This window comes from Haloprofundus salilacus, from assembly GCF_020150815.1.
Taxonomy (GTDB): domain Archaea; phylum Halobacteriota; class Halobacteria; order Halobacteriales; family Haloferacaceae; genus Haloprofundus; species Haloprofundus salilacus.
Map to the genome: position 1 here is coordinate 57,672 of NZ_CP083724.1, position 56,103 is coordinate 113,774.

Sequence of the window (56,103 nt, forward strand, 5' to 3'; positions counted from 1 at the left end):
AGTTGCTCGGCGGAGATAGCTTGTTGTGCCATACAGAAGTGGACGACAGCGCGGGTGTTGGACTCACCCATCGAATAGGGTTCGGTGTCAAGAGTACCGTTTCAGGCAGTGAGACGAATTCCGGAGCGCGTACGGGATAGAGTTACTATCAATGACAGCCTCTATCTAGGGAGTGAGTCACATGGGGCCTAACCAAGACGACCGATTGGATGACGATGGCCGTCCGCCACCTGGCTCGCCGGTCCTGGAAGCGATCCTGGAAAACGAACGGAACCGCCGCTATCTCGGCGAGCGTCTGGACGCCGCGGGCGGTCGCGTCGATACGGGCCTGCTTTGCGACATCGTCCGGCACGGCCCGGTCCTCGAAGTACTGTTGGAGGAACCGCTTGATCGCCGGGAAATCGAAGCGTTCCTTGACGTCTCGCGGGCGACGAGTCACCGCTACACGCAGTGGCTCGACGAGCAGGGATTCGTTGAGAAGGTCGATGGCCGATTTCAGTTAACCTGGCGCGGCGCAGCCATCGCCGAGGAGGTCCTCCGGTTCGAGGCGAACGTGCGGACCGCACACAGAATGACGCCGCTTCTGGATGCGGTCTGTGAGGATCACCGGGACTTCGTCCTCGAACCGTTCGTGGACGCAACGATCACCGTCGCGGAACCGGACGATCCCTACAAGCCGATCGAGCGATTCATCGCGCTTGTCAGCGAATCAGACACCTTCCGGGGATTCAATACAACGCACATGGCTCCGCTGATTCTCGGTGGGTTTCACCAGCAAGTGTTCGAGGAAACCGACACCGAGATCGTCTACCTCCCGAACATCGTGGAGAAACTCTTCGAGACGTACCCCGAACGTGCACAAGAAGCGATCGATAGTGGACACCTGACCCTCCGGACGCGTGATGAACTGCCGTACGGTCTCGCTCTCTTCGACGAACGCGTCGGGATCGGAGGCTACGACGAAACCACAGGTCTCATGCAGGTGTTCGTCGATACGGATGCACCGATCGCATGGGAATGGGCTGAGCGCGTCTATGCGTCAGTGAGAGCCGATTCCAATCCACTCGACGAGAAGCCAGACTGAGTCGGTGATACGGACTCGATGTGACGGAAACACTTGACGAACATCTCCGTCATATCACAAGGGCTGCTCTGAAATTCCTACAATCAGAGACGTGATTTGATGCACCCAGCGAAGTAGATAACGTGACTACCATTCTCTCGTTGATACCTGCATTTAGTACGCATTTTGTCCACCGACTGCTCGACTCAAGGCGGGTCGTGCTTCCCGTTCAGACCGTGGGGATTTTTCACGAGATGACTCTATGTGATTGAGTCTCATAGAGGGCGGGGGTGAACCACCATGGCAGAAGCAACACCACCAGACACGAGTAGAGACATGGGAACAGTCACGTCCGCAGACGGGACTAAGATTGCCTTCAAACAGACGGGGAGCGGGCCACCGCTCGTGCTCGTCCATGGAGGTGTCTGTGACCACAGGTTCTGGGAGTTATCCGATGTTCGTGCCACCTTCGCGGACTACTGCACGGTCTATGCGATAGATTGTCGTGGTGTCGGTGAGAGCGGTGACGCCGACGAGTACAACTTGGAACGGGAGTTTGAGGATGTGGCTGCGGTCGTCGAGACGATCAACGAACCTGTAACCCTCCTTGGGCACTCATCGGGAGCACTCTTATCGCTTGAGGCGGCCCTGCGAACCGATAACCTACACAAACTCATCCTGTACGAGCCTCCCATTACGTTCGATGATCAGGAACTCTACTCCGATGAGGTGCTCGCAGAAATGAAACGGCTGCTGGACAACGGTGAAAACGAGCAGGTGCTTGTCCTGTTCCTCCAAGAAATCGCCCAATCCACGCCGGAGGAAATCGACGCGCAACGCTCAGCCCCGGACTGGCAGGACCTCGTGGACGCGGCGCACGTCTGGCCCCGTAGCTTAGCAGCGGTCGGCGAGTACGAGTTCGATGCAGCCCGGTTCGCTGATATGACGACGCCAACGTTGCTGTTGTCCGGTAGCGAGAGCCCTCCACTCTTGAAAGATGCGACGGATCCGGTCAACGACGTGCTCCCAAACAGCCGGATCGTTACCTTCGATGGGCACGCACACGAGGCGATGCTCACCGGGCCGGACCGCTTCCTCGAAGAGGTACTTGCATTCATCCGTGAAGAAAACTAACGACTGGTGATTGGTTACACTATCATTTTCCGGCGTCCGTTCAATGCGCAGTCGTACGCAACGGCTGATACAGATATTCAACTCCGGATAGAGCACTCTCAAGCGCGAGCCAGAAGGCGAGCAGTAGGGTGGGGTAGTTCACTCGCCACAGGATATGACCCGTAAGGGATGGGAATTTTGCCTGTCGAGTCTGGTCGTATATGTATGAGTGATTCAGTTCTCGTTATCGGAGCCACCGGGACACAGGGAGGGGCGGTTGCCAATCATCTTCTGGAAAATCAAGTCACCGTCTACGCGCTGTCGCGCAATCCCGAGAGTGATGCAGCGCGCTCGCTCGAAGAGAACGGTGCAGAGGTCATCGAGGGGAATCTCACCGAGACCGATGCACTCGAGGCAGCCATGGAAGCGGTGGATGGAGTCTTCTGTGTCACCAATTTCTGGGAACACGGCTACGAGATCGAAGTTCAACACGGCAAGAACGCTGTCGATGCCGCTGTCAACGCCGAGGTTGACCACTTCGTGTTCAGTTCCGTCGGTGGAGCCGAACGCGACACTGGAATCTCTCACTTCGACTCCAAGTGGGAAATCGAACAGTACCTCGAGGAATCTGGCCTGAACGCGACCGTCGTCCGCCCCGTGTTCTTCATGCAAAATCTGGAAGCCAATCGCGAGGATATCATGCAAGGGACGCTTGCGCTCGCGATGGAACGACATGTCCCGTTGCAGATGCTCGACGTCGACGACCTCGGAGCGTTTGTTGTCAAGGTGTTCGCTGACCCTGAGCGTTACATCGGTGAGACGTTTGAACTGGCGAGCGACGAACTCACACTTACTGCAACAGCGATCCGAATGGCCGACGTTACTGGTGTCGACGTGACTGCCCAACACGTCGCGCCTGCCGACCTAGAAGAGATGATGGAGCAAGGAGGAGAAGAGTATCGTGTGATGTTTGAGTGGTTCAACGAGCATGGCTATGAGTCGCCAATCGACAAGCTCCAGGCCGACCACGGGCTCTCCTTCTCCCGGCTAACGGCGTATCTCGAACGGGCCGGCTGGAATCAATAACTGAGGTCCCACTGTCGTCAGCAGCACCTCTACGAACTACCAAGGTTCAGTCAAAAACGCCATGCGAAATACAGAGAATGCATTCAGCAACGTGGTATCTACAAGCGGTGTAGCTCTCGAAGAATTCGTCATCGATTGTCCTGTGACAACCGGATGAGCCAAGGAGCGATTCATCTACCTCTGTCGCCGCCTACAAGATGAACTCCTTGATAATCCGACCTTCAGCTCGATGGAGGACACCACTAACCGCCGATTGATTGACCCCCAATGTTTCTGCAAGTTCAACGAGCGTACAGCCGCGAGGGCTGTCGTAATAGCCCCGTTCAATCGCTTCAGTGATGACCTCCCGTTGGCGCTCGGTCAGAACTCCGTTCGAGTCATATGATTGGGTTAACGACAGTATCTCGTACGGAATGTGAGCCGCCGCTAACTCGGTAGTTAACTCCGACAACTGCGCCTGTGAGGTAGTTTGTTCACCGGATGCCCACCCGTCTCGGATGATGATAGGAAATCGCGGAAGGATCCCCATCGAACGCCTCGCCTCATACGTTGACGGCATCGGGAACACCAACTGGATCAGTACCATCCCGTCGTCGGAATGGAGCACTTCGTACGAGCGCACCTCCGGTGCGTCGTCGAACCGGCGAACGATAGCGTCCCCATCCGATGTCGTTACTTCGATCAGTTCGAGCACGCCATCGTCTACGGGCTGGCTCGTCAGGATCTTGAACTCGGCGTCCGAGAAGTCGGTCGAGACACCAGCCAGCCAGTTGTCGTCGTCTGCCCCGATCTCGACCTTCAGGTGTACACGGACCATACCACCGGAGTTGGCCGGCGAGTAGCTTAACAGACTTCCTAGCGGCTTAAAAAGGTGAATATATTCACGGGGAAATCCGTAGTCTCAACAAGCGTAGCAGACCCATGCCTCTCGTCGGAGACAGGGATGGAACGTTATGAATGAACACCCGTTCGAATCGCGTAAGAATAGTAGACTATGAGCACAATTGTAACGGCCATCCCCCTCGTGCAAGGGCTGCTCGGACTCATCATGCTGGCTGCGGGCATTGCGAAGCTAATCGGCATTGACCTGGTGGTAGAGGATTTCGACCGGTACGGCTATCCAGCGTGGTTCCGATTCGTTACTGGTGGCATCGAGGCTTTTGGAGGTCTCGGCTTGCTCGTCGGTCTCGTGTTCGCGCCAATTCTCGCTGTTCTCGGCGGACTGTTAATCGTCGCCACGATGGCCGGGGCCATCCTGACACATCTCTTCCGGGTCGACGATCCGCTCTGGAGATTTGTCGGGCCAGCGATCTATCTCACCGCCGGACTCCTCGTGACGAGATTCCACCTGCTGTCGTTCTAGCCATCGAAGTACGAGCAGCAGTACTTGCCCCGGTTTCGGTAGGGATGGGAGTCGTAGGCACGATTCAAGTGGGATGGTCGCCCTCAATAACTATGCGGGCGTAGATATCGGTGGGTTCGTTATGGCTTCGGATACAAGATACGCGTCCTGTAGTCAGCACAGTCGCTGAAAGCTATTCAAATACTGGCAGAAGCGACGTGCTGACTACAGAGAGTGTATCGATCATCTTGCTTTGGCAGTTTGACTCCAGTGATGGCCACCCCCGAAAGGGGCTCAGACGGGAAACCAGACTCCAAAATCGTTGAATAGAATTCTCAGTAGGTTTGGGCAGAGAGCGAGACCCCCTCTTTAACTTCGGAAGAGGGATCAGACAGGCACCTCTTGTTGTTTGTTCGAGGACTGATCTTGGAACTGGTAGAGTCACAATAGACTTATCCAATGTAGCCCATCACAATGGCATGAGCGATTTAGGGGACATTACAGAAGATGACTATTTATCAGACCCCTATTTCGTCGAAGGAATCGTCGAGACCAATCCGGTCGGAATTGCGGTCGTCGATGCCGACGGGACCGTGTCGTTCGCCAATGAGCGTGCAGAGGAGATCTACGGGCGTTCCCGCCAGGAGATCTCAGACTTCTCTCACGACGACCCACGCTGGGATCTCGTCGACAGGGAGGGCGATCCGCTCGCGGACGGAGAGGCTCCCTTCGACTACGTCGTCGCCGAGGAGAAGGAAATTCACAACCAAGTCCTCGGCCTCCGACGCCCCAGCGGGGAACGCGTCTGGCTGTCGGTGAACGGCGCTCCGCAGTGGAGCGAGGACGGCGAGCTGGCCGGAGCCGTCTTCGCTTTCGAGGACATCACCGAGCAACGGCAGCGCGAGCAGGAGCTTCAGAAGAAAGAGCGGCGCTATCAGGCTGTCTTCGAGGATCCAAACATTCTCGTGGGGTTGCTCGAACCCAACGGAACGGTCATTGACATCAACCAGACGGCGATGGAGTATGTCGACCTGGATCTCGAAGACGTGACCGGCGAGCCGTTCTGGGAGACGCCCTGGTGGGGTAACGATGACGGGATACAGTCAGAGGTGAGGGAGTGGATTGAGCGAGCGGCAAGCGGTGATTACGTCGACTTTGAAGCCGATCTTACCCAGCCAACTGGAGAGAATTACACAGTGAGTGGATATTTCCGGCCCGTCATCGACGATGGCGAGGTTGTCTCGATCATCGTCTCGGACCGCGATATCACAGAGCAGAAGGAGCGCGAGCGTGCTCTCCGCGACGCCAAGGCGCAGCTCGAAGCGGCAACTGAGGCAGCTGCCGTTGGCACCTGGGAGTGGCACGTTCAGGAGGACATGATGGTCATGGGGCCCTCGTTCGCTACGAGGTTCGGAATCGATCCAGACGACGCACGAGAGGGGATATCGCTTGATCGATATGTCTCCGCCATCCACGAAGACGACCGCGAGCGAGTCGAGGCGATGGTCGACGAGGCTCTGGCATCGTGTGGGGAGTACGAGGAGGAGTATCGCGTCTGGAACGACGAGGGAGAACTCCGGTGGGTTGTCGCCCGCGGCCGCGTCGAGTGCGATGAGGACGGAAATCCACTCACATTTCCCGGCGCTGTGACTGACATCACCGAACGCAAGGAGTATCAACACAAACTCGAGGAGTCGAACGAGCGCCTCGAACAGTTCGCATACGCGGCCTCTCACGACCTCCAGGAGCCGCTACGAATGGTCTCGAGCTACCTCCAGCTTCTCGAACATCGGTACGGCGACGAGCTTGACGAGGACGGTCAGGAGTTCATCGAATTCGCCGTCGACGGGGCCGGCCGGATGCGCGAGATGATCGAGGGACTGTTACAGTACTCCCGAGTCGATAGCCGCGGAAACCCTTTCGAACCTGTCGACCTCGACGCCGTGTTCGCGAACGTGCGTCAGGATCTCCAGGTAAAAATCGAGGAAACCGGAGCGGAGATCACCGCCGAGGATCTGCCCCGCGTGTACGGCGACCTCAGCCAGCTCAACCAGCTGTTCCAGAACCTGCTTGACAACGCCATCGAGTACAGCGGCGACGCGCCGCCCCGGATTCACGTCGCCGTCGAACGGGACGGGACCGATTGGGTGATCTCGGTCGAAGACGAAGGCATCGGCATCCCTCGAGAGGATGCAGACCGGGTGTTCCGGGTATTTCAGAGCCTCCAGGGCCACGAGGATGCCGGGACGGGGATCGGGCTGGCGCTGTGCAAACGCATCGTCGAGCGCCACGGCGGCGAAATTTGGATCGACTCCGTACCCGGCGAAGGGGCAACGTTCTCGTTCATACTGCCCGCAGCAGGCGAGGCCGATGAGTGAGCGGGACGGCGATTCGCCCGACGTCCTGCTTGTCGAGGACAACCCCGGCGACGTCCGGCTCATCGAGGAAGCGTTCAAGGAGGGGAACATCGCCACCACCCTCCACGTCGTGGCTGATGGCATCGAGGCGGTGGACTTTCTCTACCAGCGTGGCGACCATGAGGATTCTCCACAGCCGGACGTCATCCTTCTCGACCTCAATCTCCCGCGGAAGAATGGCCAAGAGGTACTCGAAGAGCTACGAAATGACGACGACCTTCAGATCATTCCGGTTATCATCCTGACTAGTTCGAGGGCCGAAGAGGATGTCGTCAAATCTTACAATCTGTATGCGAACGCCTACCTCACGAAGCCGGTGGACCCCGAAAAGTTCATCGAGACCATCCAGCGGTTCAAGATGTTCTGGCTTGAGAGCGTCCGGCTCCCAGTGAGAGAAGATCGGTGATAGCCGGTGACGAACTTGACGTTCTCATTGAGGATGTCCCGGAGACATCCGCTGTCAAGGCAGTTTAACTCTGACATTTGGAACGCGGGAAGCGCTGAATCAGCGCTGTGTAGTCAGCACAGTCACAACGAACTACCCAGTCCCTGTCAGAAAGAGCGTACGAAACCGAGAGGACAATTCAGCAATCAGTCGCCGTTTGAGTCAGTCTTAGTATCGATATAGTTGACAGTGAGAAAACTAAATACGACTAATGATAATGGGTTGCACATGGCCCTCCTGGCAGTAATAAAGAAGGACTTCCACGACTCCATACGGTCGTTTTCTCTCCTCGCTACCACTTTGCTGTTCGTTGCGTTTGCCACCTTTCTCGCTTCGATACAGTGGATTCCCCTCATGTATCAAGATAGCACCGCAAACACGAGCACGTTAGCCCTTTTGAATAGTATGAGACAACCCACAGTGTTCATGGTCCCGCTGATCGGGTTAGTTCTCGCCTACGACACTATCGCGGGTGAAATAGAAAGTGGGACCATCCGAGTCATATTGGGACTCCCCAATTCGCGGGCAGAAGTCGTATTCGGGAAATTCTTCGGTCGCACTGCCGTGATCACCGTTTCGATACTTGTCGGATATTCTGTCGCAGGGGTCATCGCCCTGGCGACATACGAGACGTTCAACATCGTCGTATTCAGTCAATACACGCTCCTTACAGTCTTTTATGGCGCAGTCTACGTCGGCCTTGCGACGGGTTTCTCGGCGGCGATGAAATCGAGAAAAAAGGCGCTCTTTGGCGCGGGAGTGCTATATTCGATATTCCTGCTGGGATGGGACGTTATGCTTCTCGTCCTTCAGTTGGCGATATACGGAAACGACATCCCGGAAACTGGCTTACCGGACTGGTTCAAATTCATCGGAATGCTCAACCCCTCGACTGCCTTCATGAAGGCAACGAAAGCGATCATTCCGGAGTACAGCGAGATCACGTTCTATCCGGAAGGGAGTGCAGTGTACCTCGACGACTGGGTCGGATTCCTAATCCTCGTACTGTGGGGTGCTCTTCCGCTCATACTCGGATATCTTCGATTTGAGGCTGCCGATATCCAATAGCGAGTGAGTTTTCGTCGGCTGGATGTCTCTATTGTCATCCATTGGGCTGAAAGTGCTGTGAGGTTGGTCTCCTGTACTGAATGATTAGTGGATACTCTGTACTGGCCGGTCGTACTGATACCCTGCCGCGAAGCCAGCGCTCAGGTACATCAATATTGGGAGAATGACTCCGGGGTCGTGTCCGAGGTCGCGCAGGCGTTTTATCGTCGCTACGACGCCTGGCCAGACCGCGGCCGGTACGAGGACGGCTGCCAGGACGATCCAACCTTGGCGGTAGAGCCCATAGCAAGCAAGGATCCCCACACCCCGGGCGATTTCCGCGAGGAGAAATTCAGGCCGTCCGATCTCGCAAATGTGAGCCCCTCGTTACGGCCACCATTTTCCGATAACGGGAGATCGACGAAATCGATTGTGTCGACATCAAAGTGGACGACCAGATGATCAACCTGTGAGTCAAATGCTCGGAGTGCTTCCTCGGCTGCTTCTTCTGGTCCAGCACCCACCTCGTCTACAGGAATTCCCGCAAGCTCGTGACGCTTCATTACGTCTCGCTCCCAGCTTGTCCGGTTCTCTGGCCCATAGCTGAAGAAGAACACATCGTTGTGTTCAAGGAGCGGGAACCGAGGACCGGCGTGACAGAGCGTTTCAACCGTTTAATCTTCCGCCAATCGCGTGCGCGACGCCCATCCAATCGAGCGCCCCTGCATCGGTGCTCTGCGGGGTATTCAAATCGGGATGCAAATCGAAGTACAGCAACCCAACACGTCCACCCAATGGGATGGTGCCAGCCACCGTTCCTAACCCAACAGTACAGTCCCCACCGATTACTAGTGGGATTTCACCAGCCGAGAGTGCGGTTTCAACGCGGGCAGCGGTTTCTTCGACGGTCTTGACGACCAAATCGCTATTTTGTGAACGGCGATTCTGTGGGTCAGGTCGCCATCGAATACGTTCACTGTCCCCGTGATCTGAAACCGTGATACCCGCCTGCTCAATTGCTTCAACGAGTCCAACTTCTCGAAGCACCGTGGGTGTCTTTTCTTGGCCCGGAGCAAAGGCACCCGCACTTGATGGCACTCCAATCAAAGCGATTCGCTTAATCACTGGTATCACCGCTCGTAGGGGATCGCATGGAGCGAATCGCCTCTCCTCGAAGAGAGCATGTCGAAGGTATCTTGCACAATTTGCTATCGGATTCGGAAGTTGTCGTCATTATTTTTGAAGGGGTCGGGGAGGGTGCCTTTGACTGGGGAGCAGCTCAAAGCGAGCCGTGTAGGAAGAATGGGTGTATTTCAGCATGTGAATACTGCCTCATATTCCTTGTCGATTTATGTCATCCTATTCAATCGTTCACAGATATCGGTTCAAGGGAATGCCGTTCGGTCCAGACGCCGAGATACCAGAAGACGGGTGCGAGTTCTTTCGCCTTTTCCGTGGCGTCGTACTCAACGCGCGGCGGGATTTCGTTGTACGCAGTCCGTGTCAACAACCCAACCCCAGTGAGTTCTCCGAGCCGATTCGAGAGCGTGTTTGGCGCGATATTAACGGCTTCTTCTAAGTCACTGAATCGCAATGGCTTGCCACTGGTGGCAAATTGATGGAGGATCACGATGGTGTGTTTCTTCCCCAGCAGGTTGAGGAGCGAAGACATCGTTTTATTGTCTTCCTTTGCTTGTTCAGATCCGGGCGGCCGCGCTGTTTCATTCGAGAGAATCGTCTCAATGAATTCTTCAGCGTGCGATGGTTCGACCATAACGTAACTATGTCTTCTGAAGTCATATAACTTGTTTCTTCAAAGTTTGTAAGTGGCTACGTGTTGTGTGAGTTGTTCCATAACTTCTAACTTGATAGTATATTACTACAGCAGCTGTACTGTTGAACATGGTATCCACGACCGCCATGAACAAAGCGAAATCGAGCAGCTCCGTCGGCACGTTCCAACTCGCAAAATTCGGCCTCTTAGCATTGCTCGTCGCAAGCATCGTTAATATACTCGTTCTGTACCTCGGGCTAGCCAACGTCGAATTCCCATCCGAATTCGTGGGCGGGCCATTCGGACCACTCGCAGTGGGGCCAGTCATCATTAATTCCGCCGTTGCTGCCATCGGGGCGACCCTCGTGTACGGAGTGGTCAACCGATATTCAGCCCGACCGAACCGGACGTTCACCATCATCGCGGGGGTTTTCCTGGTGCTCTCCTTTGCGATGTTCCTCACACCAAACCTGTCCGGCGCGCCACTGAATGTCTTCGCCATCCTCACGGTGATGCACGTGACCACCGCAGTCACCATCATCGGTGTCTTGACCAGGGCCACGAACCCGGAGGTCGAGTCCCGATGAGCTCTCTCGGACGAGCCAGTCGATCATCGGGGGATGCACAGCCGCACGTCGTGGCAGTATGCGGAAGCCGACGTGAAGGAAGTCACACCCGACGAGCGCTCCAGGAAGCGCTGGCCAGCGTCGAAGCAGCTGGCGGCACAACCGAGTTGCTCGACCTGGCGGAACTGGACCTCCCGCCGCTCAATACAGATGTCAAGGAGGCAGGAGACGGCGACGTGGTGAGACGGATGATCCGTGAGGCTGATGCGGTCATCCTCGGAACGCCCATGTATCATGGGTCGTACTCGGGCGTGTTGAAGAACGCGCTCGATTACTGCGGCTTCACCGAGTTCGAAGACACGACCGTCGGGCTCCTCGTTGTCTCGGGTGGGCCGTTCCCCACGCCGGCGCTCACGCACCTCCGCGATGTCTGCCGATCACTGAACGCCTGGGCCCTTCCATATCAGGCGGCGGTCCCGCAGGCAGGCACCGCGTTTGATGAGGACGGATTCACGGACGAGGGCCTCCGAGAGCGCGTTCGGACGCTCGGCGTGCGTGCTGTCGAGTACGCTGCAATCGAACCGAGAGAAGTTCGAGCGGCCCAGCTTCGAGAGGTGAATTGAGTAATATGACGTTATTAATCGGTACGCAGGATGGCGTCTACCGTTCTGTGAGTGGTAGGCTCGACGACGTCGAACGGGTGCTTGACTCGGGAGTGACGCTCGGCGTCCATACGTTTGAGGAGCACGGCTCGTTCGCCGCGTCGAAAACCGGTCTGTACTGCTCGGAAGATCAGGGAAAGACATGGGACCGGCTTGGAGTACCTCGGACCGAGGTGTACGCCGTTGCGGTCAGTCCCGACGGCAGTCGATTGTACGCGGGCACACACCCGGCTCACCTGTACGTCTCGACGGACAAAGGGAGAACGTGGACGGAGCTGGAGGGGTTCCAAGAGCTTCCCTCCCGTGACCACTGGCATACCCCTCGTCATAGGGGTAAGTCGCACGTCCGAAGTCTTGGCGTCCACGCGGATGCACCGAATCGGATCGTGGCAGGCGTCGAAGTTGGCGGCGTCCACGTCAGCGACGACGGTGGTGAGACGTGGACCGAACGACGAGGCGGGCTTGAGACAGAACGAAAGGACGATCTCCAATACGACGTTCACCATGTGCACGTTGTCACGGCCAACGAATACGTCGTCTCGTGCGGCGGTGGGCTCTTTCGAACCACTGACGCTGGCCATTCGTGGACGCGCCTCGACATGGAGTTACCTGGCCCGTACTTCCAAGAAGCGTTTTCCCATCGTGGGACGCTGTATGCCGCCGCACAAACGCTTCCACCGACTCTTCCGATGGGCAGCAGGTATAACAAACGGAGCGTGAATGCGTCACTGTTCGAATCCACGGACGGGGGAGAGACGTTCGAGAGAAAACAGTATCCCGGTGCGCCGAACGAATTCGTTTACGCCTGGACGGTAACCGACAGGCATGTACTCGCTGGAACGACAGAAGGACAGGTGATGATCCGTGAGAATGATACCTGGATCACGCTCGGACGCGTTCCGGATTGGATTCGATCACTATCGCACGGGTACACTGATCCATGAATCATCTACACAATCGAGATGAATTTAAAAAATTGAAAGGGTATAATGTATACAAATGAGGACGACTCATGACAAAAACAAAAAATTCTACGTGGCTCAATGCGCTTATCGGCGCGATCGCCACTGTCGTCTTATCGGTCACTATTGTCTCACCAATCCTCGGTGGGGCACTCGCGGGATACGTAAACGACCACGGGTCAGGTGACCCGTGGAACTCTCGCTGTTATCTTTAGAACAGGGTGACGGTGTCCGTGTGGGTGCGATTGCTGGCATTATTGCCGCATTGCCAGTACTCCTAATCGCTATAGCCATCCTAGGGCTCATTCCTGCAGCTGATGGTTTCTCTGGGATTTGATGGCCTGCTGCATTGCGTGAATTGCAACATCTATCGACATGTTCTCGTCAAATTCTTCATCGGTCAGGATTTGGTACGGTAAATTGTTGTTCATGAGTTCAATAATCGTGGTTATTGACGTGATTCGCTATATGTCATCGGGTGCGACTTCTACCCGCCACACCTTCGGAAGCGCCGTGTCTATACGATGCCAGGTCTCACCAGAGCTGGTACTCAAGTACACAGAGCTCTCCTTCTCGTTCGCGTCGCCAACATAGATGAGAGTGGTAGGGTCTTCAGGATGGAGACGGAGGTTGTCTGCAGGCTTCGCAGTGGGTAAGCCCTCGCCAATCGCATGCCACGAGTCTCCACTATCTTCGCTTTTGTACAGTGGACTGCCTTCCTGATCCGCATAGGCATACGCGTACCTCGGAGCATCGGCATCGAAGATAATCGAATGCAGGTACTTCCCACGAAGGGCTGGCGTTGATGCCCAACTCTCACCAGCGTCATGACTATGGAAAAGCCCACTTCCCGTTGCAGCCAGAACGCGATCTGGACCGGCTGGATCGACTGCAATGCGGTGGAGATCGTGACCGACGAGCGCATCGTGCCAAGTCTCGCCCCCATCGTGCGTGTAGATCAGCGCACCATGCTCCACGCCCGCGAAGATTCGCTCCGGACGTGCCGGATGGATAGCGAACCCGTGGATATGGCCCTCATAGAACGGTTCGTGGAAAAACGTCCACTTCGAACGGCTCGGTAACTCTTCGATACTCGTGATTTCGTCGAATGTATCACCATCATCAACGGATACGTACACCATCGGTGGCTCGGTCCCAACGTAAACGGTCTCAGGATTACTGGGGTGTTGCGCAACATCCCACACCCATCGATCTTCGAATCCGAGATCCTCGATGGTTCTTCCTGCGTCAGTTGTCCGATACAGACCCCATCCTCGGAGTCCACACCCGACGTACGCAGCTGCTGGATTCGATGGGTCGACGGCGATTCCGCGGACCGCATTGTCCCTGACTCCGCGAGCAATAATCTCAAGCCCGCTGGGAGTAAGACGAGCCACTCGAAACCCATCCCGGGTGCCAAGGTACAGTATACACGAGTCGAATTCGAGTGACTCCATACTAGAAGGCTATTCAACAAAACACAAAACCGTTCTCAGAAAAACATTTCAGACAATTATTCTACATTCTTGGTGATGTCAGTGATAGAGAACGATTCGTCGAGAGTCACATCCAACTGTTGTGAACCAAGGGGAATGCGGACGAGCGTTTCGAGATTGTCAGAAAAAATCACTCCTACGACGATTGCGATTCCTTGAACTCCAGACGTTCATTGGGATGGTCGGCTGCGGTACTCCACAGGGATGCCTGAAGCTGGCGGCACGTACGTCTACGGTGTGCCGATTGCTAGGGGACGATTGTCACGGGAACGGCTGATCGTTTCAGGACGCCTCTAGCCACACTTCCAAGTAGTGTTGCTTCAAGACCAGATCGGCCACGACTACCCATTACAATGTGATCTACACCATTGCGTTCAGCGTACTCAAGGATTTTTTCTGCGGGAGCTCCTGCCTCAATGACGGTTTCGATTCTCCGATTGCCTGCTTCATCCTTATTACGGTATCTTTCAAAAATCTGTTCAACATATTCACGTCTCTCCTGCTCATTTTTCTCAGCTTTACCATAATCAAATCCCTCAGCAGTCGGATAGCTGAAAATGGTGACTGGATTAAGTATGTGCAGGAGGGTTATCTTCTGGCTTGGAATCTCTTCTAAGACATATTCAAAGGCGCTCTCAGAACTGGACGACACGTCTACCGGAACGAGAACATGCTGCTCCATACTCCCCAATTCGCTTCTGACAGTCAACAACCTTCCCCTGACTAGGAAACGTACAGCAGACGCGCGCTGCATTCCTCGCGCCCGTCGGAACGTACTCTGTCCGTCTCAGAAGTCGCGTGCTGCATACAACGGTTGAATTCAGCAATTCGGTATTCATATCGGTGGTCGCTAACGATGGTTACAGTAACTGAATCTCAATAAACACGAGAAAAACGGTTCCCATGATACTTCCGCAAATCACTGAGAGTAGAAGAGAATTGTCACCGAATTCGTCTTCTACTATACGGTATTTTGGCCGAGCAGCACACAGTCTCAGTTCGACGCGAGGCTGACTTTCGAGAACGTATTTTCGCCACAGATTGGGCACTCTTGACGCATAACTGGGAGCACAATGCTGTTGTCAGGCTTTACTCGCGCCGTGCAAACATACCCGCACCGATTACAGCGGACAAATTGCTTTTTCATTGGAGGTCTCAGTTACAGCTAATCGGTAGACGATTCTCCTGATGAAGCATCATCAAATTGAGGAGAAGACGACACAACATACTCGTCGGGTCTTGTTGGATTCGGCTAGTTGCAGAAAGCGACGGACGGAATTAACACTTTGCTGCAGATATCCGACGACTCTTAGGAGACCGTCATAACCGAGGGTCACACACTCTCACCATACTCGTCGTTTCTGAGCCTACGAAAATGGCGTTGACGCCGAGTCACTCATCAGCTTATAGGAGTCACTTATCACATTACCTCTACAGTTCGTCCATGGAACTTACTCGACGCTGTCTCCTTGCATATCCCGTTCATCGCGGATTTCATCGTATGGCGTCGTGACATACCTTCCTTCCTCGAATAGAGTTAGTCGACCAGTTTCTTCGCTGAGCGTAATTGTCGTCACCACTTCGGGCCGAGCGGACGTATCGGCCGCACTCATGTGGCGTGAACCCATCCAGTCTTCATACTCTATGGCGTGTTCGCTTTGAGGTACCGTGTCGGGGGTAAAATCGAGGAACCGAACCATCTGCTTTTGGATCACTCCGTCGACGCTAATCACCACCGCACCGTCTCGCGACATGGCAACTTCGCTTGCTGCGTCGTAGAAACTGTCGACGTCTTCGAGAACTTCGTGAGAGATGTCGACCGGCCAGTAATCGTCACCCATCACGTCTGCGTAGTCTCGAACGGAGTGGCCCGATACAATCGCAAAATAAAGGCCTGGTCCAGTGACGTGCGGTTCGTCCCACTGATCGAATGTCAGACTGATTTCCTCAACACAGAATCGCACAACATCGATTAACCGCTGCACGCGTTCGTGCGTCAGATACTCGATGTCCAGAGGGTCTTTCGAGGTCATACCTAGTACCCCCTCGACGACGTGTATAAAGGTCGAACCTAAATCTCGCGAATACGATTCTTCGAGAAGTATTCCCTCACCGTATTGTCACACTTAACCAACAACAGAGTGTCTACGGATACTGTTGGTTAACAGCCTCGCCAACGATAGCGCGCACTTCTTCGAGCAAGTCTGGATGATGCTCACAGAGTACCTGGATATCTTCTGTGAGTTCGTCTCTGACGTGTCGGCGAACCCGGGAGGTTGTTTGGTAGCGTCGGCTATTGGCTTGTGTACTTACAAGTTAGTCTTTAAACCGTAGATCAAATCAAGTTGCCGTGGGACTGTATGCGATAACTTCTAGCAGGTGAAAATCAGATTGGTAGGGATAGCCTCCGTCTCTATTTTTCCGTTATATTTCCCACCCGACACGAACGGACAATTTCACCAAGAGAACTACCACGGGATTTGAAATGGTATGTTCTTCCTGGTATGTGAATCGTCAATTTACTCGTTCTCTGCCAATATCCTGTCGCCAGAAGGACTACACCGACAACAAACGCAAGTATAGTGAGTCCTGAATTAAGCCCACCTCCAAATATACCATAGATGATCGATGCTATACTGGAATAGAGATATGCCCTTGACCACTTTGGTTCTTGGAATTCGATAGAACTCACATTGTCTGTCGAAATATTGAGGGTATTTTTGCTATCCTCGAACACAATCTGGCTTTCTGTACAAGCGATCGTCCCGCTCTTCCCAGAAAAGAAGAGAGCATGCGGATCATCGTATACCGGCGCCTCCGCGAGTATCCGCTCATCTGCATCAAAGGAATCCTGTAAGTTCATAGAGAAACTCTATGTAGTGGGTGAAATAAATCTTGAGATCAAACGAAATCTAATTCTCTTAGTTCGCTTAATGTCTCACTCGGGATGCCACAACAGATTTCATCTCGAGCTTACGTTCGTGGCCGACGCTTTGCGAGGATATTGTAGGCTTCGTCATGCCGAGCCTCAAACTGCTGGTCGACCTCCTACAAACCGTCCGAGATCATCGATGCGGGTGAACCACTCAGGTAGTCGCTGAAGCAGTACCAGACCACGACCTCGACTGCACCTAGTTCGGCTCTATCACACTTGTTGTGATTAACCTCAATCGCACAGCCACCCAAATCTCGTTACTCCTATGTCTACTACTCCTATCCACGGAGAAGTTTCTTCGAGTACTGTTGCTCTCAATACCGCAGACCACCACCTTGGTGTTCACGGACGACGTCCCCGGCCGAGACTAGTCCGCCGTAATCACAGCCCCGTTAGCACCACCTCATCACAACGTCCGTGATACCACCAGTTGACGACGTACTCGCGAGTTCAGTCACAGCACGTTCTGTGAACACAGCACGCTTGGTCCCACGGCGTTTGACCACCTGCACGTCTTCTTTCCCAAGTCGGTTGAGGAAGTCCATGACACGACTTACGGTCTGCGTATGGGGTGTCCTGTCTTCTTTGGCTTGCAGGACTTTTCTGATAGTACCGGAGTCGATGGCGTATCCTGCGGGAACTTTCTTCGCATAGTCACGGATGTCCTTCGCGATGAAGCGGGCGCGCTCTTGGTTGGCGGTGAGTTTCGAGACGGCTTTCGAGGGGAGGTTGATGAGTTGCTGCAGTGGCGATTTACCCTGACTCCTCTCATCCGAGTTTACGTCTTGAGAGTCTTCGAGGGCGTGGACGCGCTGTTGGAGGTGCTTTCGGTGGTCACTCGACACACTGAGTCTCTCCTCGTACTCGACCAAGCGCTCGCGTTGTGTTTTGAGTTGGTCACGCTGGGAGGCAATCGTCTCAGCTTGTGCTTCGACTGTGTCTTCGAGGTCTGATTTTTCGTCTTCCAAGGCGTCGACACGGTCTTCGAGATCGTCGAGGCGCGAGCGGAGGTCTTCGGCGGAGTCAGTCATTGGGTGACCTCCAGGGTGAGGGGTGGCTGTGCGACGAGAGCTTTTTGCGTAAGGGGTGTGTTCTGTGGCATGCGGAAGGTTCGATACAACCGCACCGGATCCGTGTCTTCACCACGGGTCCTTTTGGACTGATACCCGGAGAGCGGCTGTTACGTACAATAGCGACTTCCACCCACATAAGAATAGCACATTTGTGCTATGAATGTAGCATATTTAGAATGGGAAATCCAGTCATAGCTTGCACTAATGTAGTTGGGATTCTGGTCTCTGGAGATGCGCCCACGTCCGAACTGGATGTCGCTGAAAGATGGGCTTATATTAGAATTTCTCGCAGAGCACAACTTAGAGCTCCCCCCGAAACCACTCTATCGTAATCTCAACCGTCACGGCCACCAAATCGGCTACTCAACGGTCCGTCAGCGATTGAACGAACTTGAAGCACATGGTCTAGTAAACGAAGTCGAAAGTGGGAGCTATTACGAGATCTCAGACAAAGGACAGCAATACTTGGATGGGAAACTCTCACGCTCCGATCTTGAAGATGAGGAGTGACTACTCCTCTGACCACCAGACCACAGCGCGGGCACCGACGTTCATTTTGCCGACGTCACAGTTTTCGTAAAGTGATTGGAGTTTTTGTCGTGCAGCTTCACTTGAACATCCAAGTTCTTCGGCGATTTGTTTGGCCGTAAGGACGGGTGTGTCTGCATCTCTGAGGATTTGGAGGACGTTTTCTGGTGTGATTTGTGTGGAGTATCGACCCTCGTCGTCTCGTTTTCGGTCCATACTGGCCAGTTGTGGTTGTGTCAGATAACCCTATTGCTAGGAGGCAATTGGAAACGTTTAAGTCCAATTGCTACGTAGCAATTGGCAAGGAAGACAGGTCCCTCTTGGGCTTTCGAGAATGCCCGCGTGCTAGAACACGCGGACCGGTCTTCCAAATGATTCCTGAAGACCAATGTCAACTAGGAAAGCCGCGACACAAGAGCCTACCGTATCGCTCATCGATCACCTCACTCGAGCACTCGCGCGCTCATTCGCCCTCGGCGTCGACGTCGAAGGCTACACACATCACTACTACCAGCCTGCCGACGCCGTCGTCGTCCACCGTGGTCGCGAGCTCGACCACTACCAACCACTCAACGGACGCCCACTCACGCACTGGCAGCAATACGTCGCTCACAAACGCGGCTGGGAGTCGATGGGTCAGCTCGCACACGTTGGACTCAGAGTCGACACACAGCAGAAGGAGGCGCAGGCGTGAGCGCACGCGAAGACCTCCAGATGCATCTTTCACAAGCTTTGTCTCGAACGGAAAACCCGGACGTCCAAGCACATCTACATGCGGCACTTGAGTCGTGTGAGGAATTCCCTTCAACGCCGTTAGTCGAGTGTCCGGTATGTCGGAAGGTGGGGTTGCCAGAGCGAATTAGGGTCCACGACTGTCGGGGGAGATAGGGCTCACCACCTTACCACGGTGGATAGAGCTTTTGTAAATCTATATTTGGAGAGTTTAGCACGAGGAGAGCCGGAGAGTTGTAACATAGAGAATTCATCAATACGTTCTAATCGGCGGGCGAAGAATTCCCGAATATGTCGTCCCCGGACGCCCCCTCCACACACAAGCAAGCGGTCATGGCTGCCCTGCAGTGGGGTTTGGTTCAGGCATTTCTTCTGGACACACTCGGTCGGTTTCTCCGTAATTATTTCCGTGCAACGACAGACGCCTTCTTTCCGCCGGGGTGGGTGACATCAATTCAAGTTGCAGCACTACTGGGACTCCTTATCGGGGGAATTGGTGGCTACCAGTGGATAACAAGCGGTCGAGCAGCAACTTCAACGTCAGCACACAGCACCCGTGTCGTATTCATTGGGTCACTCCTCGTTGGCTGGGCGCTCGCAATCGTTCCGACAATGACGTTCCAGTGGATGCTTGGAGACCAACTGTTCACCAGACCGTATTTCGTCCTTCCAACCCTCACAGCGGTCTCGGTATTTCTTGGCGCATATCTGCTCGCGTATCGAGTCGACACAGAGTGGTATCGAAACTGTCGAAGTCGACTTCTAGGCGCAGTCACAGGCGCGTTTGTAGGGTTGATGCTTGGCATCATTGGGTTCATCGCCTACGGCGGATATCTTGCTGCTACAGAAACCAATTACAGCGTCAGTGGCGCGCCAGGAATCGTTATCGCTGTAAGTCTCTGTGCAATCGCAGGCTACGTTCTATCTGACACAGAGCGTAGCGCTGACCGGTCTGTAGAATTCATCGTACTCCTGATTCTATCGCTCGTCATACTCAACTTGGTTACGGCCCTCACCATGGCCGCACTTAGTGCAGTCGGACTACCGCCGCTTGGATTTTCATCCTCATTCATTCTCCCACTCCTATCAAGTGTGTTAGCGCTTGGATTAGCCAGCTACCTCGCATACGGAGTAAAGACGACCATCTATCAACGAATTACAGGGCGATTGTGAGCCTCTGGCCTCGATAGCGAATCCGTCTCCAAGACTAAAATGCCCACTGTCTGTGAGAGGCTCTCTTAGACGATGGAGCCGTCTTCGTTCAAACCCCCAACAATGGCTGGTGGTAATGTGATATGGAAGTAGACGCAAGATATCGAATGATGCTCGATCACGTTGAAACCCTCGAATGTACTCTCTGTGGGGCGACGTACGACCCCGACCAGGTCATCTACACCTGTCCGGAACACGACGGCGTCGCCGGTGTCCTCGACGTCGTTTACGACTACGATGTCATCCACGACCGGTTCCACGCCCCACTTAACGGCGACATCCGGAGCCAGTGGAAATATCGGGCGTTCCTCCCAGTGGACACGGAGGCGATGCCAGTCACGCTCGACGAGGGCGGGACGGACCTACTCGACGCACCCCGACTGGGCGCGGAACTCGGGGTCGACGTTAGCGTCAAAAACGACGGCCGGAACCCGACGGGCTGCTTCAAGGACCGTGCGACCAGCGTCGCCGTCACCAAGGCACGCCACGCCGGCCGGAACGTCATCACCTGCGCGTCAACGGGTAACGCCGCCGCATCGCTCGCAGGCTACGCGGCGCGGGCCGGCCTTGACTGCCGCATTTTCGTGCCCGAGAGCGCACCCGAGGGAAAACTCGTCCAGCCTCGCGTCTACGGGGCGGACGTCCTCGCGGTCGCCGGCAGCTACGACGAGGCGTACGATTTGAGTCTCGAGGTAACCAATTCCTATGGGTGGTACAATCGAAACGCCGCGATCAACCCCTTCCAGATTGAGGGCAAGCGGACTGTGGGCCACGAACTCGCCGAACAAACCCAGGATTCGATTCCCGACTGGGTCGTCTTCTCTATGGGCGACGGTTGTACCATCGCCGGCTGCTGGAAGGGGCTCCGGGAGTTCGCCGAACTAGGATACGTCGACGACACTCCCAAGATGCTCGGTGTGCAGCCTGAAGGGGCGAGTGCAATCCATGATGCATTCCACGGCCACGACGAGGTCAACGACGTCGCGGATACGCTCGCCGACGCAATCGCCGTCGGTCGACCCCGGAACACGCTCAAAGCCTGCCGTGCACTCGAAGAGAGCGGCGGGACCGCGCTGACCGTGACTGACGACGACATCCTCGCGGCAGAAACGCTGCTCGGACGGACAGAAGGGATCTACGCCGAACCGGCGGGTGCCGCCCCCATTGCCGGCATTCGCCAGGCTCGTGAGCGAGGGATCATCAGCCCCGACGAGTCGGTCGTCGCGGTTGTCACCGGCATTGGACTGAAGGACACCGCCGGTGCGGAGCGAGCAGTCGGCGATGTGACCCGCATCGAACCGACGCTCGATGACGTTGCGAACCAGTACGGAACGGCGGAAGACGAAACGGAGCCCTCGCTATGAATAACGATCCGAGCGGGTCAAAGCGGTATCCGACCGATCTCCCGTCGCTGGCCGCCGCGCTGGTTCGCATCGAGTCCGAGAACCCTCTCGGCAACGAGAATGCATGCGCCGAGTACGTCCATGAATGGTTCACATACCACGGGTTTGATTCGACTATGGTCGACAAACCCGATCCTGACCGCCAGTAAGTGGGCGCACGAATCGGAACCGAACGCCCCACGTTAGTGTTGAACGGACACCTTGACGTCGTCCCTGCCGGCGACCCCGACGAGTTGACGTTTCTTCCTTAGTGAAGAATATGACGCAACAACGAATCGAAAACTAACTCGCTCTCCCAAGGCCAGTCGCCTGCATAGTATCTTGGTGAATCCAGCCCTTGTGTAGAATATGGAATACGTCACCGCCGAAGGTGTGGACGTGCCAGTGCTTGGCTTCGGGACGTGGCCAATGAAAGGAGAAACCTGTCGAACCGCCGTCCAACATGCACTGGATACCGGATATCGACACATCGATACGGCGAAGATGTACAACAACGAGGGCGCTGTCGGACAGGCGATAGCCGACTCCGAGGTGCCAAGAGAGGACGTGTTTCTTGTTACGAAAATCCGACGGCAGAATCTAGCCCATGACGATGTGCTAAGTACAGTCGAGGAGAGTACGCAGCGGTTGGGAACCGAGATCGACTTGCTGCTGATTCACTCGCCGAGTCGAACTGTGCCAATCGAAGAGTCAATCAGTGCGATGAACGAACTCCAGGAGCGTGGAATCGTCGAACACATCGGCGTCAGTAATTTTTCTGTCGAGCAGATGCGACAGGCGATTGCCGCGTCCGACACCCCGATTTTGACGAATCAGGTGAAGTATCACCCGTTCAAGAGTCAGTCCGAGATACTCGAATTCTGCATCGAGAACGGCGTCATTCTGACTGCGTACAGTCCACTTGGCCAAGGAAAAGTCATCGGAAACGAGGTCCTCGAGGGAATCGGAGAGCAGTACGGAAAGAACGCAACTCAAGTAGCACTCCGCTGGTTGATCCAACAAGAGATGGTCGCAGCGATTCCAAAGGCTTCGAGCCAGACGCATATCGAAGAGAACTTCGAGGTCTTTGATTTCGAACTCACTGACGAGGAGATGGACCGAATCTTCGACATACAGGGCGGACTTCTCTCTCGACTTCGCTCACTGCTTGGGCTCTAAGTGACACTCGGTTAGCAGCTCCAGTAGAGAGTTCATGAAATAGTACTGCTGGGTGAGTTCTCGCTGACTCGACCACGACACGGTCAGTAATACCTCGTCTTTCTGCCTCTCGCTCTGCGAATGCAGCAGCCGTGACTGTGGCTGGTAGCCGAATTTCATTAATACCTTTGCAACGTCTCGACCGGTGAACGTTGTCCGGCCCACGTTAGGCGTCCCACGGTGGGTGGCCTTCGCTTCCGAGTTCGTCCTCCACAAGACCGAGCTCCGTGGCTAGCGTGTCTTCGTCGACAGGCTCTGCCTTCCCGTGATAGGCATCGAGTGCATCAGTAAGCATACGCAGTGCTTCGGCCCGGTCATCGCCGAAGGAAGCGACACCTGTCTCGATGTCTTTGGCGGTGACTCGCCCATCATCCTCGTAGATGAACTCAACGCCGCCGTCACCGTTATCACGAGTTGTACTGGCCATCTCTACCAGAACCGGGTCGGTAACTACAAATAAGCATTTGGACAGTCCAACAGCGGTCTCTGGCTAATCGTTTGCAGGTTGAAGACAGATACAGAAGGCAGTACTCGTCATTGCTACCAACCCGCCGACGCCAGTAGTCGAATTTCCTGTCTGTCAGAAGGTGAGGTTACCAGACCACCAAATTCATAATACTATCACCTCAGCGATTCACCGCGATGCGTAGTGAGTAGGCGATGAATGCCAGTCCAACGAACTGGATTACCCTGACGACCAGTCTGACCACATTTTGCAGATGAATCGGGATGACTCGAAATGCGATGAGTCCCTGTCCGGCGAGTGCGAACACGTACGTGATCCCAAAAAGAAGTATCATTCCAATTGAGAGATATCGCATCGAAGGATCGTCGTGACGCCGAAGGCCACGATACGCATGAAAGCCAATATACAGGCCGATAATGGCGGAAGCAGTGGCGACACCGCCTGCTGCAAGACCAATAGGGGAAGCAAGACTGACCATATTAGAACCGTCCCCACATTCGCGTGAGTGCGTCTGCGACGTCCCTCTCTTGACGGTCGACTTTCCAGTCTACGTCACCCTCTTGAATCGTGAGTTCGAAGCGGTCAAACTGCGTAACATAGACCGTTTCGTGGTGTCCATCGCGTCGTGGCCGCGTCTGTTCTTGGAGAAGAGACGCAGCTTTGAGTCGTTCCACTCGGCGATAGATTGTAGACGGAGAAACGTCACATTGTTCGCTAAGTTCGTTCGCCGAAAGCGGTTTTTCACTCGTGACAATGAGAATCGACCGACAGAGGTCGTCGTCGAAGAGGTCAAGGATCTCCGAGAGGTCGATATTCTCCGTCACATCTGAATCACTCATTCTCCCGTGAAATAGGTCAGGTATACAGTGGTTCTCCAGCGTCCTCGGAGAGCTGAAGCTCTGGACTCGAAAACGAATCGAATTGTCAATTTGGGTGGTGACACACATCTGAGCGTTCACTCCAGTCGATACTCGAAGAGGTGGTTGAAGTCACAGCACTCACTCGTTGCAATCAAGAGCGTGACAGCATCTGCCGTTGGATACTCACTCAGGTCTATACTCGTGCTATCACCTCGGCTGACCTGCTTCTTCGATGGCCACAGTGGACGTTTCTCGATTTCGCCTGCGTCATCCGGGGTGCTGATATCGTACCAGAGCCACTCCGAATCAAGGACATCACCAGCTTCATGGCGTATCGTAAGTTGTCCCGAGTTAGCATCGAATGACGCACCCCACGTTATCTGAGGAGGATCTACTAGCGGTGTGAGCTCTCGTGCGGAGGTTTGCGACACTCTCGTTTCGAGTGTCCCAAGACGGCCGTCGACTTGTACATCGAATACATCCGCTTCCTCCGTCAATCCATACTCGTCACGGAATGCGTGTTGCAACTGTTTGGTCGTAGGAGTACGCTGTGCAGAGAAGAGTAATTTGATGACCTGATAAGCGGTGTCATCCTCGAATCTGAAGCCGTCGGCGCCTAGTTTCGCCATCTCAGTGGGGTCAGCAAAGTTTGGACCGAGGATGAGCATTCGATTTCCACCGATTGCGTTGCAAATTCGAGCGAACTCCTCGTCCACATCGTAGCGTCGTGGATACTCACCTGCCGCCGTATGGATGAGTCGCTCAATAGTGGGATTTTCGTGGACTTGAGCACTTGACCAGACGATGACACCGTCGCGAACTGCGACGTTTCGGTTCACGTCTGTTCGAGAGAACAATTCATACTCGCGATAGGAGCCAGCGGGCTCATAGCCGCTTTCTGTAAGGGTTTGTACGACCGACGATGGTTGGAACGAAGCTTCGATTACAGTTCCGTAGTCGCAATCGAGTATCCAGTCATACTTCTCGAAGCCGATTCCGAAATAATCTAGGTCACGTTTGAGGGCTCCGCGCCGAAAGAGAAATTCTTCGGGTTCGGTTCCTTTGATAGTCGTCGGAGTCGCATAGACGAAAGTCTGCCACGAGGGGTTGTCGGTGTCTGGGGAGGGGCGTGGGAGCCAACGCTTGTATTTGGGGTCTGTCGACGCTGGTACTTCAATTCGTCCGTACGATTGTTTCTGACCGAGTGGAGGAAGTCCGGAAAGACAGCCACTCGTCGTCGCAGAAATTCCAGACGTCAGCGCAGCGAGACTCATCTTACAAAAATGACGGCGTGTCGGCGTGTTGGAGGGCCGGTTGTTCAGTGGGAACATCACTGCGACTGAAAGAATAAATGGCATATCTATCATACCACCGAATCAATCGCAGCGGGGTGCAACTCACCAAAGTGTTTATATGGGTGAATTTTGCTGTCAGCTCCTGCTAAACGTGAGCATGCTGATACTCTACGTCTACACAGCAGTTTACGTCGCGTTTGGTGTCGGATTGTTTTTCAGGCGACGTGAAAGCGTCCAAGGGCTCATCAAGCGTACCGTCTCGAATACACGCTCAGCAGTAGGGACTAGTTCGAAGTAAAGACCACTACTTGTGAGAGGTGACATCCTCCCCACCGTGAACGGCGGGGCTTCCCGTTCCGCGTTGGGATATTTACGGTTTGCAGATGCTCACTTGTTCAGCGAACGTCCCCTGTCCACTACTCGGGTCGTGTTCTCCACGACGGAACAGGTTGACTACTGGACGTGCCACACGCCCGCTACTCCTATCCTCGGAAAACCGAGGATTCAGAGTTACCTTTTCTGCTTGGTCTAACCGACGCCGAATGTTCTCTGCGCCATTCGAGTCGGCATTCATCACGGCGTCACATCCACGACAGACGTACAAGCCGCGCTCCACACGATTGGCGTCTCTCCTCTGCCCACAACACGAACACGTCTTCGATGTGTCTCGCTCGCTCACTACGACCACGGCGATGCCTTCGGCTTTCGCCTTGTACGTGAGTAGGTTCGTGAAGCGGTCGAATGCCCACCCGTGCAATCCTTCGTTGCCACGGTCGCCCCAGTTTCGAGCCTCGCCAGTTTCACCATCCTCACGGATACCTTCGAGGTTGCCGACAGCAATTGTCCCAACACTCCGTTCGACGCACTTTGTGACGATGTATCTGGTGACGGCGTGCAGGTAGTGCGACCGTCGTTCGGAACGCTTCCGTCGAAGTCTGAGGGCCTTGTTCGACCGAGAGGAGTTGCACTTCGCGATCTCCTTGGCGAAGTACCGCTCGTCGGTTTTCAGGGCGTTCCCCGGATACAACTCGTGGTCGCCCGTGGAATACGAGACAGCGGCGAAGTTCTTGATGCCGAGGTCGATACCAGCGGTTTCGTCGCCGGGCGGTTCGGCCTCGATTTCGTGTTTGCACACGATGTGGAGTTCCCATTCGTCTTTGGAGCCGTTCCAGATGGTTCGAACGTGGCGGACGTTCTCCACAGTCACGTCTGGTCGAATTTCGATTTCACAGAGGATGAAATCCGACCAGTGGTCTTTGAGGTTTCGGCCTTTGGAGAGGCGAATCCGGTTGTTGTGGGCGTCGTGTTTGAAGCCGTCTTCTTTGAACGTGACCGTCGAACGCGGGTGGTCGTCGCCGTGTTTTCTGTACTTCGGTGGGTTTGCGCGGTCGTCCCCGTTTCGGCGCTTGGCGTACCACCCGTTGAACGCTTCAGCGAGTTCTTCGATGACTCGCTGACTCGACTGAGAATTGAGGTCGGCATAGCGTTCGTGGTTCTTCAGGTATGCCTTGAGCGGGCCATCCTCGGGGATTGTCCCTGTTTCGCTCCAGATACGGTCACACGTCCAGCGTGCGATATTCCAGAGTTTCGAGGCGGCAAACCCGAGCGAGTCCAAGTCACTCTTGACCTGTTGCTGGTTCCGAATGGAAGCAACGTAGGTGCGAATGACCTGAATCGCCATACATAGGGTATGTAGATAAACCTATTTAATGAGGCGGATTGACGTTGAATATCCGGCCTGCTATCGGCGGTGGACTGTGGAGAAGTTGTCGGATTCACTCCCGCCGTAAACGGCGGGATTCTCTCCTCGCAGAAAGATAGATGCTCTGTAGTCAGCACGCAGTTCTTGTCGATTGCAGAGGATTCGATCATTCCTCCGTTCGGAGAGACTGGCGGTCAGGTAAGGTCGGTCCGTTCGAACTGCCAATAGCCCAAGACGAGCGGCACCACGGCCCAGACGACCAACACAGCAATGCCGAAGAGTTGCACCTGCAGGTCCCCGAAGTACCCAATTGATGGATCGGCGAGGCTAGCGATGAATTCGCGGCTTCGCATAAAGTTCTCCATCGGATTGATGCGCTGGGCGTAGAGATACCACGTCGGCCATGTACCCGGGTCAAGTCGGTTGATGCTCGCTACCGACGTGCTCCCCGTAGCAACAAGAGCGGCCAGGGGCAGTCCAATGGTCTTCCAGATGGGGAACGGGCCGAACATCATGAACAGTCCAAGCATGATCGCGATCGCCTGCAGCCGAGAGGAAACGGCTGCCGAGACGCCGACTGTCACCGCAGTCCACACTGCACCGTAAGCCATGACGTAGACCGCCATCGCGACGAATAGCGCAACCGGGAGAGTTCCGAAGGCCGCGATCACGGCAGCACCGAGCGCGAGCGTTCCGACGAAGAGGACGACTGCGACGAGCGCCGCTCGTCCAAGTACCTTGCCAGCGACGACATCCCGACGGGTGACCGGATGGCCGAAGAGCACCCGCAGACTCCCAGACTCGCGTTCGCCGACGACTGCCCGATAGGCGGCGATTATCACGAGCGGCGCAACGAAGTTCTGAAAAGCCCCTGGGAGCCACTCGGTGGAGTCGGCGGCACTGTCAAGGAATGAAGAGCTCGTCAAACTGTAAAATGGCGGAACGGTCACGATGAGTAAGATCAGGGTGAGACCCCACAGCAACTTCGACCGAGCGGCATCCTCAAACTCCTTTTTCGCGATGGTCAGTGTCGCCGATGTCATAGTTCTGCCTCCGGCGTCTCTATTCCGTTTGTGTACTCAACGAAGATGTCTCCCAAGTCAGTCTGCTCAACATCGATATCGGTCACGGTGGCGCCTGTCTGTTCGATCCGTGAGATGACGCTGGCCTTGATATCTGGAGTTGAACAACCAATACGCAGTGTGGTATCTCTGACTGTTATATCGGTGACACCGTCGATCTCCTGAATATCGGACATGACCGGTATTTCATCGACGGTGATGATGAGGGTGGATGCCGATCCGGATGCGGCGCGCAGCCCGTCAACCGTGTCGACGGCGACGAGATCTCCCTCGTTCATGATGCCGACGCGATCACAGACCGCTTCTACCTGCTCCATGATATGGCTGGAGAAGAACACGGTCGCACCGCGGTCCGCCTCCTCGCGGACAATCTGCCGCATCAACTGAGCACCGTTAGGATCGAGCCCGCTCGATGGCTCGTCGAGGATGAGCAGGTCGGGCTGGCCGACTAGGGCCATTCCGAGCGCGAGCCGCTGGCGCATTCCTTTCGAGAAGCCGCCGACTGCACGGCCTGCGGCGTCGGCGAGCCCCACACGATTCAAAATTGCGTCTGGATCATCGTCGCTTTCCTCCAAGTCGACGGCGAACCTGACGTGCTTTCGGGCTGTCAGCCGGTCGTAGAGACTGTAACCCTCTGGCAAAATTCCGACATGCTCCCGAACAGCACGCGGTTCACTCCGAGGGTTATTCCCAAGGACAATGATCTCTCCCGACGTCGGGCGGATAAAATCGAGCAGCATATTGATCGTAGTGGACTTACCGGCACCGTTTGGGCCCAGAAAGCCGAATACCTCGCCCGCTTTGACGGTGAGGTCGAGGTCCTCGACGGCGACGACATCGTCGCCGAAGCGTTTCGTCAGGCCATGTGTCTCGATGGAGGGCATTATCTATTCGTCCGATATTTGTCTGGCTATTAAACTTTTTCAAAAATGGGAAGTTATACCGTCGGCACTGTACCCTACTAGATTCATACGGCATGGGACGGAGGTTTTTGGTTTCTCCTGTAGCGAAGTAGCTATACGAGCTACCGAACACCTGCTCCAATGGATTTGACTTGAGTCGATGGAATCACCGTGATGAATACAAGCTTCACATCTGACGAACTCCAGAACTGTAAATAATCGTGACACTGCGAAATTCTATATACAGCTTCGTTGGACATGACATGTGAACGACTTGAGTGGATTCCAACGCGACCTCCTGTACGTGATAGCGGGGTTCGACCAACCATCGGGACAGGATGTCAAAAATGAACTCGAAGAATACGTCGACGGCGAAATCAACCATGGGCGACTCTACCCAAACCTCGACACCCTCGTCAACAAAGAGTACGTCGAGAAAGGACCGCTCGACCGTCGAACGAATTACTATGCGGTTACAGAGAAGGGACGAGACGCGCTTCGTGATCGACGAAGGTGGGAAGACCAATATACGGCGATTGAAGCGTAATCTGCTCGGAATTCACTAATACAGTCACTGTCGATCAACTACGATTAGTCTCAACTAACAACTGACGGCATAGGGGTTCATCGTTGATGTCATCTACCCCGCCTTACTCAGCAACACTCCGTCTTGCTTCCTTGGGGGAGGAGACTTAGCACCCTATCTTTCAGCTAAGCGACTGCCGACAAAAGTAACCAGACGAAGAGCCCCTGACCAACAGCTCCGCTTGCAAAACACAGAATCAATTCTCAGTAACCACCATTAAATTTTTAAATTATTGATGTGAGTGTGTCACACTGATGCGCTCGATGGCTCGACTTCAGACCAGACGAGAAGTACTCAAGACGATCGGTGGTACAGCGACTGCAGCCGGTTTCGTCGGTACCGTGAGCGGTCGACAGCGAACCGGAGACAGAAAACAGGGTAGTGGGACACGCTACGCTGCGTTCAACATAATCGAACTGGAGACCGAGCAGGTTCAAGAGCCGGGCGATTCACAAGCAGAAGCAGCCGCCCGAGTCATCCAAGAAGTCCGGCCAGACATCCTCGTCGTCAACGAACTCACCAACAATCTCCAGGAGGGCAAATACACCGACAGAGCGAACATCGACGCTTTCGTTGAGAACTACCTCAGCGTCCCCCAACGAGACGACCTCAACGGCATTGACTACGAATACACGCTCCAGCCGGAGAGCAATACAGGCGTCCTCCCCGAACAGGACTACGATTTCAACAAGGACGGAACGGCTGGTGAACGGCCGGGTGACGCGTTCGGGTTCGGGGAGTATCCGGGTCACTATGCGTTCGCGATTGCGAGCAAGTACCCGATCGACGAATCGAGCGTCCGTTCGTTCCAGACGTTTAAATGGGCAGACATGCCCGGGAACCTCATTCCAGTCGCGGGCGAAGAAGGTGTCATCACGGATCCCGAGGATGACGAAATTGCGATCTACCTCACGGAGGAGGAACTCGATGTCTATCGGCTCTCTTCGAAGACCCACATCGATGTTCCGTTTGAGGTCGAGGGTGGGACGGTTCACGGCCTGTTCGCGCACCCGACGCCGCCCAGCTTCGACGGTGTGAACAACTTCAACGGGAGGTGGAATCACGACGAAGTCCGGTTCTTCGCAGATTACGTCGCTGGCGAAGATTACATCTACGATGATAGTGGCGTCCGCGGCGGTCTCGACGACGACGCCTCCTACATCCTGATGGGCGACATGAATGCGGGGCCAGGTCTGGGTCGGGATGAGCGTCCACTCAACCCCTCCCAGAAGTTCTTTGTCGACAACGACGACTTCTACACTGACCGCCTCCCAAAGAGTCCGAGCGGGGCGCAACGAGGTCTCCCTACCGCGACACGGGTCGGCGGTGATTTTGAGGGCGTTGTCGAACAGATCGACTATGTCCTCCCTTCACCGAACCTCTCGCTTCGCGCCTCGTCGGTCGTCTGGCCGAGCAAGAACGCAACGAAGCGAAACTTCGGCGATGACGTCAGTATAGCCTCGGATCACCGACTCGTCTGGGCCGACATCGCGACCCATCCCCGACACTGACGGGAATTCGGCACTTTTACTCTTGACCTCCACCAACGACACGAGCTCTGGCGTCGGAACTGGCGGCGGAGCTTTCCTTTTGTGACAGGGGGTGTTTGACGATGTTGTTAGTCTGGTCTCGCAGCAAGAGAAAGCGTACTGATGCCAGTGGCTCAGCTGTCAGTACAAAGTGATTCCAACAAAGTCTCGTGGCCCTATATGCGCGGCGTGAGTCCCACTCCCTCTGCTAGTAGCTCGTGCGACCGGAGTCCCTTGTTATGGTCGTCGACGACGTGTTGAATCATTGCTTCGTCAACGTCGACGCGTTCTGCGAGTTGTTCTACGAGACTAGTGAGGGTTTCTGGACTCCCAGAGATCGACCGTGGCCACTCGTCGGATAACAACTCGGATTCCGCCCGAGCAGGAGAGGGGTCATTTCGAGTGTTCTTTTTGCCACGTGCCAGACCAGCCCGGACTCCACCGCCCCGCCCTCCGCTCTGTGCTCGCTCATGTCGTTCGCTGCGCGCGCAGCCACGACCTACTGTTCAGAGCGTGAGCAACCTTACTGATCGAGGAGCGGCGTCAGCTCATCGGCAAGCCGTTCGGCTATCGTCGTCATCGCGAGATCGCCAGGGTGGACCAGATCGGTGGTGATGCCATCGACACTCGGAAGCAGTTCTGGCCCTTCGAGGAGGTGGACGTTTTCGTGCGGCGAGGCGGCGACGACGTCGCGGAGCACCTCCCTGAACTGCTCGCAGGCGTCGGCCTCCTCGTGGCCCGCGACGACGTCGCGCGCGTTGCGGAAGAGTGTGAGGCAGACAACGGGTTTGTCCGGATGCGCGCCCGCGACGGTGTCGACGAGGTACGTCGCGCGGTCACGGAACGTCTCTGCGGAGAACGTTCCGACCATGTTCACGGAGACGGAGAGCGTCGCCACGTCCCAGTCGTCGCGCGCGGCGATGTGATCCGCCATCGCCTCGTCGCAGTAGGCGGTGCCGCACGACCCGAGGTTGAGAAGGTCGGCGTCTAGCCGGTGGGCGGTCTGGTTCACGTAGGTCAGGTGCTCACCCAGTACCGCTTCGCCCTCAGTGATCGAGGTCCCGTAGGCGAGATAGCGGCGATCCGGTAGCTCGGCCTCGGTCGGCGGTCGGCGCGCCCCTTCAGCGCCGTGGTAGACCGTGTAGCCGCTTCGGTGTTCCCCAGGGAGACAAATGCGACAGACCCGTGGGTCGAATGCGGACGCCGACACGGCGGATGGTCTCAACCGGGTCAGCTTCTCGGGCATCGATACCTCGACGGTCCGGGGCTCCGCGCCGATCTCGAACTCATCGTACCCCTGTATCGACCCCCAGAACACTCGGACCGTCTCGCTGTCGGCGCTTCCGCCCGGCCGGACCGAGAGCGTCAGTTCGACCGAGTCCTCGGGAACGAACCTGAGTTCGACACCTGCGGGGTGACGCATCCGCGACCTCGCTCCCTCGTTGAGTCCGCTCCTGACCGCCTCGGGAACACGTTGGAGTTCGCGACCGTCCCCGTCTTCGACCGGAACGAGAGCGCTGACGTTGTGAAACTGGATGTCGTCCGTTTGCATGATTCGTCGCCGCCGCCGGCGGACATCAAACTACGGACCGTGGCGGAACTGGCCGGCTCCCGAATCGGACGGTCCGCGCATCTCTCCAGTTAGTACTCACCGGGGACTCGGACTCGTGCTGAGACGCACACTCACCCCCTACTCATAATGAATGCAAGGCGGAAACCCGCGCCTTTAGGCGTCACCAGAACGCTCCGCGTTCCGGTTGGCGAACGAGATGCAAAGCGTCTCGTCAACGCGGGAGGAGGCTGACAACACAGTTGCATCAACGTTGCTCGAAATGTGGTTTCACCCACGAAGACAATCGACCACACAACAACGGTCAAGACGAGTTCGATTGTCTGAAGTGCGGATACAACGTACACGCGGATTACAACACGGCGAAGAATATCGGTCTGAAGTATCTCCGCGACCAGCAAAAGTCTGGTCGTGGAGGCGCACCCGTAGGCTTGCGCTTGAATCGCGGGACGTTGAACGTGAACGGCGAGTATTCGCCTGCCCTACTCACGGGTGAGTACGGGGTTCCACGCTGAATGCCACGCCCTTCAGAGCGTGGTAGCTTACTAACCCGGCCGCCGTCGCATCCACAGACAAGATGGACCACCAGCCTCGAGACGAGACGGACCACCAGCAGTTCGACCCGGCGCGGTGGACGGCGCGACTGTTTCGCGACCACGAGCGTCGGCACGGCTTCGACGGTCAGACCGGCGAGGCGTTTCGAGAGTGGCAGACGGCGTTTCGCGTGGACCTCCGGCGCGTCCTCGGCCACGACACCATCGCGGATGCCGGCGTCCCGGATCTGGCCCCGGAGCGAACCGAGAGGGAACAGTGCGGCGGCTTTGAGCGTCAGCGGTGGACAGTCCGGACGGAGACGGGCCTCCGGGTTCCGTTCTACCTCCTCGTGCCCAACGACGTCGAGCCACCGTATCCCGTGGTGCTCGTCGCACACGGTCACGGCGACGCGGGGAAGGAACTGGTCGTGGGCCGGGCCGACACCGCAGAACACCGGCAGCAGATTGACGAGGACGAACGCGACGTGGCGGTACAGGCGGTCGAACGGGGGTACGCGGCGCTCGCACCGGATATGCGCGGGCTGGGCGAGCTGTCGAACCCCGCAGATGAGGCGCGAGGATATCGCACCTGTCACACCATGCAGTTGCACGCGCAGCTGTTCGGTCGGTCGCTCCTGGGTGATCGCGTCTGGGACGTGACGCGACTCATCGACTTCGTCGAACGCCGAAACGACTTCGACGCCGACCGAATCGCGCTAACCGGTCACTCCGGGGGCGGCGCAGTCGCCCTGTTCGCTGCGGCGGTCGACGACCGAATCGACGTCGTCGCACCGTCCTCGTACTTCTGCACGTTCGAGGCGTCCATTGCGGCGGTCGACCACTGCGAGTGCAACTACCTACCCGGCGTCCTCGGACTGGGAGAGATGTGGGACGTGGCCGGTCTCGTCGCCCCCCGACCGTTCGTCGCCGTTGCCGGACGGCGGGATCGGATCTTCCCGGTCGAGGGTGTCGAACGGTCGTTCGAGAGGCTCTCGGAGATTTACGAGGCCGCGAACGCGTCAGAGCGGTGTGAACTCGTCGTCTGCGAGGGTGGCCATCGCTACTACGCTGACGGCGTCTGGCCATTCGTCGACGAACACCTGTAGCGTCTTTCGGCCACTCCGGGGTTGGGTCCGGCGTCGCCTGGTACTTGGTTCGCACCCACCGGAAGGGTTTGAGGTCGGACTCCGATCCGAGAGTGAAACAGCCCGACGGACCGAACTCCCGCATCTCGTTCAGCGGACCACGAGACCGAGCCGAAGAGCATACGAACGGGTAAAGAGTCGAATCATACGAATGCCAGCAGGTGACGGTGAGGGACACGACTACGTCGTCGACAAGAGCGGACGCGGCGACTACGAGAGCATCCAGGCGGCCATCGATGGGGCGAAGGCGTTCCCCCGAGAGCGGATCACGATCTTCGTCACTGACGACGTCTACAACGAGAAGGTACGGGTCCCCTCGTGGAACCCGAAGATCAGCTTGATCGGAGAGAGCGAAGCGAACACGGTACTGACGTACGACGACCACTTCGAAACGATCGAGAGAGGGCCTAACAGTACATTCTTCACGTACACGCTGAAGGTGTGTGGGAACGATTTCCGCGCGCGTAACCTGACAGTGCAAAACGCCGCCGGGCCGGAGAGGGAACAGGCCGTCGCGCTACACGTGGAAGCCAACCGAGCCGTGTTCGAAAACTGCCAGTTCGTCGGGAATCAGGACACCGTCTACGCCGCCGGCGAGGGGGCACGGCAGTACTTCCGCGAGTGTTACGTTGAGGGGACGACCGACTTCGTCTTCGGGGGCGCCACCGCCGTCTTCGAGCGGTGCGACATCCACTCGAAAGCGAATTCGTACGTCACAGCGGCCTCGACGCACCCGAGCGAACCGTTCGGATACGTCTTCAGGGAGTGTACCTTGACCACCGACCCGGAGGTCTCCGACGTGTATCTCGGCCGACCATGGCGAAACTACGCGCACGTCGCGTTCATCCAATCGTACCTGGGTTCGCACGTTCACCCGACCGGATGGCACAACTGGTCTCGTCCGGAGGCAGAGGAAACGGTCACGTTCGCCGAGTACGACAATCGAGGCCCCGGTGCACGCGCAGGCGACGAACGAGCGCCCTGGTCCAAGGAGTTGACATCGACGGAGGCCGAGACGTACGCTACCGAACCCGTCCTCACCGGTGAACACCCTCAGCGGTCCGGCGAACCATGGTATCGAATTACCACCAAGTAGCGAGCGTCTCGCTGGCCGATCCCCGATGCTTCGTGCAACGACGGCAGTCCACTCTCAACGGCTGACGGACAGGGTCACCGACGGTCGGTCGCGCCTCCCCAGAACGTTATGGATAACCGTTCCGAGAGACGGCTCGTGTTCGCGCATTGTCGCTCATGTGCATCGTCGCGTCTCTTCGTGCGGGTCTGCGAGGAACGATACAACGGAACGGCCTATGACTCCGTCTCAGGAGCAGCCGAGGCTACTGACCGCGACATTCGTGGTGAAGATGCGTCTACCTATAACGGGTGGACGTGGTGGAAGTTCCAGAACAACTTCGGAGACTGGGTTTCAATCGATACTCTTCGGGAGCAATAACCCAAATCACACATCTTCAATAGTAATCTGTTTCTATACGAAGAAATTCAAACGAGACCGTTCAATGGTTGTTTTGTACCATCTCTGCACTCGGTATTCGCCATAGTCACTGAAACCCAAACGGTCCAAATTACTTGTAAATAATCTGGGTAGATTTCACGGATGATCCGAGTGTTCGTCCACGTCTTCACTCGGAAGCCGCTGTGAGAGCCGATTAAACCGGTCTTGCGCACTCTCTTTGCGCTCCTGTGTTTGCTCTGGGTCGTACTGAAGTTCAGTTACTGTCTCACTCATATGCCGAACTGAAAAGATTGCATCCTGATGCTGCCCGTCGGCCGGAAGCATCGTTTTGGGGAGGACGATTTCGTCGACGAGGTCGCCATCCTGTTCGACCAATAGGACGGCGTCGTCTTCCTCGAATCGGTCGAGTACAAGTGTGTACGTCTGTTCACTCATCAGTAGCTCTCCTCTAGTACCACGGTCCCCGTATCGTCAGTGGCGATCACCGTATCACCGCCGTTGTTCCAGATTGCACTGCCTGATCCCCAGTAGAGTTCTGTGTCAGTATTACTCCCACTCCCCGTATAGAGTGTTACTTGCGTTCCAGGCTCAAGAGTGAAGCCTGACGGGACGGTGTACGTATGTCCTGCCTCGTCTTCGACAGTCCAGCCAGACATGTCAAGCGGGTCGTCACCCGTATTCTCGAAGACGAGATATTCGTCGTTGAGATTCTCGTTATCATTCCCTTCAGCGTCCGCGTGAACGTCTACGAGCGCCAGTTTAGCACCGGTCGACTCGCTGGGAGTCTCGGTCGGCGTCGAGGTCTCTGTCCCACCATCGGTGACGATTGGCTCTGGATTGCTGATCCCGCCAGTTATCGTTGTGCGTTCTACAACAGAATCGTCGCTTCCCGGTTCGATTGGGTCTGCAGAGCGTAGTTCGGGTGGATCAGTCGTCGCGTTCCGTTGCGTCGAGACGGTGAGATTCTCACCATCGCTCGAAATGACTACGTTGCCGTGGACTGCCGTCCAGTAAGCCGGAATCGAACGCTCGGCGAGTCGAGTGAGCGTCTCATTATGTGGATGTCCGTACTGGGAGTCGTACGCGCTCGAAATTACGGCGACATGTGGCGAACTCGCCTCGAGCAAGGCGTCACTGCTACTTGACCGGCTTCCGTGATGACCTGCCTGGAAAACAGTCGCGTTGAGTTGTGAAGCGTATTTGTCGACGAGATAGCGTTCGCCTTCAGATTCCGCGTCCCCGGTGAAGAGGAATCGCTGTTCACCGTGTGTTATCATCAGTGCGATACTGTTCTCATTGCGTTGCCCGCCTGCGAGAGGCTCTTCGGGTGGTGCAAGGACAGAGACATTTACACCTGCAACGGGGAGTGTGTCGTCCGAGGCAACCTGGTAGAGCGGGACGTTGTACGTTTCTACCGCGTCAAGGTACTCTTCGTACGTCTGCGAACTTGACGACAATCCAGGATCGTAGACGGCACCAACGCCATCAGCTTGTGTTTCATAGTATTCGATAACAGCTGCGTGGCCACCGATGTGATCAGCGTCTGCATGTGAGGTGACGAGGTGGTCGATTCGGGTGATGTTCTGCTGCTTTAGATACTCGAGGACGTACTCACCGTCATTTCGCCAGTCTCCTGTATCGATGAGTACCGTTTCATTCTGCGGTGTGACAATGAGTGTGCTTGCTGACTGCCCCACGTTGATGTAATGGACTTCTACAGTACCGTTTGCGGTGGGTGTCGATTCGGTCGCCGTTTGGGCTGGTGAAGTGGTTTGTGATTCTATTGGTGAAACCGTCTCCCCACTTCCTGCACATCCCGATAAAACGACGAGTATCGCAACGACGAGGGCAAAGAGCGCCCGTTGGCCGGTCATACTCCTGACTCGGTGGCATCACCGAAAAAGTCTCACAATTATCACCGCAAGAATACGATATTCAGTCAGGTAGAGAGAGCACTCCGGTTGGAGAGTACATTCCTAAGTACGTACGGTTGCGTGATACAGTCAGTCAATACGTATTTATTACCTAACACGTTGTTCCTTGAGGTAGGAGGCTTCTCCCAATGTCTGCAAACAATATCCCAATCACCACTGCAAATTCCTTCGAGAGCTCTATCGGCGGCTACACCATTCGGGGCCAGGCCCACAGCCTCAGCGCGTGGTTCGTTCTCGCGCTGCGACTCGTCATCGGCTTCGCGTTCCTCTACTCGGGCGTTGAGAAAGTCCTCGGCGGCTTTGCCGCACAGGGCTACCTCGCGAACGTCGCCGCAACCAACGGCAACCCGCTAGCGGGGATGTTCCTGTGGATGAGCCAGACGCCGTGGTTCCTCAACTTCGTTGACGTCGCCGTTCCGTGGGGTGAGGTCGCCATCGGTCTCGGCATCATGGTCGGTCTTCTGACCCGCCTCGCGGCGTTCTTCGGCGCGCTGATGATGCTCATGTTCTACTTCGGGAACTGGGACCTCGCCCACGGGTTCATCAACAGCGACTTCATGTACATGTTGGTGTTCCTCGCGGTCGCGGCGTTCGGCGCTGGACGCATCCTCGGACTCGACGCGCTCGTCGAGCGCTACGAGATTGACGGTGTCGCGCTCCTCGAAAAGTACCCGAAGCTCGACTACATCCTCGGGTAATCTCGCTTCTTCTCTCCTCGTTCTGGTCCTGGGTTTCCTCTTTGCTCCGCAGTTACGGCTGGTCACGTTTGTATCGCTGGAAGTGTTCTGAGAGATTCGTCTCGAGCCAAATTTTCGCGCCCCTGAGGGGCGGAGGCGCACCCGTAGACGTGCGCTTGAATCGCGGGACGTTGACGAGAATGGCGATTACGAGCCTGCCGCCGACGGTGGCCAGAACGGGAGTCCACGCGAAAGCCCCACTCTCAACGAAGCGAACGGTGGAGCCGTGATCGAGTAGGGTGGGGTAGTTCACTCATCGAGTACTTGGACGAGACCACGTGTCCCATCAATCCGAATTCGTTGGCCAGTTTCAATGATGTGTGTCGCTTTGGGCACCGAAACGACAGCCGGGATCCCGTACTCTCGAGCGACGAGTGCGCCGTGGCTCATTCGACCGCCGACCTCAACGACCATGCCTGCTGCATTCAGAAACAGCGGCGTCCAACCGGGGTCTGACGACGGTGCGACCAGAATTTCGCCCTTCTCGATGGTTTCCTCTGTGGGATCACGGATGACTCGTGCGACGCCCTCAACGACACCACCCGAAACGCCTGTGCCGACAAGCGCACCTTCAGGGACGTCTTCGCGGTCACTATTCCCTGTAGGTGCCTCGCCTTCGCTCGTTAGCACAGGGGGAGCGTCCATCAACTTGTGACGCTCGAACTCGGCTCGGCGGGCGGCGACGTCGACGTCTATCGACTTGCCGTCGAGTGCAGCGAGCAGTTCGTTGATGCGGAGGAACCAGACATCCGTAGGGTCGTTGAGGTACCCTTCGGCGACGAGCACATCACCCGCATCGCGAAACGCATCACGCCACGCCGCGAACATGTGCGCGGCCCCCTGCTTCGGGTACTCGCGGGTCTGAATGTAGCCGCGGTAGGTCCGAATCAGTCGCCGAGTTAGTCGTCGCCGCAGCGGGCCGAAGAAACCGCGGCCGGCCCGCTGATCCAGCCGTTCAGCCGCCGTGAGTGCCTCCTGTTCCATCTGTTCGACGTGTTTTCGGTGTTCGCCTGTCTCACTGTGGTCGAGATTTGCGCGAATCGTCGCGAGTAACACTGAGGGGTCTTCCCGCCACCGAGGACGGCTCACGTCAATCTCGCCAGTTGCGCGATGCCCGAACTCGTCGAGGAATCGGTTGAGTTCAGCGCGGAAATCTTCACCGCCTTCGAGCGACTCAATTGCGTCAAGCGACGCTCCCTCACGGAGCGCGGCCGCGACCGACGGATTGTCGCGGGCTATGTCCGCGAGATCTCCGAGTCCGAGATTGATTCGAGTCACCACTTCTTTCGGGAATCCCCGTCCGACGGCGTTGACGTTCTCGGGGGCGTCCGGGAACATTCCTTCTAAGACCTCGCCGGCAGTGAGTGCCGCGAGCAGTGGGCCAGCAGGCGGGAAGTCGATAGCGACGTCCAGTAAATCGAAGACTGTACGGACCCGCTCGGCTGGCGTCTCCTGTTCGCGAACCTGCGATGCGATGTCCCGACCCCACGCTGTCCACTTTGCTTCCTCGCGTGACGGCGTCGGCACCCCGACAAACGCGCCGAGTAATCCGTCCGTCATCGCCGACAGGAGTGGCCGACTGGTCGTCAGTCCCCGCCATGTCCCGCGGGCGAGCGCGGGTGTCGCCGCCAGCGTCTCGGCGACCGACCGGTCGGGACGGAACTCCTCGCTGCGCCGCTCGAGGATGGTCTCCATCGCGGCCCCCATCGGTTCACTCGTGGCCGCAAGTTGCTTTGGGACCAGGTTACGGAGGACCCCGGTCCGCAAGAGGTTCGTCGCGTCCATGTACACCCGCCCGCCCGCCTCGACCGCCCATGGTCCGCGATCGCCAAACCCGAACGCCTCAAACGTCGTCTCGGTGTAGGACATCCAGACGTCTCGTACCAGCGGAGGGAGCGCCTCGGCGAACGCTTGTGCGTGCCCTAGGCTGTAGTAGACGTGGAGTCTGTCGTCCGTCGGTTCTGGTGTGGGTACGGGAAATAGCGACGTAATCGGCCGTGACTGAACGATCTGGATCGCGCCGTCTTCGAGACACCACTCTACGTCCTGGGGGTGTCCGAACAACGCCTCAATCTCGACACCGATCTCGACTAGCGTTCGCACTTGTTCGTCCGTGAGGACGCGAACCGATCGCTCGGTGGTTGAAAGCTCGACCGTCTCGACACCTCCCTCGGAACGCGGACGAACCGCCGTTCGCTGGTCGCCCGTCTCGTAATCAATAATCTCACCGGTTCGGGTGTCGAACCGAACGGCATCGGCAGCAGCCTCACCCGAGACGAACGCCTCACCGAGGCCGATGCCGGCCTCGATAGCGGTGACGCGACGATTGCCGCTCGTAGGGTCGGCAGTGAACAGAATCCCAGATACAGTCGGGGTGACCATCCGCTGGACGACGACCGAGAGCGCGACGTCATCGTGCGGAATCCCGTTCTTCGCGCGGTAAGAGATGGCACGGTCTGTGAACAGACTCGCCATGCAGGCCCGAACGCTGTCGACGATCTCCTCAATGCCTCGGACATTGAGAAACGTCTCCTGTTGGCCGGCGAAGGAGGCGTCTGGAAGGTCTTCAGCCGTCGCCGAAGAACGTACTGCATACGCTGTCTCGGACCCGTCTTCGGTCTCTCTGTCGGCAAGAGCGCCCTCGATAGCCTCCCGGACCGGTGTCGGCACGTCGAGATCGGCGATGCGAGCGCGAAGAAACGACCCCACGTCGGCGACCCTATCGATGGCCGCTGGGTCAAGGTCCGAGAGGTCGTCGAGCAGTTCGTCAACTGACTCGTCGTCGACGAGTTCCCAATACGCAACAGTGGTCACACAGAATCCGTCGGGTACCGGCAGTCCTGCCCCAACGAGTCGAGCCAGGTTCGCCCCTTTCCCGCCGACAAGCGCACGGTCTGTCGCTGCTGGATCGTTTAACGAGACGACGTATGGACCGCCGACTTCGAGGGAGTTCGGATCTCCAGTGTTACTCATCAGAAGCCTCTGAGGACTCGGCCTCACGGGTCAGTCCCGCCGCGACGGCGGCGACGAGCGTGTCTCGAACCTTTGGATACCTTTGCTCGCCAATCTGCTCCTTCTTGAGGGCGATGCGGCTGACCGTTCGAATCGTCTCCGCAACGGTCTCAGGATCTGGACCAACGACCTTCCCTTCGTCGTACCAGTCCTCGATGTACGGGAGGAAGAACTCCATTGAGTGAGTACGCTTCTCCTGAAGTTTCTCATCCGGAACGCTGTTACGGAGATGATCGACTTCGTTTTCGGCGAGAACCCGCTGAAGCAGCGGGTTCGACTCGAACTCGTCAAGCGTTGCATTGAGCAGCGCCGCGATGGCTATCTCTGGGTCGTCGTACTTCTGGACAGACTCACGCAGGAGTCGAGGGATCAGCGCCTCGTTATACTGCTCAAGAATGTCGACGTAAAGAGCCTCCTTCGAGTCGTAGAATTGGTAGAACGTCCCGGTACCGATCCCCGCCGACTCTGTGAGTTCCGAAATTGTCGTCTTCCGCACCCCGTAGCGAACAAACAGTTCACGGCCGGCCTCTCGGAGCGACTCGCGAACCTGCGCTCGCTTTTCGTCTGTAAACGTTGGCATGAGTTGATGATCGCGGCGCTGAGTCGTTCGCTCAGCCACCGACCTAGTAGTCTCCGTCGCTATATGAATATTTGAACATATCGTTCAAATACACACCTTAGATGACCTCGTCAGTTGGCGATATACACGATACCGCCTGCCATGTCAGATCGTCGGTTGGTCCATCTCGGGACGACTGCGAGAGGGTGAGCAGGCAGTAATGGATTTCAGTATCTATAATTTCAGAGCACTAAAATGGTGAAAATCCTCGATATATCAAGCGTTGATAGTTTGAAGAGATCGGGCTGAATACAGCGCGCAAATGCAGTATAACCATTGGTCAATCAGACCGACAGCATATTGATTAGGAACGAAGCGCGACCGAATCCTCACTCGGCAACAGAGATCTCCAACTCGGGATCTATCTCAATGATCCTCACTATGTCCGGTTGTAACTGGTCAAGTTGTGGTGTCGGGTTCACCAGTTGACGCTCGTGATCGTAATTAACGACCCCCTCATCCATCAATTTCGGAACGTGGACGTGATACACCCGCAGATAGACCTCTTCCAGTTTTTCGTCAGATACGTCTGTGATGGGGAGGTGGTGGTTGTGATCAATGATCGCTTTTGTCAAGTCGTTCAGTGTTAACGTTCGCTGTTGATTGATGAGTTCGGCGAGGATGATACGTCGGTGCTGGTTACAACATAACTTGAGTGCCGTATTGAAATCACCCAGATCATCACTCATTATCTAACACAGTGCGGGCGCAACGCGTTTGAGCAACTCTCCTGATATAGAAGGATATTATATAATTCGTAGGATCGTCGATGCGTTATATAGCCTCCTCTTCTTCCTAATCTCTAGGCGGCGTGACGACGAGTGTGTTAGCAATCAGCGACTGATACCCTCGGTGTAGTAACTCCGAGAGTGATTGGGGCGTAATGTCGAGCTCGGTGGCGACCTCCGAAAGGGACACGTCTGCGGAGGTAAAGTACTCCATTTCCCATGCAGTTACCAGCGCGTCGTGCTGTTTTGGGGTTAAGCCAAACTGGCTTCCTGATTTGGACTGCGTGAGTTCATGGAGTTGTGTGAGTTTGAATGAAACGTCTTGGTCGTCACAGTACTCTTGAAACTGGTCGAGTTTCTCGTGGTCGTCGAAGCGCATACAGAGTTTCCACTCGTGATGCTTGCCAGTAGCTTCGAGAATCGTCGCTCCGACCTGGAGATACGCGAACACGATGGCGTCAATGTGTTCGGTCCACTCAGCTCGATACAGAGTGGCTTGCTCGAACTCGTCTAAGCGACTGAGATTTTGGATGGATGGATCGCTCTCGCTCACGGTTTCAAATTGGTTGAGGTTGTCACTGGATACCCAGAAATACGGTGTAAGCACCTCGCCAGTGGCAACAACACGCTCTGTTTCGATGGTGGTCTCTGGGAGCTGTTCCAACGTGTAGTTGAGGGCGAACGTCTCAGAAGGGACGAAAAATTCCCCGTACAGACTCATATGGGCAGGACGTTGTCCTCGAAGAAAAGACGACAGTATTAGTTCATCGAGAACTCGGTGAATTATTGGGCCGATGGCTCCGCCGTTGAAATGAACCTATTGGTAATCTGTCGAATCTGTAGCAATTAATTGGCACAAGCGAAAAAGGTAGAAAACAATGAATGTTCCTTGATGGATAGATGCTCTGTATTCAGCACGCCACATCTGACATGGGCTGAGTATGTTCCGACGAACGTGCTGAAAACAGAGCGCGAATCAGTCACTCAGTAGTCGTCATGTGCTGTGATGACGAATTCGACGTATGCGCTCTTTCGTGAATCGGTAATAACAGAACATACTTGTTAGCTCTCCGTTGGCCAGCACACGCATGGCAGGCCGCCCAAGTAATGAGGCTCGGTGGGCGCTCTCTGGGAGTATTCTGAAGTACTATCTCTACAAGGCGACGAAAGCAGTCGAGTTCTACCGGCCCATTATGTACATCTTCTTTCTGGCACAAGGACTTTCATTTACCCAAATTGCGATTCTGGAGGCGCTATACAACCTGACGACGCTGTTCGGAGAGATTCCGACTGGGTATATTGGTGACCGAGTCGGACGACGCAACAGCCTCCTCATCGGGACATCGCTCATCGCGCTGACGCTTCTCGGTATCGGCCTCTCGAACTCGTTTCTCCCACTGACAGGCCTCTACGTCTGCTGGTCGATGGGTTATAACTTCCGCTCAGGCAGTGAAGACGCGTGGCTCTACGACACGCTCACTGACGACCTCTCGGAAGACGAGTTCGCTCATGTGAGAGGGCGCGGTGAGTCGGTTGCGCTGGCAGTAGGAGCCGGTGCAGCCGTACTCGGTGGGTATCTCGGAAGCATCAACCTCTCGTATCCATGGTTCGTCGCTGCGGGCGTGACGAGCACCGGGATTGTAGTACTGCTCACTTTCGATGAACCAGAAACGTACAAGCAGACCAACTCGGAGGTCCTGAGTCTCCGCCGAACGATTGGTATCGTCCGTGATGTCCTCACTCGCCGCCAACTGCGGGCATTTTTGTTGTACTACTACGTCCTGTACGCCGGTATCACGTACCTCGTGTTCGTCTTCCTCCAGCCGATTTTTGAGACTGTGGTTCTCGACATTGGAGTCGATCAGTCACAGGTCGAAAGCCTGCTGGGGTGGTTTTATGCGGCATACAGTATCGTAGGCGCAATGCTCAGCTACTACACTGGAGCTATCAAGCAGACCATCGGGCTGCGAACATGGTTTCTTGTCCTGCCATTTGCCGTCGGCGGTGCGTTGGTCGGGATGTATTTTGTTCCGCTACTAGCCCTCCCAACGTTCCTGCTGATACGAGGGATCTCGGACGTTACCCGCTCGTTCGCCGGACAGTACATCAACGACCGCATTGAGACGCTCGGCCGCGCCACTGTGCTGAGTGCAATGGCGATGGTCAGTGGGCTGGCGGTCGTTCCGTTCCAACTCGGAAGTGGGGTTGTCTCTGACGTAGTCTCGCCGCTCTTTGCACTTGCCATAGGTGGCATTGTGCTCGCTGTGGGGTCAGGGGCCATCCTCCTCTGGGAAGACCCTGTCGGCGAGAAACTGGGATGACTCCCATTGTACCCGATGATACACACATTCGGGGGTGTATGCGTCGCTAAACGCCTCTAACTGCAGGTCTGCTGCAGTATGCTCGAAAAGTGCGCCATGGATGAAGACGATGGGTGAGCCGTTTCCTCGCTGTTCGTAGTAGGTATCGATATCGTTGGTCTGAACCGTGGGAATCTGCCCATCTGTACGGTTCTCATCGAAATGAAGTTGCCGTGGAGGAATAATACAAAGAGTGAAATTTCACCGAGAGAGGCCATACTGTGGATGGTTTCCTGCCAACTCCTCAACCGATACTGTAGGTCGCCGTTGTTCTTCCGTACTCGATTCCAGACGCCGTCGCTCTTACCGATACTGGTAAACGACCACGGGTCAGGTGACCCGTGGAACTCTCGCTGTTATCTTTAGAGATTGGATTCCGAGCCCGAGCCCGATTGTGACTCGATCTGCTCGTAGAGATAGTATGAGTACACCAGCGTGACTCCGGCGGTCAGAAGCGCTGGGATGATGAGGAAGTACACAGCGTACTCACCGAACAGGAGACCGATCAACGCGATTACAGCAGTGAGTTTGAAAAGCCGACTCCCGAGTTCATGCGTCTGGTCCCAGACTTCGTCACTACTGAGCGTCCAGGGTGTCCGGATGCCGATGAACCAGTTACGTTTCGCGCGGCTCAGTAGGATGCCGGCATAATAGAAGAGGAGGGCGACAGCAGCCAGAACGAACAGCGTGAAGTCGAACTCGTAGCCGAGGTTGAACGCGAGAATCCCGCCGTGAAGAGTCGCCATGAACGCCGTGAAGACGACGACGAACCAGTCGTAGACGGGGCGAAACGACGTGATGTTCTCTCTGAGGGGGCCGATACGAGGAATGACAGCAAAGAGTACCAGGAGCGCAGCTGAGAGAACGGGGATGAGGGCCAGAGCCGGGGTTTTAGCCATTGTTCCATCTGGCTGCCCAGCTGCGTTCCAGTGGATCACGAGCTGCGCTGGGAGCTCTGGGGCTGCGATGACGCTCAACGCACCAGAAATGACGACGAAGAGTGCGGCGGCAGTAAACCTGTGAGTTGAGTTCATAGCAGCTGATACACTCGGCCACTAGATAACTTGGCGTATCTCTACAGAAGAACCAAGGCGAGTGCCTCGGGGGCTTGACCCCGAGGCGGTTTACGAATTGGAGACCTCGTTGATGACCACTCACTATGAGGCCCGTGCCTGCTACAGGAAGAGGATATACTGAGACTGTAGCGAAATCCATTGTCATTCATTCGGGATGACCGGGATGACTACGTGAACCAACCCATGGAAAGCTGTTAGCAGTAGGTGGCTGCCACCGCGGCGAGAATACGCTTCTGACGTTCCATTGGCGGTCACGTTGGCGATTGTACACGAGAAGAGGTTTCGTCTACTTCGCTTGCGTATCGTTCCGCGAACCACTCCTCCCAAGTAACTCTCCCGACCCTGTGATCGGGACAGGTCGCTTGGCCAGTTCGAAACGCTGTCATAGTTTTACCGGGGATGGGGAACCTGATGATAGGACGTCGTAGGCCACGTGCAGCGCGGTACGTCTGTGCGAGTTCGCCTACTGAGTGGATTTCGGGACCACCAACGGGGTCGGTCCGACCGCTCGCTGTCAGCGTCGCGTGATCCACAATGACGTCCGCAACCGTGTCGACATCGACCGGCTGGATTTGCACGTTCGTCGGAAGGGGCCATACCGGAAGTTTCGCCACAGAATCCAGCAGTTCCGCGATGAATGAGTAGAACTGCGTCGCACGGACAATAGTTGCAGGTATATTGCTTTCCTCGACTGCCTTCTCGGCGACAGCCTTGTGTTCGTAGTAGGAGAAGGGAATATCGTCGATACCGACGATGGAGGGATAAAGGAAATGCTCCACATCGGCCGCTTCGGCCGCTTTGAGAAGTCGTTTCGTCCCCTGCACGTCAACTGCTGCTGTATCGCCCTGCGGGGCCGTCGCCGTGTGGATGACGACATCGATGTTTTCGAGCGCCGACCTGATCCTCGTGCCCTCGATCAAGTCAAGTTCAACCCAGTCGAGGTTCCCCTTGGTTTCTTTAGGAGGCGAGCGGCTCGTCGCCCGGACAGCGTGGCCCCCAGCTGTGAGCCGCGGTCGGAGTGCCGTCCCGAGCGTACCTGTTGCGCCGGTCACCAGCGTTCGAATCATATGGGATGATTTGTTGCATCGACACGAGTGATTATTGCCGAGTGTGCTCGGCGGGTTTAAGTTCTCTATCACATATAATCGCCCATGAAACACGTCCGGGTGCGCATCACGGCCCGTGGACGGGCGGGTGATATCCACCCGATGTACGGCGTGATGACCGAGGCATCGTTCGTTGAACGAGCGACGGCCATACAGTGGAACTATACCGGTGATGCGCTGGGCATCCTCCATTACGTCGTAGGCGACGCCGATGCACTCGAAAGAGCGATGCAAGAGATCCCAGAGGTCGTCGGCTACGACATGGAACGCATCGACGAGCGGTCTTGCTATGTGTACGTCCGGGACGCGACGACCGATTCGCTCCAGGAGATGTTCAGCCCGATCTCCTCCGGCGGCATTATCGTCGTCCCTCCCATCGAATACGAATCCGATGGGACGGTGGTGTTCTCGATGTTCGGTACTGACGACGAGGTACAGGATGCAATCGAAGGCGTCTCCGTCCCAGTTGACGTGACTATCGAAGCGGTGGGCGGTCTTGCTGGTACGACGACCGCTATCGAGGCACACCTCACCAACCGTCAGCGCAGAGTTGTCGAAACAGCAGTGGAACTGGGCTACTACGACATCCCTCGAACCGCCAGTCAGGAGGACATTGCCGCGAAACTGGACTGTGCACCAAGTACCATTGCTGAACACCTGCGGAAAGCCGAATCCCGGATACTCCGGGCACAGTTCTCCTGAGACCGGTTATTTTCCAAATCAGTGTCCCACCTAATGACTGCGAGCGAGACTCGCATGCACTTCTATCTTTCTTCGAGGAGAGAATCCCGTCGTAAACGACGGGGAGGAGGTCACACAGAAATTATTTCTCAGTAACGTCGGTGTCAAAGCAATTTGGCGTGCAAGATACATGCCCTATTTCTTGCACGTTGAATCCGACGTATATTCGATAGCTAAACCCGTTTTAGCAAGGATAACCTGGCCCTGAAGGCCACTTGGAAACCGAGGAAGAACCCCAATAGTACGCCCGGAGCGAGGTAGACGACGTTGTGCACCTCAGGTGGCGTAAGTAGTACAATCGGTGCCGCCCAGAGGAGAAATACCGCCGTCGCCGTCACAACAAATCCGTCGTTTCCGGGCGGTCCATAGCACCCACCACTAAGTCGTGACACAAAACTATGGGGTGTAATCGTCCCGTCGTGTTCGCGTAGTCGGTGTTTCAGCCCGGTCGCGGGTGTCATCCCGGAGCAACAGAGCGGTGACCAACAGAGCTCCCGAAGCGCCCAACACGATAATTGTGTTGGGTGTGTGCCCAACAGACGTTGAATTCGTGCAGGTTAGACTTTTCACGACCGATTGTGACCTTCTGTTTATGCAGGATGCCGCCCGGTTCCTCGCCGACTCTCCGGACCGGCTCGCCCTCCTCACCCGGCTCCGTGAGGGGGTCGCCGGCCCCGCGACCCTCGCTGACGACCTCAACTGCGCGCGTAGAAGCGTCCAGCGCAACCTCGCCGCCTTCGCCGAGCGTGGTTGGGTCGAACGCGGCGACGGCGGCTACCGCCTCACCACCGCTGGAGACCTCGCCGCGACGACCCACGCTGACTACCTTGACCGACTGGAGTGCCTCGACCGCTTTGCCCCACTACTTCGCCACCTCGACGCCGACCACGCCCCGCCACTCTCGATGCTCGGGGACGCCGACCTCGTCGTCGCCTCGCCGGAGAATCCGCAGGCACCGGTCCACGCTTACGTCGACCGTCTCAAGCGATTCGAGGGCGACACCGTCCGGATGTGTTCGCCCGTACTCTCACGTATTTTCCACGAAGCCCACGCCTCGCTAGCGATGCGAGGGGTCCACACCGACCTCGTGCTCTCGGAGGCGACAGCTACGAAGGCCCGCGAACTCAATCCCATGGAGTTTGAGGCCGTCCTCCGCGTCGGCGTCCTTGACCTGTATGTCCACTCCGACTCGGTTCCGTTCGGTCTGACCGTTGGCGAGGACAACATGTTGCTCGCGGCCTATGACGAGGAGGGGCATCTGGAAGCCTGCCTTGCTTCGGATGACCCCGACCTTCTCGTATGGGCCGGAGACCTCTTCGAGCGCTATCGTGAGCGCTCAGTAAAGGTTGAACTGTCACGCGGCCTCCCCTTTGGCCTCGGTTCGTAGTTGGCGGTTTTCGATACCGATGGCGGCCCGTTCGCTGGAGGTGACAGCCCCTGTCACGTCTGCTCAGAGGTGACGTAAAGACTCGACAGCACGTTTCTCCGAACATGAAGGTCCTCGTCGCCGGCGGCACCGGCTTCGTCGGTACCGCTCTCGTCCAGGAACTGACCGCCCGCGGTTACGATGTGTCTGTCCTCGCGCGCTCGCCTGAGGATGCGAACCTACCCACAGGAGTCGACCGCATCGCCCTCGACCTGACGAGCGCCGACGCTGACGCGATCCGAATGGCCATCGCTGACCATGACGTCGTTGTCAACCTTGTCTCACCCTCGCCGCTGTTCACTCCTCCCGGCGGGAACGAAATGCATGAGATGGTCCACCTTGAGGGAACCGAAGCCCTCGTCAACGCCGCCGAGACCGTCGGTGTCTCTCGGTTTGTCCAGATGAGCGCCCTCGGCGCCGATGCCGACGGTGAAACCCATTACATTCGGGCGAAGGGTCGGGCCGAAACGGTCATCCGCGACTCGGCCCTCGACTGGGTCATTGTTCGCCCCTCCGTTGTCTTCGGCGATGGTGGGGAGTTTGTCGGCTTCACCCGCCTGCTAACGACGCCGTACGTCACCGGTCTTCCCGGCGGCGGGAGCACCCAATTCCAGCCCATCTGGATCGGCGACCTAGCCCCGATGCTCGCCGACTGTGTCGACGACGAGGACCGCGGGGGCGAGACCTACGAACTCGGCGGGCCCGATGTATTGACCCTTGCAGACGTGGCTCGCCGGATATACGCCGCCGAGGGGAAATCGCTCCGGGTTCTCCCGATTCCAATGCCGCTGGCGAAACTTGGCCTCACCGTCGGTGGATACGTCCCGGGGTTCCACATGGGGCCAGACCAGTACCGGTCGCTCCAGTTTGACAACACCGTCAGTGGGGGCGACTCCGATACAAACGACGTGCGCGGATTTGTCGTCAGCCCAACGGACCTCCGGACGTTGGATGACTACCTTGCCGACGGCGACGGCGGAGGGTCGATCTCCGACCCCGGATCAGTCCTCGTCGGCGTGGAGACGCTCGGTCTGTTCACGTTCCTCTCGCTAGCGTGGTTCCTCCCCGAAGTCGTCGACATCTACTCGATCCCAGGGCTCGTCCTGCTGTTCATTCCCTCATATCTGGTGAATATAGCATTCTATGACGGTGGCTTTGGCCTCGAAGCTGTCGTCTATGCTCTCGAAGGCATCGTCGGTGAGTCACCCTTCTTGTGGGACGTTGGCTTGCTGGCCACCTACTACCTGTTCTCGGTCGTCACCGTCGCCCTCGGCCGGGTCCTAAAAAGCAGGTTCAGATCAACCTCCGCTGACGCAAAGCCCTCCAACACCCAATGACGCTTCGCTACACTGTCGCCGCTGGTTGTCTACTCGTCGGCCTCTTGCTCGTTGTGCAAGGTCTCGTTGTCTCCCCGCAGATCACCTCCGTCGAGTGCACCTCGTCGTCCTCGGCGAACACCACCGTACCGAGTCCGACGCCCGACTGCGTCCGGACGACCGAACCCGCGACCGGCCAGCGCCTCTACATCCTCGGGCTCGGTGCTGGCATCGCTGGGCTCGGGGTCGCAGTCATTGCCCTCGACCGCCGGTTCGTTCGACGGTAGCGTGGTGTCGTTTGGGCGACACCGCCGCCTTGAAATGTAAGAAGGCAGCTGTGTACGGTTTGTTGCTGTTTCGCCCTATGCTTCGACCGATGCCGGGAGTGCGATGTGCGGCGTGTCACTGTCGATTCCTGCAGCGAAGACTCGAGCCTCGTTGACGCTAGCTTCCCCTCGTTACGGGGCTTGTCCTGTCTCCTCGCCATCTGGATGGGTGTTCGCCCATCGACGAGCCGCGAGTACGGTGAGCGGAAGTCCGAGAAGAGCAGCGAGTATCGCCCCGCCGACTGTGAAGATGAGGATGAGTCCCCAAGGACGGGAGTCGAACGGGACGAACACCATCCCGGCGAGCGCAAGGTTTGCGAGTGCGCCGACGAAGGCAAGCGCCGTCGATCGCCGGTTGCCATGCTCGTTGGCCTGTGCGACTGCGAGGCCAAACGACTACAAGCGCCCAACACAGTCCCAGAACCCGCTAATTCGATCCCATCAAGTACGGTGATTCCAAGGCTCTGGCCGTAGCTCGATCATCTTTCGGACGTCGGATACGACGTCTATCGACGCCATGGGCTGATTTTATAAAAACCGACTACCGATGCGATTTGAGATTCGGTCGAAACAAATTCGTGTGAAAACTGACTGCTGATTTGAAACCGCTCGCCCGATAAACCATCGTCTATCCCCGAATAGGAGTCGGTGACGATACTGGCCGCCACGGCCGTCCTCGTAGCCGATTCCCACGAGTTGGGAATCAGACTCTCTCATTATCTTACCGAGTCGCCAACGACTACTTGTATGTCCGAAATAGGCGCACCCGGACGGGGTATCTCCCGCCGACAGTTCCTCGCTGCGACCGGTTCGACCGGCCTGTTCGCGACGGCCGGTTGCACGACACTGTCGTCTCCCTCGGCCTCAGTCGTCGACTCGACCGGGGACGGAGTCACTGCGGCCGTCTCGAATCTCCCACCGACGGGTCGTCCTGAGGTCGTCAACCTCGACGAACGGAACCACGAGGTTACTATTCGCTCGGTAATGGCCCGTCACGCAATCCACCCCGGCGAATCGATGGGCGGCCCAGTCACCCTTCCAGTCGTCTGGGCGTTTCAGGCCGACGACGGAACCCCGAGCGTTCCCGGTCCCATCCTCCGGACGACGGAAGGCCACGACCTGAAAATCACGCTCGACAACACGGAGATGCAGGTTCCGCACACGCTGCACTTCCACGGAGTTCGCAAGACGTGGGAGAACGACGGGGTTCCGACGACGACCGGTATCACCGTGAATCCCGGTGAGAGTCACACCTACACGATCCCTGCAAACGTCCCCGGGACCCACCTGTACCACTGTCACTACCAGACGCCGATGCACATGGATATGGGGATGTACGGTATCCTCCGCGTCGATCCCGAGGGGTACGAAGAAGCTGACAAAGAGTACTTCATGACGGCCAAGGAGTGGGATACTCGCCTCTCGCGTCAACACGGCGGCGAGAACGTCAGCTACGACCTGACCAACCGCAAGGCGGACGCGTTCACGCTCAACGGAAAATCCGCACCCGCGACGTTCCACCCTGAAACCGGTTCACCCCTCATCGTCGAGTCGGGCGATACGGTCCGCATCCACTGGGTCAACGCCGGGTTCATGAGCCACCCGTTGCACACGCACAACCACCGCTTCCGCGTCGTCGAAAAAGACGGCAGTCCGATGCCCGAGGCACTCCAGTTCGAACAGGATGTCTTGAACATCGCACCCGCCGAGCGCTACACCGTTGAGTTCGAAGCCGACGCCGACCCCGGCATCTATCTGATGCACTGTCACAAAGTCGATCACGTCCGCAATGGGTCGTCGTACCCTGGTGGCATGCTCAATGCCATCGTCTACAAGGAAGCGATGGACACTGACATCTTCCGGGGATTGATGGAGTATGCGGGATACGAGGGGTGATTGCAATGAATAACACGACACGCCGACGGTTCCTCGCAGCGACGGCTGGCGTAACTCTCGGTGCAGGGCTCGTTGCGTCACCAACAGCGGCGCAACCCGACGAGACCGACCTCTCGTCGTGGTTTGTCAACACCGACGGGGTTGCCGAAATCGTAGACGCTCGTGGACAGTCATCGGTCGACATTACGGTCGGGGCAGCGGGTAACGGCGGTGCATTCGCCTTCGATCCTGTCGCAGTTTACATTGACCGGGGTACGACCGTCATCTGGACGTGGACCGGCGACGGCGGAACGCACAACGTCGTCGCGAAAGATGGCTCGTTCGAGTCCGAGTACTATGATTCAAGCGGGGAAACCTTCGAGACGACACTCGATACTGAGGGTGTTGTCCGCTACGCGTGTGCGCCCCACGAGTCGATGGGGATGAAGGGAGCGCTCGTCGTCGGTGATGTGACCGCTACACTCGGTGGAAGCGAAACGGCCGAAGCGACCGAAACCGCATCCAAACCTACCGAAACGTATGACGGGTGGCTGTCGGGAACCGACAACTACCGCAGGTTAGTTGACCGACGCGGTGAGTCAGAGGTTATCGTCAAAGTCGGGGCACAGGGAAATGGAGGCCAGTTTGCTTTCGACCCGCCCGCAATGCGCGTTGACCCCGGGACGACCGTCGTCTGGGAGTGGGTCGGTGACCTGCGTTACGATGTCGTGGACCCAGAGCTCGGATATCATAGCGAACAAATCGCTAGGTCGGGCCACTATTTCGCTGTCGAGTTTGACGGTCACGGGCTGAGTACCTACGAGTGCACGGAGTACGGTGAGCAGGGAATGCGCGGCGTAGTCGTTGTCGGTGCAGGCCCGACGAAGCAGCTCTCGACACTTGGGTATACCGTCGTCGGGGGCGGAGCGCTCCTATTCGGTGGACCGCTCGCATACGGAGTTCGTGAGCACTTCCGGAACGTCAGTATGACCCCCGAGTAACGTCTGCGAACAAGAACTCACTTGACCTCCTCTCGCGCCTAAAGTCGTGTGAATCCTATTCTTGGATTGATGTCTCAGGCTCGAATCCTGATTTAACTTTACTTTCTCGTTCGCCGGTCGGTTTGCGCGTACGAACAAAGAGTCGCTTCGAGCGGTCCTCGTCAAGGAATTCGAATGCGACTCTAGGATGCGGAAAGCGCTTGTAAAACGTTGTAACCGCCTTCTCCCGGAGGATGACAAATGACGAAGCGCTGCAGCATCTGCGACCAGGCTCTCGACGAGAACCCGCTCTCGGGACCAACTCAGGTGCGACAGCATCGGAACCAGTTCGAGCGAATCGTTGGCCGCCGACCGAAGAACTACGACGAGGTCCGCGAAACGCTCGCCGACAACGGAGACATCCTGACGCTCGACGACTTCTAGGGCACCGACGACACGGTTCAGAATCATTCGTGTTTCGGGTTCTTTGCGCAAGAACCGGATAAATTTCTCCCTCAAAAGCCTCATATGTTACGTTCTATAGGTTCGAAAAGATAAGCCTCCTCGAATATTTATCGGAAGACGATGCCTCTCTATATATTCAACCAATGAGCATAACCCACGACACGAATACAAAACTGGAAACTGTCACACCAAGCCAGGCGGTCGTTGAGAGGATTGCTGCTCTCGAAGAAACCGATCAGGCGGAACTCGATCCGCTCTATGAGACTATTGATCCAGAGGCTCTAGACACGCTTGTCGAAACAACTGAACGTAGCAACTCTTCCCTTCAGATCCAGTTTACTTACAACGACTATGAGGTGACCGTCACTAGCGATGGCATAGTCTCCGTCGACGAGAACGCAGATTCGGAGAGATAACGTTGTGATGTCGTGCCACAAACTGGAATGTACTGACTGTTCAATTCAAAGAACGGCGATTAGTGAGTTTGAGAAGGTGTTCGACGCGATTGAGGTCCACAGAGAGTTGCAGTCTGCCAGCCCACCGAACAATTTGTCAACGTCCATCACGTGATTAGATGACAAGTGAGCATAGAAGTTCCAAGCCGGTCGACATCCTCCTCGTCGAGGATAATCCTGGCGACGTCCGTCTTACGAAAGAGGCATTAAACGACGGGCAGATCGCGAATACACTCCACGTCGTCAAAGACGGGGTCGACGCCCTCGATTTCCTCTTTCAACGAAACGACTACGCCGACGCACCTCGGCCCGACCTCGTGCTGTTAGATCTCAACCTCCCCCGAAAGAACGGGGACGAGGTACTCGGAGAACTTCACGAGGACCCTGACCTCCGGTTCATTCCGGTTATCGTCCTCACGAGTTCGGAAGCCGAAATGGACATCGTCAAGTCCTACAAACTGTGTGCGAACGGGTACCTTACGAAGCCGGTTGATCCCAACGAATTTATCGACATGATACTAGAGTTAGAGCGGTTTTGGCTCTCAATCGTGCGGTTGCCGACTGACACAGATCCTGATTGAGAAACGCACTCTATTCAGCACAGCTACTCTCGGCCCCTCCAAATCCTGTCAGATTTCGAATACTGCATACAGAGGATGTATCCATCACGGAGACCTCGTTTCTTTCGTCTTCCCGACGCTGAACTAGCCGCTAAGTAGCGCGTGCGTACTGACCGCCGATAATTCTATC

General features: G+C 56.5%; 57 protein-coding genes and 6 pseudogenes (1 of these 63 cut by a window edge). 35 read left to right on the top strand and 28 right to left on the bottom strand.

Annotated features, from left to right (window positions below):
* A protein-coding gene (locus LAQ58_RS17025; protein ID WP_224450456.1) for an FAD-binding oxidoreductase crosses the window boundary here: on the bottom strand, positions 1-32 show its 5' portion. 1,402 nt of this gene lie to the left of the window's left edge; 32 of the gene's 1,434 nt are visible here — the first part of the coding sequence; the start codon lies at positions 30-32; its stop codon lies off the left edge, out of view.
* A gap of 149 nt (positions 33-181) precedes the next feature.
* On the opposite strand from LAQ58_RS17025, the gene LAQ58_RS17030 reads away from it, so the two are divergent.
* The 3 genes from LAQ58_RS17030 to LAQ58_RS17040 all read left to right on the top strand — a co-directional run bounded on the left by LAQ58_RS17030 (position 182) and on the right by LAQ58_RS17040 (position 3,262).
* Entirely contained in the window at positions 182-1,084 is a 903-nt protein-coding gene (locus tag LAQ58_RS17030; protein WP_425490740.1) for a helix-turn-helix transcriptional regulator, read from the top strand.
* Positions 1,085-1,363: 279 nt separating this feature from the next.
* A complete protein-coding gene (locus LAQ58_RS17035; protein ID WP_224450458.1) occupies positions 1,364-2,197 on the top strand; it encodes an alpha/beta fold hydrolase in 834 nt (277 codons plus the stop codon).
* A gap of 204 nt (positions 2,198-2,401) precedes the next feature.
* Positions 2,402-3,262 (top strand): NmrA/HSCARG family protein, encoded by an 861-nt coding sequence (locus LAQ58_RS17040; protein ID WP_224450459.1) that lies wholly within the window; start codon positions 2,402-2,404, stop codon positions 3,260-3,262.
* Between the two features lie 190 nt (positions 3,263-3,452).
* On the opposite strand, the gene LAQ58_RS17045 is transcribed toward LAQ58_RS17040, so the two are convergent.
* Positions 3,453-4,079, bottom strand: a complete 627-nt coding sequence (locus tag LAQ58_RS17045) for a helix-turn-helix domain-containing protein (protein WP_224450460.1) — start codon at positions 4,077-4,079, stop codon at positions 3,453-3,455.
* Between the two features lie 177 nt (positions 4,080-4,256).
* On the opposite strand from LAQ58_RS17045, the gene LAQ58_RS17050 reads away from it, so the two are divergent.
* The 5 genes and pseudogenes from LAQ58_RS17050 (at position 4,257) to LAQ58_RS17065 (ending at position 8,534) form a co-directional block, all read left to right on the top strand.
* On the top strand, positions 4,257-4,625 hold the full coding sequence (locus LAQ58_RS17050; RefSeq protein ID WP_224450461.1) for a DoxX family protein: 369 nt from the start codon (positions 4,257-4,259) through the stop codon (positions 4,623-4,625).
* A gap of 458 nt (positions 4,626-5,083) precedes the next feature.
* A pseudogene (locus LAQ58_RS19165) lies at positions 5,084-5,458 on the top strand (PAS domain-containing protein); the annotation flags it as partial.
* A gap of 111 nt (positions 5,459-5,569) precedes the next feature.
* Positions 5,570-6,982 (top strand): sensor histidine kinase, encoded by a 1,413-nt coding sequence (locus tag LAQ58_RS17055; RefSeq protein ID WP_425490746.1) that lies wholly within the window; start codon positions 5,570-5,572, stop codon positions 6,980-6,982.
* Entirely contained in the window at positions 6,975-7,427 is a 453-nt protein-coding gene (locus tag LAQ58_RS17060; protein ID WP_224450463.1) for a response regulator, read from the top strand. The genes LAQ58_RS17055 and LAQ58_RS17060 overlap by 8 nt, the downstream gene beginning before the upstream one ends.
* A gap of 267 nt (positions 7,428-7,694) precedes the next feature.
* The gene (locus tag LAQ58_RS17065) at positions 7,695-8,534 is read left to right on the top strand and encodes an ABC transporter permease subunit (RefSeq protein WP_224450464.1); all 840 of its coding nucleotides are present in this window, start codon (positions 7,695-7,697) and stop codon (positions 8,532-8,534) included.
* Between the two features lie 645 nt (positions 8,535-9,179).
* On the opposite strand, the gene LAQ58_RS17070 is transcribed toward LAQ58_RS17065, so the two are convergent.
* Both LAQ58_RS17070 and LAQ58_RS17075 read right to left on the bottom strand, forming a co-directional pair.
* Positions 9,180-9,638 carry an arginase family protein gene (locus LAQ58_RS17070; protein ID WP_224450465.1) on the bottom strand — a complete coding sequence of 153 codons (459 nt, stop codon included), beginning with the start codon at positions 9,636-9,638 and terminating at the stop codon, positions 9,180-9,182.
* Between the two features lie 238 nt (positions 9,639-9,876).
* Entirely contained in the window at positions 9,877-10,287 is a 411-nt protein-coding gene (locus LAQ58_RS17075; RefSeq protein WP_224450466.1) for a winged helix-turn-helix transcriptional regulator, read from the bottom strand.
* Positions 10,288-10,415: 128 nt separating this feature from the next.
* Here LAQ58_RS17075 and LAQ58_RS17080 point away from each other — a divergent pair, with 128 nt between their 5' ends.
* The 4 genes from LAQ58_RS17080 to LAQ58_RS17095 all read left to right on the top strand — a co-directional run bounded on the left by LAQ58_RS17080 (position 10,416) and on the right by LAQ58_RS17095 (position 12,692).
* Positions 10,416-10,874 (top strand): DUF6069 family protein, encoded by a 459-nt coding sequence (locus LAQ58_RS17080; RefSeq protein ID WP_224450467.1) that lies wholly within the window; start codon positions 10,416-10,418, stop codon positions 10,872-10,874.
* Complete coding sequence (locus tag LAQ58_RS17085; RefSeq protein ID WP_224450468.1) at positions 10,871-11,476, top strand: NADPH-dependent FMN reductase; 606 nt, start codon at positions 10,871-10,873, stop codon at positions 11,474-11,476. The genes LAQ58_RS17080 and LAQ58_RS17085 overlap by 4 nt, the downstream gene beginning before the upstream one ends.
* Positions 11,477-11,481: 5 nt before the next feature.
* Positions 11,482-12,459, top strand: coding sequence for a WD40/YVTN/BNR-like repeat-containing protein (locus LAQ58_RS17090; protein WP_224450469.1), 978 nt, complete (start codon positions 11,482-11,484; stop codon positions 12,457-12,459).
* Positions 12,460-12,527: 68 nt separating this feature from the next.
* Positions 12,528-12,692, top strand: coding sequence for a DUF5518 domain-containing protein (locus LAQ58_RS17095; RefSeq protein ID WP_224450470.1), 165 nt, complete (start codon positions 12,528-12,530; stop codon positions 12,690-12,692).
* 249 nt (positions 12,693-12,941) lie between these two features.
* Here LAQ58_RS17095 and LAQ58_RS17100 read toward each other — a convergent pair whose 3' ends face one another.
* The 5 genes from LAQ58_RS17100 to LAQ58_RS17120 form a co-directional block, all read right to left on the bottom strand.
* Positions 12,942-13,934: a VPS10 domain-containing protein gene (locus tag LAQ58_RS17100; protein WP_224450471.1), complete on the bottom strand. Its 993-nt coding sequence runs from the start codon at positions 13,932-13,934 to the stop codon at positions 12,942-12,944.
* Between the two features lie 286 nt (positions 13,935-14,220).
* Complete coding sequence (locus LAQ58_RS17105; protein WP_224450472.1) at positions 14,221-14,655, bottom strand: universal stress protein; 435 nt, start codon at positions 14,653-14,655, stop codon at positions 14,221-14,223.
* A gap of 769 nt (positions 14,656-15,424) precedes the next feature.
* Entirely contained in the window at positions 15,425-16,006 is a 582-nt protein-coding gene (locus LAQ58_RS17110) for a diadenylate cyclase (RefSeq protein ID WP_224450473.1), read from the bottom strand.
* Between the two features lie 380 nt (positions 16,007-16,386).
* Entirely contained in the window at positions 16,387-16,836 is a 450-nt protein-coding gene (locus LAQ58_RS17115; RefSeq protein ID WP_224450474.1) for a hypothetical protein, read from the bottom strand.
* Between the two features lie 464 nt (positions 16,837-17,300).
* On the bottom strand, positions 17,301-17,939 hold the full coding sequence (locus LAQ58_RS17120) for a hypothetical protein (protein WP_224450475.1): 639 nt from the start codon (positions 17,937-17,939) through the stop codon (positions 17,301-17,303).
* 294 nt (positions 17,940-18,233) lie between these two features.
* Between LAQ58_RS17120 and LAQ58_RS17125 the strand changes: the two genes are divergently transcribed.
* Positions 18,234-18,491, top strand: coding sequence for a winged-helix domain-containing protein (locus LAQ58_RS17125; RefSeq protein ID WP_224450476.1), 258 nt, complete (start codon positions 18,234-18,236; stop codon positions 18,489-18,491).
* On the opposite strand, the gene LAQ58_RS17130 is transcribed toward LAQ58_RS17125, so the two are convergent.
* Complete coding sequence (locus LAQ58_RS17130) at positions 18,492-18,725, bottom strand: HTH domain-containing protein (RefSeq protein WP_224450477.1); 234 nt, start codon at positions 18,723-18,725, stop codon at positions 18,492-18,494.
* Positions 18,726-18,897: 172 nt separating this feature from the next.
* On the opposite strand from LAQ58_RS17130, the gene LAQ58_RS17135 reads away from it, so the two are divergent.
* The 5 genes from LAQ58_RS17135 (at position 18,898) to LAQ58_RS17155 (ending at position 23,014) form a co-directional block, all read left to right on the top strand.
* The gene (locus LAQ58_RS17135; protein WP_224450478.1) at positions 18,898-19,203 is read left to right on the top strand and encodes a hypothetical protein; all 306 of its coding nucleotides are present in this window, start codon (positions 18,898-18,900) and stop codon (positions 19,201-19,203) included.
* A gap of 329 nt (positions 19,204-19,532) precedes the next feature.
* Positions 19,533-20,414 carry a hypothetical protein gene (locus tag LAQ58_RS17140; RefSeq protein ID WP_224450479.1) on the top strand — a complete coding sequence of 294 codons (882 nt, stop codon included), beginning with the start codon at positions 19,533-19,535 and terminating at the stop codon, positions 20,412-20,414.
* A gap of 146 nt (positions 20,415-20,560) precedes the next feature.
* Positions 20,561-21,817, top strand: a complete 1,257-nt coding sequence (gene thrC, locus LAQ58_RS17145) for a threonine synthase (protein ID WP_425490747.1) — start codon at positions 20,561-20,563, stop codon at positions 21,815-21,817.
* Complete coding sequence (locus LAQ58_RS17150) at positions 21,814-22,005, top strand: hypothetical protein (protein ID WP_224450481.1); 192 nt, start codon at positions 21,814-21,816, stop codon at positions 22,003-22,005. The genes thrC and LAQ58_RS17150 overlap by 4 nt, the downstream gene beginning before the upstream one ends.
* Before the next feature lie 199 nt (positions 22,006-22,204).
* On the top strand, positions 22,205-23,014 hold the full coding sequence (locus LAQ58_RS17155; protein WP_224450482.1) for an aldo/keto reductase: 810 nt from the start codon (positions 22,205-22,207) through the stop codon (positions 23,012-23,014).
* Positions 23,015-23,219: 205 nt separating this feature from the next.
* Here the strand turns inward: LAQ58_RS17155 and LAQ58_RS17160 are convergent, their stop codons facing one another.
* The 7 genes from LAQ58_RS17160 to LAQ58_RS17190 form a co-directional block, all read right to left on the bottom strand.
* Positions 23,220-23,480, bottom strand: coding sequence for a type II toxin-antitoxin system HicB family antitoxin (locus tag LAQ58_RS17160; protein WP_224450483.1), 261 nt, complete (start codon positions 23,478-23,480; stop codon positions 23,220-23,222).
* A gap of 199 nt (positions 23,481-23,679) precedes the next feature.
* Positions 23,680-23,997, bottom strand: coding sequence for a DUF7521 family protein (locus tag LAQ58_RS17165; RefSeq protein WP_224450484.1), 318 nt, complete (start codon positions 23,995-23,997; stop codon positions 23,680-23,682).
* A 1-nt stretch (position 23,998) separates the two neighbouring features.
* Complete coding sequence (locus LAQ58_RS17170) at positions 23,999-24,466, bottom strand: helix-turn-helix domain-containing protein (protein WP_317988550.1); 468 nt, start codon at positions 24,464-24,466, stop codon at positions 23,999-24,001.
* An 8-nt stretch (positions 24,467-24,474) separates the two neighbouring features.
* Entirely contained in the window at positions 24,475-25,737 is a 1,263-nt protein-coding gene (locus LAQ58_RS17175) for a hypothetical protein (RefSeq protein ID WP_224450485.1), read from the bottom strand.
* Between the two features lie 307 nt (positions 25,738-26,044).
* Positions 26,045-27,355, bottom strand: a complete 1,311-nt coding sequence (locus LAQ58_RS17180) for an RNA-guided endonuclease InsQ/TnpB family protein (protein WP_224450486.1) — start codon at positions 27,353-27,355, stop codon at positions 26,045-26,047.
* A gap of 215 nt (positions 27,356-27,570) precedes the next feature.
* Positions 27,571-28,419, bottom strand: a complete 849-nt coding sequence (locus tag LAQ58_RS17185) for an ABC transporter permease subunit (protein WP_224450487.1) — start codon at positions 28,417-28,419, stop codon at positions 27,571-27,573.
* Positions 28,416-29,342, bottom strand: coding sequence for an ABC transporter ATP-binding protein (locus tag LAQ58_RS17190; protein WP_224450488.1), 927 nt, complete (start codon positions 29,340-29,342; stop codon positions 28,416-28,418). Before LAQ58_RS17190 ends, LAQ58_RS17185 begins: the two co-directional genes overlap by 4 nt.
* Before the next feature lie 283 nt (positions 29,343-29,625).
* Between LAQ58_RS17190 and LAQ58_RS17195 the strand changes: the two genes are divergently transcribed.
* A complete protein-coding gene (locus LAQ58_RS17195; protein WP_224450489.1) occupies positions 29,626-29,907 on the top strand; it encodes a PadR family transcriptional regulator in 282 nt (93 codons plus the stop codon).
* 302 nt (positions 29,908-30,209) lie between these two features.
* Positions 30,210-31,457 carry an endonuclease/exonuclease/phosphatase family protein gene (locus LAQ58_RS17200; protein WP_425490741.1) on the top strand — a complete coding sequence of 416 codons (1,248 nt, stop codon included), beginning with the start codon at positions 30,210-30,212 and terminating at the stop codon, positions 31,455-31,457.
* A 194-nt stretch (positions 31,458-31,651) separates the two neighbouring features.
* Here LAQ58_RS17200 and LAQ58_RS17205 read toward each other — a convergent pair.
* A pseudogene (locus LAQ58_RS17205) lies at positions 31,652-31,870 on the bottom strand (alkane 1-monooxygenase); the annotation flags it as partial.
* A gap of 128 nt (positions 31,871-31,998) precedes the next feature.
* Positions 31,999-33,027, bottom strand: coding sequence for an SGNH/GDSL hydrolase family protein (locus LAQ58_RS17210; RefSeq protein WP_224450491.1), 1,029 nt, complete (start codon positions 33,025-33,027; stop codon positions 31,999-32,001).
* A 266-nt stretch (positions 33,028-33,293) separates the two neighbouring features.
* Between LAQ58_RS17210 and LAQ58_RS17215 the strand changes: the two are divergent.
* The 3 genes and pseudogenes from LAQ58_RS17215 to LAQ58_RS17225 form a co-directional block, all read left to right on the top strand.
* A pseudogene (locus tag LAQ58_RS17215) lies at positions 33,294-33,560 on the top strand (zinc ribbon domain-containing protein); the annotation flags it as partial.
* Positions 33,561-33,622: 62 nt separating this feature from the next.
* Positions 33,623-34,684, top strand: a complete 1,062-nt coding sequence (locus LAQ58_RS17220; protein ID WP_224450492.1) for an alpha/beta hydrolase family protein — start codon at positions 33,623-33,625, stop codon at positions 34,682-34,684.
* A 190-nt stretch (positions 34,685-34,874) separates the two neighbouring features.
* Positions 34,875-35,819: a pectinesterase family protein gene (locus LAQ58_RS17225; RefSeq protein ID WP_224450493.1), complete on the top strand. Its 945-nt coding sequence runs from the start codon at positions 34,875-34,877 to the stop codon at positions 35,817-35,819.
* Positions 35,820-36,332: 513 nt separating this feature from the next.
* On the opposite strand, the gene LAQ58_RS17230 is transcribed toward LAQ58_RS17225, so the two are convergent.
* Both LAQ58_RS17230 and LAQ58_RS17235 read right to left on the bottom strand, forming a co-directional pair.
* Positions 36,333-36,632 (bottom strand): DUF3006 domain-containing protein, encoded by a 300-nt coding sequence (locus tag LAQ58_RS17230; protein WP_224450494.1) that lies wholly within the window; start codon positions 36,630-36,632, stop codon positions 36,333-36,335.
* Positions 36,632-38,071 (bottom strand): lamin tail domain-containing protein, encoded by a 1,440-nt coding sequence (locus tag LAQ58_RS17235; RefSeq protein WP_224450495.1) that lies wholly within the window; start codon positions 38,069-38,071, stop codon positions 36,632-36,634. Before LAQ58_RS17235 ends, LAQ58_RS17230 begins: the two co-directional genes overlap by 1 nt.
* A gap of 188 nt (positions 38,072-38,259) precedes the next feature.
* On the opposite strand from LAQ58_RS17235, the gene LAQ58_RS17240 reads away from it, so the two are divergent.
* Complete coding sequence (locus LAQ58_RS17240; protein WP_224450496.1) at positions 38,260-38,829, top strand: DoxX family protein; 570 nt, start codon at positions 38,260-38,262, stop codon at positions 38,827-38,829.
* A gap of 128 nt (positions 38,830-38,957) precedes the next feature.
* Positions 38,958-39,106: pseudogene (locus LAQ58_RS19170) on the top strand (RNA-guided endonuclease TnpB family protein); the annotation flags it as partial.
* Between the two features lie 11 nt (positions 39,107-39,117).
* Here LAQ58_RS19170 and LAQ58_RS17245 read toward each other — a convergent pair.
* The 4 genes from LAQ58_RS17245 to LAQ58_RS17260 form a co-directional block, all read right to left on the bottom strand.
* The gene (locus tag LAQ58_RS17245; protein WP_224450497.1) at positions 39,118-41,841 is read right to left on the bottom strand and encodes a PEP/pyruvate-binding domain-containing protein; all 2,724 of its coding nucleotides are present in this window, start codon (positions 41,839-41,841) and stop codon (positions 39,118-39,120) included.
* Complete coding sequence (locus tag LAQ58_RS17250) at positions 41,834-42,499, bottom strand: TetR/AcrR family transcriptional regulator (RefSeq protein WP_224450498.1); 666 nt, start codon at positions 42,497-42,499, stop codon at positions 41,834-41,836. The genes LAQ58_RS17245 and LAQ58_RS17250 overlap by 8 nt, the downstream gene beginning before the upstream one ends.
* Positions 42,500-42,828: 329 nt before the next feature.
* The gene (locus tag LAQ58_RS17255) at positions 42,829-43,188 is read right to left on the bottom strand and encodes a DUF7344 domain-containing protein (RefSeq protein ID WP_224450499.1); all 360 of its coding nucleotides are present in this window, start codon (positions 43,186-43,188) and stop codon (positions 42,829-42,831) included.
* A 106-nt stretch (positions 43,189-43,294) separates the two neighbouring features.
* Positions 43,295-43,948 carry a helix-turn-helix domain-containing protein gene (locus LAQ58_RS17260; RefSeq protein WP_224450500.1) on the bottom strand — a complete coding sequence of 218 codons (654 nt, stop codon included), beginning with the start codon at positions 43,946-43,948 and terminating at the stop codon, positions 43,295-43,297.
* A gap of 367 nt (positions 43,949-44,315) precedes the next feature.
* On the opposite strand from LAQ58_RS17260, the gene LAQ58_RS17265 reads away from it, so the two are divergent.
* Complete coding sequence (locus LAQ58_RS17265) at positions 44,316-45,548, top strand: MFS transporter (protein ID WP_224450501.1); 1,233 nt, start codon at positions 44,316-44,318, stop codon at positions 45,546-45,548.
* 401 nt (positions 45,549-45,949) lie between these two features.
* Here LAQ58_RS17265 and LAQ58_RS17270 read toward each other — a convergent pair whose 3' ends face one another.
* Both LAQ58_RS17270 and LAQ58_RS17275 read right to left on the bottom strand, forming a co-directional pair.
* A complete protein-coding gene (locus LAQ58_RS17270) occupies positions 45,950-46,621 on the bottom strand; it encodes an SdpI family protein (protein ID WP_224450502.1) in 672 nt (223 codons plus the stop codon).
* A 293-nt stretch (positions 46,622-46,914) separates the two neighbouring features.
* Complete coding sequence (locus LAQ58_RS17275) at positions 46,915-47,730, bottom strand: SDR family oxidoreductase (protein WP_224450503.1); 816 nt, start codon at positions 47,728-47,730, stop codon at positions 46,915-46,917.
* An 84-nt stretch (positions 47,731-47,814) separates the two neighbouring features.
* Here LAQ58_RS17275 and LAQ58_RS17280 point away from each other — a divergent pair, with 84 nt between their 5' ends.
* From LAQ58_RS17280 to LAQ58_RS17295, 4 genes and pseudogenes are all read left to right on the top strand, one after another.
* A complete protein-coding gene (locus LAQ58_RS17280) occupies positions 47,815-48,471 on the top strand; it encodes a helix-turn-helix domain-containing protein (protein WP_224450504.1) in 657 nt (218 codons plus the stop codon).
* A gap of 631 nt (positions 48,472-49,102) precedes the next feature.
* A complete protein-coding gene (locus LAQ58_RS17285) occupies positions 49,103-49,897 on the top strand; it encodes a helix-turn-helix transcriptional regulator (protein ID WP_224450505.1) in 795 nt (264 codons plus the stop codon).
* A 104-nt stretch (positions 49,898-50,001) separates the two neighbouring features.
* Positions 50,002-50,898: pseudogene (locus LAQ58_RS17290) on the top strand (complex I NDUFA9 subunit family protein); the annotation flags it as partial.
* A 371-nt stretch (positions 50,899-51,269) separates the two neighbouring features.
* Positions 51,270-51,539: a hypothetical protein gene (locus LAQ58_RS17295; RefSeq protein WP_224450506.1), complete on the top strand. Its 270-nt coding sequence runs from the start codon at positions 51,270-51,272 to the stop codon at positions 51,537-51,539.
* On the opposite strand, the pseudogene LAQ58_RS19260 reads toward LAQ58_RS17295, so the two are convergent.
* Positions 51,538-51,704: pseudogene (locus LAQ58_RS19260) on the bottom strand (DUF8025 family protein); the annotation flags it as partial. The gene LAQ58_RS17295 and the pseudogene LAQ58_RS19260 sit on opposite strands and share 2 nt — an antisense overlap.
* Positions 51,705-52,325: 621 nt before the next feature.
* On the opposite strand from LAQ58_RS19260, the gene LAQ58_RS17305 reads away from it, so the two are divergent.
* From LAQ58_RS17305 to LAQ58_RS17325, 5 genes are all read left to right on the top strand, one after another.
* On the top strand, positions 52,326-53,474 hold the full coding sequence (locus LAQ58_RS17305; protein ID WP_224450507.1) for a multicopper oxidase domain-containing protein: 1,149 nt from the start codon (positions 52,326-52,328) through the stop codon (positions 53,472-53,474).
* 5 nt (positions 53,475-53,479) lie between these two features.
* Positions 53,480-54,454: a halocyanin domain-containing protein gene (locus LAQ58_RS17310; protein WP_224450508.1), complete on the top strand. Its 975-nt coding sequence runs from the start codon at positions 53,480-53,482 to the stop codon at positions 54,452-54,454.
* Between the two features lie 240 nt (positions 54,455-54,694).
* Positions 54,695-54,877, top strand: a complete 183-nt coding sequence (locus LAQ58_RS17315) for a hypothetical protein (protein WP_224450509.1) — start codon at positions 54,695-54,697, stop codon at positions 54,875-54,877.
* 164 nt (positions 54,878-55,041) lie between these two features.
* Entirely contained in the window at positions 55,042-55,314 is a 273-nt protein-coding gene (gene ddfA, locus LAQ58_RS17320; protein WP_224450510.1) for a DdfA family disk-determining factor, read from the top strand.
* A 158-nt stretch (positions 55,315-55,472) separates the two neighbouring features.
* A complete protein-coding gene (locus tag LAQ58_RS17325; protein WP_224450511.1) occupies positions 55,473-55,934 on the top strand; it encodes a response regulator in 462 nt (153 codons plus the stop codon).
* The last annotated feature ends 169 nt before the right edge of the window (positions 55,935-56,103 follow it).

Bases quoted from the DNA above. Each gene is read 5' to 3' on its own strand.
- LAQ58_RS17130 (WP_224450477.1), bottom strand. From the start codon at position 18,725: ATGGACCGAAAACGAGACGACGAGGGTCGATACTCCACACAAATCACA.
- LAQ58_RS17260 (WP_224450500.1), bottom strand. From the start codon at position 43,948: ATGAGTCTGTACGGGGAATTTTTCGTCCCTTCTGAGACGTTCGCCCTC.
- LAQ58_RS17115 (WP_224450474.1), bottom strand. From the start codon at position 16,836: ATGAACTTACAGGATTCCTTTGATGCAGATGAGCGGATACTCGCGGAG.
- LAQ58_RS17105 (WP_224450472.1), bottom strand. From the start codon at position 14,655: ATGGAGCAGCATGTTCTCGTTCCGGTAGACGTGTCGTCCAGTTCTGAG.
- LAQ58_RS17180 (WP_224450486.1), bottom strand. From the start codon at position 27,355: ATGGCGATTCAGGTCATTCGCACCTACGTTGCTTCCATTCGGAACCAG.
- LAQ58_RS17235 (WP_224450495.1), bottom strand. From the start codon at position 38,071: ATGACCGGCCAACGGGCGCTCTTTGCCCTCGTCGTTGCGATACTCGTC.
- LAQ58_RS17090 (WP_224450469.1), top strand. From the start codon at position 11,482: ATGACGTTATTAATCGGTACGCAGGATGGCGTCTACCGTTCTGTGAGT.
- LAQ58_RS17325 (WP_224450511.1), top strand. From the start codon at position 55,473: ATGACAAGTGAGCATAGAAGTTCCAAGCCGGTCGACATCCTCCTCGTC.
- LAQ58_RS17050 (WP_224450461.1), top strand. From the start codon at position 4,257: ATGAGCACAATTGTAACGGCCATCCCCCTCGTGCAAGGGCTGCTCGGA.
- LAQ58_RS17110 (WP_224450473.1), bottom strand. From the start codon at position 16,006: ATGACCTCGAAAGACCCTCTGGACATCGAGTATCTGACGCACGAACGC.
- LAQ58_RS17095 (WP_224450470.1), top strand. From the start codon at position 12,528: ATGACAAAAACAAAAAATTCTACGTGGCTCAATGCGCTTATCGGCGCG.
- LAQ58_RS17175 (WP_224450485.1), bottom strand. From the start codon at position 25,737: ATGCCATTTATTCTTTCAGTCGCAGTGATGTTCCCACTGAACAACCGG.
- LAQ58_RS17100 (WP_224450471.1), bottom strand. From the start codon at position 13,934: ATGGAGTCACTCGAATTCGACTCGTGTATACTGTACCTTGGCACCCGG.
- LAQ58_RS17190 (WP_224450488.1), bottom strand. From the start codon at position 29,342: ATGCCCTCCATCGAGACACATGGCCTGACGAAACGCTTCGGCGACGAT.
- LAQ58_RS17120 (WP_224450475.1), bottom strand. From the start codon at position 17,939: ATGACTGACTCCGCCGAAGACCTCCGCTCGCGCCTCGACGATCTCGAA.
- LAQ58_RS17220 (WP_224450492.1), top strand. From the start codon at position 33,623: ATGGACCACCAGCCTCGAGACGAGACGGACCACCAGCAGTTCGACCCG.
- LAQ58_RS17280 (WP_224450504.1), top strand. From the start codon at position 47,815: ATGAAACACGTCCGGGTGCGCATCACGGCCCGTGGACGGGCGGGTGAT.
- LAQ58_RS17160 (WP_224450483.1), bottom strand. From the start codon at position 23,480: ATGGCCAGTACAACTCGTGATAACGGTGACGGCGGCGTTGAGTTCATC.
- LAQ58_RS17155 (WP_224450482.1), top strand. From the start codon at position 22,205: ATGGAATACGTCACCGCCGAAGGTGTGGACGTGCCAGTGCTTGGCTTC.
- ddfA (WP_224450510.1), top strand. From the start codon at position 55,042: ATGAGCATAACCCACGACACGAATACAAAACTGGAAACTGTCACACCA.
- LAQ58_RS17200 (WP_425490741.1), top strand. From the start codon at position 30,210: ATGGCTCGACTTCAGACCAGACGAGAAGTACTCAAGACGATCGGTGGT.
- LAQ58_RS17265 (WP_224450501.1), top strand. From the start codon at position 44,316: ATGGCAGGCCGCCCAAGTAATGAGGCTCGGTGGGCGCTCTCTGGGAGT.
- LAQ58_RS17140 (WP_224450479.1), top strand. From the start codon at position 19,533: ATGTCGTCCCCGGACGCCCCCTCCACACACAAGCAAGCGGTCATGGCT.
- LAQ58_RS17125 (WP_224450476.1), top strand. From the start codon at position 18,234: ATGTCGCTGAAAGATGGGCTTATATTAGAATTTCTCGCAGAGCACAAC.
- LAQ58_RS17085 (WP_224450468.1), top strand. From the start codon at position 10,871: ATGAGCTCTCTCGGACGAGCCAGTCGATCATCGGGGGATGCACAGCCG.
- LAQ58_RS17035 (WP_224450458.1), top strand. From the start codon at position 1,364: ATGGCAGAAGCAACACCACCAGACACGAGTAGAGACATGGGAACAGTC.
- LAQ58_RS17165 (WP_224450484.1), bottom strand. From the start codon at position 23,997: ATGGTCAGTCTTGCTTCCCCTATTGGTCTTGCAGCAGGCGGTGTCGCC.
- LAQ58_RS17230 (WP_224450494.1), bottom strand. From the start codon at position 36,632: ATGAGTGAACAGACGTACACACTTGTACTCGACCGATTCGAGGAAGAC.
- LAQ58_RS17065 (WP_224450464.1), top strand. From the start codon at position 7,695: ATGGCCCTCCTGGCAGTAATAAAGAAGGACTTCCACGACTCCATACGG.
- LAQ58_RS17080 (WP_224450467.1), top strand. From the start codon at position 10,416: ATGGTATCCACGACCGCCATGAACAAAGCGAAATCGAGCAGCTCCGTC.
- LAQ58_RS17275 (WP_224450503.1), bottom strand. From the start codon at position 47,730: ATGATTCGAACGCTGGTGACCGGCGCAACAGGTACGCTCGGGACGGCA.
- LAQ58_RS17240 (WP_224450496.1), top strand. From the start codon at position 38,260: ATGTCTGCAAACAATATCCCAATCACCACTGCAAATTCCTTCGAGAGC.
- LAQ58_RS17135 (WP_224450478.1), top strand. From the start codon at position 18,898: ATGTCAACTAGGAAAGCCGCGACACAAGAGCCTACCGTATCGCTCATC.
- LAQ58_RS17310 (WP_224450508.1), top strand. From the start codon at position 53,480: ATGAATAACACGACACGCCGACGGTTCCTCGCAGCGACGGCTGGCGTA.
- LAQ58_RS17225 (WP_224450493.1), top strand. From the start codon at position 34,875: ATGCCAGCAGGTGACGGTGAGGGACACGACTACGTCGTCGACAAGAGC.
- LAQ58_RS17030 (WP_425490740.1), top strand. From the start codon at position 182: ATGGGGCCTAACCAAGACGACCGATTGGATGACGATGGCCGTCCGCCA.
- LAQ58_RS17170 (WP_317988550.1), bottom strand. From the start codon at position 24,466: ATGTGTGTCACCACCCAAATTGACAATTCGATTCGTTTTCGAGTCCAG.
- LAQ58_RS17185 (WP_224450487.1), bottom strand. From the start codon at position 28,419: ATGACATCGGCGACACTGACCATCGCGAAAAAGGAGTTTGAGGATGCC.
- LAQ58_RS17040 (WP_224450459.1), top strand. From the start codon at position 2,402: ATGAGTGATTCAGTTCTCGTTATCGGAGCCACCGGGACACAGGGAGGG.
- LAQ58_RS17060 (WP_224450463.1), top strand. From the start codon at position 6,975: ATGAGTGAGCGGGACGGCGATTCGCCCGACGTCCTGCTTGTCGAGGAC.
- LAQ58_RS17305 (WP_224450507.1), top strand. From the start codon at position 52,326: ATGTCCGAAATAGGCGCACCCGGACGGGGTATCTCCCGCCGACAGTTC.
- LAQ58_RS17210 (WP_224450491.1), bottom strand. From the start codon at position 33,027: ATGCAAACGGACGACATCCAGTTTCACAACGTCAGCGCTCTCGTTCCG.
- LAQ58_RS17245 (WP_224450497.1), bottom strand. From the start codon at position 41,841: ATGAGTAACACTGGAGATCCGAACTCCCTCGAAGTCGGCGGTCCATAC.
- LAQ58_RS17295 (WP_224450506.1), top strand. From the start codon at position 51,270: ATGACGCTTCGCTACACTGTCGCCGCTGGTTGTCTACTCGTCGGCCTC.
- LAQ58_RS17315 (WP_224450509.1), top strand. From the start codon at position 54,695: ATGACGAAGCGCTGCAGCATCTGCGACCAGGCTCTCGACGAGAACCCG.
- LAQ58_RS17255 (WP_224450499.1), bottom strand. From the start codon at position 43,188: ATGAGTGATGATCTGGGTGATTTCAATACGGCACTCAAGTTATGTTGT.
- LAQ58_RS17285 (WP_224450505.1), top strand. From the start codon at position 49,103: ATGCAGGATGCCGCCCGGTTCCTCGCCGACTCTCCGGACCGGCTCGCC.
- thrC (WP_425490747.1), top strand. From the start codon at position 20,561: ATGATGCTCGATCACGTTGAAACCCTCGAATGTACTCTCTGTGGGGCG.
- LAQ58_RS17045 (WP_224450460.1), bottom strand. From the start codon at position 4,079: ATGGTCCGTGTACACCTGAAGGTCGAGATCGGGGCAGACGACGACAAC.
- LAQ58_RS17270 (WP_224450502.1), bottom strand. From the start codon at position 46,621: ATGAACTCAACTCACAGGTTTACTGCCGCCGCACTCTTCGTCGTCATT.
- LAQ58_RS17150 (WP_224450481.1), top strand. From the start codon at position 21,814: ATGAATAACGATCCGAGCGGGTCAAAGCGGTATCCGACCGATCTCCCG.
- LAQ58_RS17075 (WP_224450466.1), bottom strand. From the start codon at position 10,287: ATGGTCGAACCATCGCACGCTGAAGAATTCATTGAGACGATTCTCTCG.